General features: G+C 74.3%; 33 protein-coding genes (1 of these 33 only partly in view). 12 read left to right on the top strand and 21 right to left on the bottom strand.

Annotated elements, in window-relative coordinates:
* On the bottom strand, positions 1-250 hold the beginning of the coding sequence (locus ABZX40_RS20390; protein WP_355733797.1) for a bifunctional serine/threonine-protein kinase/ABC transporter substrate-binding protein. Its footprint begins 1,883 nt before the window's first position; 250 of the gene's 2,133 nt are visible here — the first part of the coding sequence; its start codon is at positions 248-250; its stop codon lies beyond the left edge, outside the window.
* Positions 250-1,134: a hypothetical protein gene (locus ABZX40_RS20385; protein ID WP_355733794.1), complete on the bottom strand. Its 885-nt coding sequence runs from the start codon at positions 1,132-1,134 to the stop codon at positions 250-252. The genes ABZX40_RS20390 and ABZX40_RS20385 overlap by 1 nt, the downstream gene beginning before the upstream one ends.
* Before the next feature lie 416 nt (positions 1,135-1,550).
* On the opposite strand from ABZX40_RS20385, the gene ABZX40_RS20380 reads away from it, so the two are divergent.
* Positions 1,551-4,565, top strand: coding sequence for a family 16 glycoside hydrolase (locus ABZX40_RS20380; protein ID WP_355733933.1), 3,015 nt, complete (start codon positions 1,551-1,553; stop codon positions 4,563-4,565).
* A gap of 224 nt (positions 4,566-4,789) precedes the next feature.
* Positions 4,790-5,485: an alpha/beta fold hydrolase gene (locus ABZX40_RS20375; RefSeq protein WP_355733791.1), complete on the top strand. Its 696-nt coding sequence runs from the start codon at positions 4,790-4,792 to the stop codon at positions 5,483-5,485.
* An 11-nt stretch (positions 5,486-5,496) separates the two neighbouring features.
* Here the strand turns inward: ABZX40_RS20375 and ABZX40_RS20370 are convergent, their stop codons facing one another.
* From ABZX40_RS20370 to ABZX40_RS20320, 11 genes are all read right to left on the bottom strand, one after another.
* Positions 5,497-6,087 carry a cupin domain-containing protein gene (locus ABZX40_RS20370; protein WP_355733788.1) on the bottom strand — a complete coding sequence of 197 codons (591 nt, stop codon included), beginning with the start codon at positions 6,085-6,087 and terminating at the stop codon, positions 5,497-5,499.
* Between the two features lie 63 nt (positions 6,088-6,150).
* Entirely contained in the window at positions 6,151-6,435 is a 285-nt protein-coding gene (locus ABZX40_RS20365) for a hypothetical protein (RefSeq protein ID WP_355733785.1), read from the bottom strand.
* A gap of 13 nt (positions 6,436-6,448) precedes the next feature.
* Complete coding sequence (locus ABZX40_RS20360) at positions 6,449-7,057, bottom strand: vitamin K epoxide reductase family protein (RefSeq protein ID WP_355733782.1); 609 nt, start codon at positions 7,055-7,057, stop codon at positions 6,449-6,451.
* A 67-nt stretch (positions 7,058-7,124) separates the two neighbouring features.
* Positions 7,125-8,951 carry an ABC transporter ATP-binding protein gene (locus tag ABZX40_RS20355; protein WP_355733779.1) on the bottom strand — a complete coding sequence of 609 codons (1,827 nt, stop codon included), beginning with the start codon at positions 8,949-8,951 and terminating at the stop codon, positions 7,125-7,127.
* Positions 8,948-10,783 carry an ABC transporter ATP-binding protein gene (locus ABZX40_RS20350; RefSeq protein ID WP_355733777.1) on the bottom strand — a complete coding sequence of 612 codons (1,836 nt, stop codon included), beginning with the start codon at positions 10,781-10,783 and terminating at the stop codon, positions 8,948-8,950. The genes ABZX40_RS20355 and ABZX40_RS20350 overlap by 4 nt, the downstream gene beginning before the upstream one ends.
* Positions 10,784-10,835: 52 nt before the next feature.
* Entirely contained in the window at positions 10,836-11,807 is a 972-nt protein-coding gene (locus tag ABZX40_RS20345; RefSeq protein WP_355733774.1) for a cation diffusion facilitator family transporter, read from the bottom strand.
* A gap of 103 nt (positions 11,808-11,910) precedes the next feature.
* Positions 11,911-12,258 (bottom strand): metalloregulator ArsR/SmtB family transcription factor, encoded by a 348-nt coding sequence (locus ABZX40_RS20340; RefSeq protein WP_355733771.1) that lies wholly within the window; start codon positions 12,256-12,258, stop codon positions 11,911-11,913.
* A 135-nt stretch (positions 12,259-12,393) separates the two neighbouring features.
* Entirely contained in the window at positions 12,394-13,320 is a 927-nt protein-coding gene (locus tag ABZX40_RS20335; RefSeq protein WP_355733770.1) for an alpha/beta hydrolase, read from the bottom strand.
* 140 nt (positions 13,321-13,460) lie between these two features.
* Complete coding sequence (locus tag ABZX40_RS20330) at positions 13,461-13,868, bottom strand: RidA family protein (protein WP_355733768.1); 408 nt, start codon at positions 13,866-13,868, stop codon at positions 13,461-13,463.
* A gap of 137 nt (positions 13,869-14,005) precedes the next feature.
* Positions 14,006-14,815, bottom strand: coding sequence for a class II aldolase/adducin family protein (locus tag ABZX40_RS20325; protein ID WP_355733765.1), 810 nt, complete (start codon positions 14,813-14,815; stop codon positions 14,006-14,008).
* A gap of 284 nt (positions 14,816-15,099) precedes the next feature.
* Complete coding sequence (locus ABZX40_RS20320) at positions 15,100-15,549, bottom strand: Lrp/AsnC family transcriptional regulator (protein WP_355733762.1); 450 nt, start codon at positions 15,547-15,549, stop codon at positions 15,100-15,102.
* Between the two features lie 198 nt (positions 15,550-15,747).
* On the opposite strand from ABZX40_RS20320, the gene ABZX40_RS20315 reads away from it, so the two are divergent.
* From ABZX40_RS20315 to ABZX40_RS20295, 5 genes are all read left to right on the top strand, one after another.
* A complete protein-coding gene (locus tag ABZX40_RS20315; RefSeq protein WP_355733759.1) occupies positions 15,748-16,899 on the top strand; it encodes an acyl-CoA dehydrogenase family protein in 1,152 nt (383 codons plus the stop codon).
* Positions 16,900-17,320: 421 nt separating this feature from the next.
* Positions 17,321-18,487: a thiamine pyrophosphate-dependent enzyme gene (locus ABZX40_RS20310; protein ID WP_355733757.1), complete on the top strand. Its 1,167-nt coding sequence runs from the start codon at positions 17,321-17,323 to the stop codon at positions 18,485-18,487.
* Positions 18,484-19,452, top strand: a complete 969-nt coding sequence (locus ABZX40_RS20305; RefSeq protein WP_355733754.1) for an alpha-ketoacid dehydrogenase subunit beta — start codon at positions 18,484-18,486, stop codon at positions 19,450-19,452. Before ABZX40_RS20310 ends, ABZX40_RS20305 begins: the two co-directional genes overlap by 4 nt.
* Before the next feature lie 16 nt (positions 19,453-19,468).
* On the top strand, positions 19,469-20,788 hold the full coding sequence (locus ABZX40_RS20300; RefSeq protein ID WP_355733751.1) for a dihydrolipoamide acetyltransferase family protein: 1,320 nt from the start codon (positions 19,469-19,471) through the stop codon (positions 20,786-20,788).
* A 146-nt stretch (positions 20,789-20,934) separates the two neighbouring features.
* A complete protein-coding gene (locus ABZX40_RS20295; RefSeq protein WP_355733748.1) occupies positions 20,935-22,182 on the top strand; it encodes a glycoside hydrolase family 88 protein in 1,248 nt (415 codons plus the stop codon).
* A gap of 26 nt (positions 22,183-22,208) precedes the next feature.
* Here ABZX40_RS20295 and ABZX40_RS20290 read toward each other — a convergent pair whose 3' ends face one another.
* The 4 genes from ABZX40_RS20290 to ABZX40_RS20275 form a co-directional block, all read right to left on the bottom strand.
* Complete coding sequence (locus ABZX40_RS20290) at positions 22,209-22,628, bottom strand: AAA family ATPase (RefSeq protein ID WP_355733745.1); 420 nt, start codon at positions 22,626-22,628, stop codon at positions 22,209-22,211.
* 112 nt (positions 22,629-22,740) lie between these two features.
* Positions 22,741-23,565: a methyltransferase domain-containing protein gene (locus ABZX40_RS20285; protein ID WP_355733742.1), complete on the bottom strand. Its 825-nt coding sequence runs from the start codon at positions 23,563-23,565 to the stop codon at positions 22,741-22,743.
* Between the two features lie 81 nt (positions 23,566-23,646).
* Entirely contained in the window at positions 23,647-24,180 is a 534-nt protein-coding gene (locus ABZX40_RS20280; RefSeq protein WP_355733740.1) for a DinB family protein, read from the bottom strand.
* A gap of 154 nt (positions 24,181-24,334) precedes the next feature.
* A complete protein-coding gene (locus tag ABZX40_RS20275; protein WP_355733738.1) occupies positions 24,335-25,534 on the bottom strand; it encodes a transposase in 1,200 nt (399 codons plus the stop codon).
* Between the two features lie 257 nt (positions 25,535-25,791).
* Here ABZX40_RS20275 and ABZX40_RS20270 point away from each other — a divergent pair, with 257 nt between their 5' ends.
* A complete protein-coding gene (locus ABZX40_RS20270; RefSeq protein ID WP_355733735.1) occupies positions 25,792-26,637 on the top strand; it encodes an SDR family oxidoreductase in 846 nt (281 codons plus the stop codon).
* Positions 26,638-26,651: 14 nt separating this feature from the next.
* Here ABZX40_RS20270 and ABZX40_RS20265 read toward each other — a convergent pair whose 3' ends face one another.
* From ABZX40_RS20265 to ccrA, 3 genes are all read right to left on the bottom strand, one after another.
* Entirely contained in the window at positions 26,652-27,644 is a 993-nt protein-coding gene (locus ABZX40_RS20265) for a beta-ketoacyl-ACP synthase III (RefSeq protein ID WP_355733930.1), read from the bottom strand.
* A 38-nt stretch (positions 27,645-27,682) separates the two neighbouring features.
* Entirely contained in the window at positions 27,683-29,545 is a 1,863-nt protein-coding gene (locus tag ABZX40_RS20260; protein ID WP_355733732.1) for a fatty acyl-AMP ligase, read from the bottom strand.
* Between the two features lie 593 nt (positions 29,546-30,138).
* Positions 30,139-31,491 (bottom strand): crotonyl-CoA carboxylase/reductase, encoded by a 1,353-nt coding sequence (ccrA, locus tag ABZX40_RS20255; protein WP_355733730.1) that lies wholly within the window; start codon positions 31,489-31,491, stop codon positions 30,139-30,141.
* A 358-nt stretch (positions 31,492-31,849) separates the two neighbouring features.
* Here ccrA and ABZX40_RS20250 point away from each other — a divergent pair, with 358 nt between their 5' ends.
* From ABZX40_RS20250 to ABZX40_RS20235, 4 genes are all read left to right on the top strand, one after another.
* Positions 31,850-39,691, top strand: a complete 7,842-nt coding sequence (locus ABZX40_RS20250; protein WP_355733727.1) for a type I polyketide synthase — start codon at positions 31,850-31,852, stop codon at positions 39,689-39,691.
* A 189-nt stretch (positions 39,692-39,880) separates the two neighbouring features.
* Positions 39,881-48,745, top strand: coding sequence for a type I polyketide synthase (locus tag ABZX40_RS20245; RefSeq protein WP_355733725.1), 8,865 nt, complete (start codon positions 39,881-39,883; stop codon positions 48,743-48,745).
* A complete protein-coding gene (locus tag ABZX40_RS20240; protein WP_355733723.1) occupies positions 48,735-52,712 on the top strand; it encodes a beta-ketoacyl synthase N-terminal-like domain-containing protein in 3,978 nt (1,325 codons plus the stop codon). The genes ABZX40_RS20245 and ABZX40_RS20240 overlap by 11 nt, the downstream gene beginning before the upstream one ends.
* Before the next feature lie 47 nt (positions 52,713-52,759).
* A complete protein-coding gene (locus tag ABZX40_RS20235) occupies positions 52,760-53,902 on the top strand; it encodes an LLM class flavin-dependent oxidoreductase (protein WP_355733718.1) in 1,143 nt (380 codons plus the stop codon).
* Positions 53,903-54,363: 461 nt separating this feature from the next.
* Here ABZX40_RS20235 and ABZX40_RS20230 read toward each other — a convergent pair whose 3' ends face one another.
* Positions 54,364-57,189 carry an AAA family ATPase gene (locus tag ABZX40_RS20230; RefSeq protein WP_355733715.1) on the bottom strand — a complete coding sequence of 942 codons (2,826 nt, stop codon included), beginning with the start codon at positions 57,187-57,189 and terminating at the stop codon, positions 54,364-54,366.
* Positions 57,190-57,671 lie beyond the last annotated feature (482 nt).

Below are 57,671 nucleotides of genomic sequence, written 5' to 3'. Positions count from 1 at the left end.
CCTCCGGGTCGGCGCCCAGCACCGGCACCACCCAGGGGCTGTGCACCTGGCTCGCGGAGGTGACCTCGCGCCGGAACCGGGCCCGGAACGCGGGCTCCTCGGCGAACTCCGGCTGGATCACCTTCACGGCGGCCAGATCGCCGTTCTCGCCGCGGGCGAGGTACACCACGCCCATGCCGCCCGCGCCGAGCCGGCCGAGCAGCCGATGGGTGCCGAGCCGGGAGGGGTCGGTGGGAAGGAGCCGTTCCATCACTTGTCCCCCTCGGCGCCGGAGTCCGTACCGGAGGCGGCGGGCGACGGTGACGCCGAGCCGCTCTTGCCCTCGACCGGGCGCCCCAGTTCCTCCTGGGCCCGCAGCAGCATCCGCGGCAGCGCCTCCTCCACCAGGGAGGTGAGTTCCCCCTGGTTGTAGCCGCGGCCCCCGCACACCGAGGTCGCCGCGGTCACCGGGCCGAAGGTGGCCTGCGACCACCAGTACTCGTAGGGCCCGCCGTGCTCCTCGCTGATGCACTCGCCGGTCTCGACCAGGGAGTCCTCGCTGAACAGGTTGTTGCCCTCGCCCCAGCGGGAGGCGAGGGAGATCAGCCCGGTGAGGCGCTCACCGCCGGAGAGGACCTGCTCGTTGCAGCCGACGGCCTCCTCCAGCATCCCGGCCTGCTCCCAGGCGGCGGCGTCGATCGTCCGGTGCACGGTCACGGTCGTGGTGATCCGCACCAGGCCCTTGCCGCCGGCCTCCGGCACCTGGAAGTGCCGGGTGAGCGTGGCCAGGACGCTCTCGGGCAGCGGCTCGCGCTGCCAGACGCAGTTCTCGCCGAGCACCGCCCAGCGGCTCGGGTCGCTCTCGTAGGGGTCGGCCTTCCGGACCTCGGCGGCGAACAGATCCGTTCCCGCGCTCAGCTTCGTGACCAGGGCGCGGCCCTCGGCGGCTGTCGTGGGCTGCTTGTCCGGATCCGTCTCCAACTCCTCCGGTTCGGGCGTCTGGTCGGTGTCCGGCGAGGCGGTGGTCACCCCGGTGCCGGACGGATCGCCGCCCTTGGTCTCCGTCCCGTCCCCGCCGCCCCCGGTGCAGCCGGCCAGCAGTACCCCGCACACGGCGAGGACCCCCCATCCCAGCCGGGCTCTTCGATACGTCACGGTCCCCGCCCTTTGCGTCATATGTGGTGCACCCCGTGTGATTCCCCCGTGCGTCCGCACGCCCCCGGCGCCGGTCCGCGCCTGTAGCGATGCTCGCAGGGCGTCGTGCGGTTCCCGGGATCCGGGTGGGAGTGCCCGGCCCGCGACGCCGACCGAATCGTATCCCCGTACGACACAACCCGGCTCGTCAGGGGAGTAGTTGGCGGGGGCCGTCGGGGAGGAACCGGAATCCGCGCTTCTTCTGTCTCCTGTCAAAAAACTTTTGACTCTCTGTGGACGAAGTGTGGACCGGGTGAGGGAAAGTCCCTAGTGTCTCGGCCGAGTCGCCCTCTTTCGCCCCTTCAGCGCCAGGAGGAAATGTGAGACCGGTGAGATCGCTGGCTTACCGCCGCCTCTCCAGACGCACGGCGAGCGTCGTGCTCGCCCTGCTCGTCGCGGGCAGTTTCGCGCCCGCCGTCGCCGACACCCCCGATGCCCCCGCCGCCGCGAACGGCGCCGTCCGGGCCGCCGCCGACATCCCGCCCCAGGAACCCGGCGTCACCCTGCGGGTGTTCGACCTCCAGGCACCCCTGAAGAAGCTCTGTGAGCTGAAGGAGGGCCAGACACCCAACGTCGACAAGCTGATGCCGACCGTCGACTGGTCCTCCGACGCCGACTTCGGTCTGGCCAACAACTTCATGAGCCAGGCCCTCGGGTATCTCGACATCCCCGCCGCCGGCTCCTACGACTTCCGGCTGATCAGCGACGACGGCTCCCGGCTGCTCATCGGCGACCGGCTCGTCATCGACCACGACGGACTGCACGCCGCCGAACCCAAGGACGGCACCGCCCAGCTGACCGCCGGACTGCACCCGCTGCGCGTCGAGCACTTCGAGGCGGGCGGCGGCCAGCAGCTCACCCTCCAGTGGAAGCCGCCCGGCGCGAGCGGCTTCACCCTCGTCCCCACCTCGGCGCTGAGCACCGACGCCGGAGTGGTCCGGGTGACCGCCCCCGGCCGCAAGGAGTGCGTCAGCGGCCAGGACAGCCCCGGCGACGGACTCCCGCTCGCCGGGGTCCACCCCGACTACACCCTCACCGATCTGCGCCCGCCCGGCTTCGAGCCCAAGGTGTCCGCGATGGACTGGCTGCCCGACGGCCGGCTCGCCGTCACCACCTGGGGCGAGAGCCGGCAGAGCGACGGCGAGGTGTACCTCCTCAGCAATGTCACCGGCGCCACCGGCCCCGACAAGGTGAAGGCCAAGAAGGTCGCCTCCGGACTGCGCGAGCCGATGGGCATCAAGTACGTCGACGGCAAGCTGTACGTGTCCGAGAAGCACCGGCTGACCGAGCTGAACGACACCGACCGCGACGAGGTCACCGACACCTACCGCACGGTCGCCTCCTGGCCCTACGGCGGCAACTTCCACGAGTTCGCCTTCGGACTGCTCCACGACAGGGGCAGCTTCTATCTGAACCTCTCCGTCGCCATCAACTACGGCGGCGCCACCACCGATCCGCAGCCCGCCAAGGACCGCGGCACCACCGTCAAGGTCGACCGCAGAACCGGCAAGGTCAGCTATCTCGCCGGTGGTCTGCGCACCCCCAACGGCATCGGCTGGGGCCCGAAGAACGAGATCTTCGTGACCGACAACCAGGGCGGCTGGCTCCCCGCGTCCAAGCTGGTGCAGATCAAGAAGGACCGCTTCTTCAACCATTACACCCGCGCCCAGGACGGCACCGCGGCCGTCCCTGGCCGCTTCGACGCCCAGCCCGTCACCAAGCCGGTGCTGTGGCTGCCGCAGAACGAGATAGCCAACTCGCCCAGCACCCCGCTCACTCTCAAGAAGGGCCCCTTCGCCGGACAGCTCCTGTTCGGTGATGTCACCTACGGCGGGCTCCAGCGCGCCAGCCTGGAGAAGGTCGACGGCGAGTACCAGGGCGCGGTCTTCCGCCACACCCAGGGCCTGGAGGCCGGGGTCAACCGGATCAGCGTCGGCCCCGACGGCGCGATCTACACCGGCGGTCTGGGCGCCGAGGGCAACTGGGGCCAGGAGGGCAAGCTCCGCTTCGGCCTCCAGAAACTCACCCCGAACGGCACCAGCGCCTTCGACATCCACTCCATGCGCGCCACCGACGACGGCTTCGTCCTCAAGTACACCCAGCCCCTCTCCCCGGCCACCGTCGACCGCATCGCCCAGCACCTCGCCCAGAGCTACGAGGTCCGGCAGTGGCGCTACTCGCCGACCCCGCAGTACGGCGGCCCCAAGATCGACGAGGAGCCGCTCACCGTCGCCGGGGCCTCCGTCTCCCGCGACCGCACCCAGGTCCGGCTGGAGATCCCGGGGCTGCGCGCCGACCGGGTGGTCCATGTCCGCTCCCCGCGCCCCTTCACCGCCGCCGGCGGCGAGGCCCTGTGGAGCACCGAGGCCTGGTACACGCTGAACGCCATCCCGGGCGACCGGTCCACCCCGACCGAGTACGAGGCGGAGGAGGCCAAGCTGTCCGGCGGCGCGGGGATCGACACCGAGCACCAGGGCTTCTCCGGCGGCGGCTTCGTGGACAACTACGGCACGGTCGGCGCCACCACCACCTTCCAGGTGGAGACCGCCAAGAAGGGCGCCCACGACATCGGCCTGCGGTACGCCAACGGCCCGAACCCCTTCACCGGCACCAAGAAGATCAGCGTCTACGTCAATGGCGAGAAGGTCCGCCGGACCGCGCTGCCGCCCACCGGCTCCTGGTCCACCTGGGCCACCCACACCGAGCGGCTCACCCTGCGCAAGGGCGCCAACACCATCACCTACCGCCATGACGAGGGCGACGACGGCCATGTCAACCTGGACATGATCCACCTGAACAAGCCCGGCGCCCGGATCGATCTCCTCGACGAGGACGGCACTCTGTCGCAGTGGCAGCACACCGACGGCCGCGCGGTCGCCTGGCCGCGTGCCGCCGAGGGCGCGGTCGAGGTCGGCGGCGGTGACATCCGCACCAAGCAGTCCTTCGGCGACCACAAGCTGCATGTCGAGTTCCGGGTCCCCGAGCTGCCGGACGAGGTGACCGGCCAGGACCGCGGCAACAGCGGGGTCTACCTCCAGGAGCGCTACGAGATCCAGATCCTGGACTCCTTCGGCGTCCCGAGGCTCGCCGCGAACGAGGCCGCCGCGATCTACCAGCAGAAGGCCGCCGACCACAACGCCGCCAAGGCCCCGGAGACCTGGCAGTCCTACGACCTCACCTTCCGCGCCGCCCGCTACGACAGTGACGGCAGGAAGACCGAGGACGCCCGGGTCACCCTGGTCTGGAACGGCGTCAAGGTCCACGACGACGTGGCCGTCACCGGCCCGACCGGCGGGTCCATCCCGGAGGGCGCCTCCACCGGCGCGGTCCGCCTCCAGGACCACGGCAACAAGGTCCGCTACCGGAACATCTGGATCCAGCCCCTGGGCTGAGCGGACGGAGGTGACAAGAGCGAGGGCCCCTGGTGATCGGCGGACGCCAGGGGCCCTCGCCCATGTCGGGCGGCGCGAGGGCGGGAAGGGGCAGTCTCCCGGACACCTGGAGATTGCCTGTTAGGCAAAAGAAATCGCCCTACGGGTTGACCAGGTGGCCCGCTCGCTCAATGCTGTGTTCACTCGGACCGCAGGGGCCCGTGACTCGCAGGAGGAAGAGCAAGATGGCGACGTTCGTGCTGATTCACGGTTCCTGGGGCGGCGGCTGGTGTTGGGACCGGATGCGACCGCTGCTGGAGGACGCCGGTCACCGGGTCCTGACCCCCACGCTCACCGGCTTCGCCGGCAAACTGGGCGACGCCGGCCCCGGCACCGGGGTGAACGCCAACGCCCGGGAGATCGCCGATCTCCTCACCGCCGAGGACATCGACCAGGCGATCCTCATCGGCCACAGCTACGGCGGCATGGTCATCACCGGCGCCGCCGCCCTGGTCCCGGACCGCATCGCGCGGATCGTCTACGTCGATGCCTTCGCGCCCGTCAGCGGTGACTCCGCGTTCAGTCTGCTGCCCTGGCTCCAGGACGCCTTCGTCCCCCCGGAGGGCGGCCCCGACTGGCAGGTGGCCCCGCTGGACCCGCGCGCCCTGGGTGCCGACGAGGACGGCGCGACCTGGATGGAGCGCAACCTGACCCCGATGCCCCGGCTCACCCACTCCGAACCCCTGCTGCCCGGCAGCGAGGAGGTCCTGGAGCGTAAACCGGTGACCTACATCCACTGCGCGGCACAGCAGTTCTTCGACGACACCGCCGCCGACGCGGTCAAGCGGGGCTTCGACCTGGTGACCCTGACCGAGGTCAGCCACGCCGAGGTGCTCATCGAGCCCGGGGTCCTCGCCCGCGAACTGCTCAAGCTGGCCTGAGCGGTCGGCAGCTAGCGCCGGGACTTCGCCGAGGGGACCGGGTGGTGCATCGGGGTGGTCGCCGCCGTCGACGCGACCAGCACCGTGGCGGGGGCGTCGCCCTTGTTGGTGAGCCGGTGCACCTTGGACGAGTCGAAGTGGATGGAGTCCCCGGCGCTCAGCGCGATGTCCTTGCCGGACAGCCGGAAGACCACCTCGCCCGACTGGACGTGCAGCCACTCCTCGCCCCCGTGCCGGGCGTCCTTGATGGACTTGCCGGGCTCCACCTCGACCCGGATCACCGCGATCGTCGACCCCGGCCCGCTCAGCACGGTGTAGTGCCCGTCCTGCCCGGGGTGGGTCTGCGCGTCGGCGGCCCGGACGAGGTGGTAGTCCTCCAGCTCCTGCTCCTGGATCAGCTCGCTCACCGAGAGGCCGTACACCCGGGCGATCTGGAGCAGACTCCCGATCGACGGCTGCCGGTGCCCCTTCTCCAGCCGGGAGAGATGGGTGACGGAGATCCCGGTCTGCTCGGACAGCGTCATCAGGGTGAGCCCCCGCTCGCTGCGCAGATCCCTCAGCCGGTGACCGACCCAGGTGTCTACCTCGTTCTCGTGCGCCATGCCCGTAACATACACGTCTTGTAGGCAAAACATCTTGCCGAACTGGCAAATTCAGCTGGGTTGTCACCGCTTGTCACCGGTGTCGTCCCGCCCCTCAAGAGCCCGCACCGTCGGGCACGGATACGGCTGCGCGACGGGGCGCCCCGCCGCCGGGTCCCCGGCCGGGCACCCACCGCAGCGCGGACCGTCCGCGCCCCCGTCGACCGGGTGGTGCAGCGCGCGCACCCGGTCGACCGCCGCCGACAACTCCTCCCGCGCGTACCTGGCCTCCAGTCCGTCGGCGATCCGGCGGACCTCGGTCGTCAGGACATCCAGCGCCTGGAGCGCCTTGCGCGCCTCCGTGATCATCAGCACCTCCCGCTCAGCCCATCAGGGCACGGACGAGGACGAAGACCAGGCTCAGCCCGACGCACACCAGCGACACGGTGAGCGGACGGCGCCCGACGAACCGGTCGACGGGACGCGGCTTGCGCAGATGGCCGTGCTGTGTGAGATAGGCGCGTGTGTAGACGAACCCGGTCAGCGCGATCAGCCACACCACCACACAGTCGACGCAGATATAGCCCAGCACCCCCAGGCTGTACACCTGGAAGACGATGACCAGCGCGGCCCCGGCGCGCATCCCCAGCCCGAAGCCGTTCCAGACGCGGGACGGCACCCGCGCCCCGCCGAGCACCAGGGCGCCCATCAGGATCTGCACCGCGAACCCGGACATGCCGAGGAAGGAGTTGGGGAAGCCCAGCGGCGCCGACCCCGCCGAGGTCAGGATCTCGCTGCACATCAGGACCCCGCCCCGGTCACAGCTCACCTCCGCCGCCGGGTTCGCCTCCAGCCGGAGCTTGACGACCCCCAGCCCGTAGGAGAGGACCAGGCCGAGCGCGCCGAGCACGACCAGCAGGATGCCGTAGCCACGGTCCGTCAGGGTGGGGGTGGTGACCCGGGGGAGGGCGGTGGTGTCAGGGGTGCTCATGTCTGGGTGTCTCCTGTCTCTGCTGTCTCTGCTGTCTCTGCTGTCGGCGCTGTCTGTGCGTCTCCGTTCATGACTCCGCCGCCGTGCCTTCCTCGGTCATGTCGTCGTCCTTCGCCATGCCTTCCTTCAGCGGGCGGTCCGGCAGGCCGGACGCGGGGATCGGGGCGCGGGTCAGGGACCATGACGTGGCCCGGGTCCGCCGTCGCCAGAAGGCGGCGTACGGGCCGTCGGCCGCGAGGAGTTCCTCATGGGTGCCGGACTCGGCGACATGACCGTCGGCCAGGAACAGGATCCGGTCGGCGGAGCGGATCGTGGACAGCCGGTGGGCCACCACCAGCACGGTCCGGCCCTCGGTGATCCCGGCCAGGCCCTGGAGGAACGCCGCCTCGTTCAGCGGGTCCATCGCGCTGGTCGCCTCGTCCAGCAGGATCACCGGCGCGTTCTTCAGCAGCGCGCGGGCGATCGACACCCGCTGCCGCTCACCCCCGGACAGGCTGTGCCCGCCCTCGCCGACGCGGGTGTGCCAGCCGTCGGGCAGCCGCCCGGCGATCTCCTCGACCCGGGCGATCCGGGCCGCCGCCAGCACCTCCGCGTCGCTCGCGCCCTCCCGGCCCACCCGGATGTTCTCCCAGATGGTGTCGTCGAAGAGATAGACGTCCTGGAGCACCAGCGACACCTGGTCCATCAGCGCCGGCAGCGAGTACTCCCGGACGTCGTTCCCGGCCAGCGTGACGGCGCCGCCGGACACATCGTGGAACCGGGCGGTCAGCTTGATCAGTGTGCTCTTGCCCGCACCCGACGGACCGACGACGGCCGTGGTCGTCCCCGCCGGAACCGTGAACGACACACCGCCCAGCACCTCCGGCCCCGTCTCGTAGCTGAACCGCACATTCTCGAACCGCAGTTCCGCCGGGCCGGACGGCACCGCGGTCACCTCCGGCACCGGCAGCGGACGCGCGGCCAGGACCTCGTTGATCCGGCGCAGCGAAGACCGCGCCAGCCGGATCCCGCCCGCCAGATCCGACAGCGTCCCCACCGACGCGGTGAACTGGGCCGCCACCGCGATCAGCGCCACCGCCGTCCCCGCCGACAGTTCCCCGCCCAGCGCCGGGGGCACGATCGCCACGATCACCAGCAGCAGCACCAACTGGACCGCGACCCGGAAGATCACCGACCCCGGCACGGTCGTCACCAGATGCCGTGCGCTCGCCCGGCGCTGCGCCAGCAACGCCGACCGCAGCGCCCGGTTGGCGTCCCCGACCGCCCCGTTGGCCCGCAGCACCGTCTGGGCCTGCGCGTACTCGATGACCCGGGCGTTGGCCTGTGCCGCCGCCCGGTCGATGCCCCCGTCACCACGCCGGTAGAACAGCTTGCCGAGCCGGTCCGCGCCGTACAGGAACGGGATCGCGGCCAGGAAGGCCACACCGATCCGCCAGTCCACGACCAGCAGTCCCGCGGTCAGCACCGCCGGGGTGATGAAACCGTTGAGGAACGGCAGCATCAGAAAGCCAAGCACCAGCGTGACCTGCTGACTGCTGCTGGTGATCGTCCGGGAGACCTGACCGGCCCGCTCCGGCCCGAACCAGCCCAGCGGCAGCGAGGTGATGTGGTCCCCGATCCGCCGGTACAGCCGCGCGCCGATGGCGAAGGTCAGCTCCACGCCCTGGACGGACGCGCAGTAGTTCAGCACCAGCGCGCCGAGCGCCACCCCGATCAGCGGCAACAGCCAGGCCCACAGGGCCGTGGTGTCACCCTCGAACACCGCGTTCATCGTCGGCAGGATCAGCAGGAACCCCAGCCCCTGGAGCAGACAGAACGCCACGGTCAGGGTCAGGAAACGGCGGAACGCGGGACGCTTGTCGTCGCCGACGATCGCGAGCAACTGGCCGATCATGCCGCCGCCTCCTGACCCAGATGGTCCCGGGAGCGCTCATTGGCCTCCCACATCCGCCGGTACAGCCCGTCCGCCGCGCTCAGTTCGGCATGGGTGCCGGACTGCACCACCCGGCCGTCGTCCACCACGAGGATCCGGTCGACGCCGGTCACCGTGTGCAGCCGGTGCGCGATCATCAGCACCGTACGGCCCTGCGCCAGCACCGACAGGGCCCGCTGGATCGCGGCCTCGGACTCCGGGTCGACCATCGCCGTCGCCTCGTCCAGCACCAGGACCGGCGCGTCCGCGAGCAGCGCCCGCGCGATGGCGACCCGCTGGGCCTCACCGCCGGAGAACCGGGCGTCCTCGCCGACCACCGAGTCATAGCCCCGGGGCAGCGCCAGGATCCGTTGATGGATCGACGCCGCCTCGGCGACCGCCCGCACCTGCGCGTCGGTGGCCTCGGGCCGCCCGAGCCGGATGTTGTCGCCCACGGACGCGTGCAGCAGCCGTACGTCCTGGAAGACGAAGCCGACCGTGCGGTAGAGGTCGGCGGTCGCCAGGTCGGTGACCGGGACTCCGCCGAGGGTGATCTCCCCGCTGCCGGGGTCGTAGAACCGGGGGAGGAGCTTGGCCAGCGTCGACTTGCCCGCGCCCGACGGGCCGACCAGCGCGGTGACCGTGCCGGGGGTCAGCCGGAAACTGACATCGGTGACCGCGTCCCGGCCACTGCCGTAGCCGAAGGAGACCCGGGAGAAGACGACCTCCTGCGGGCCGACCGGGCGAGGACCGGGGCGGGCGGGCTCGGCCACCTCCGGCAACTCCTCGGTCCGCCGCAGCCGCAGCGCCGCGGCGGCGGCCTCCTGGAGCGCGGACGCCCCGTTGCCCAGCCGGACGACCGGGGTGCCCATGGTGAGCGCCAGCAGCAGGAACGGCAGCAGCGTCAGCGGCTCGATCCATCCCGCCGTCAGGAACGCGGCCCCGGTGACCAGCACCACCAGCAGAAACGTGATGGGCTGGAGCAGTACGGTGATCGCCGCCTGCACCCGGGTGAGCGGGCCCATCCACGCCTTGAGCCGGGCCGCGTGGTCGTCCACGGCCTCGGTGTAGCGGCGGTGGGCCGAACCGGCCTTCCCGAACGCGCGGATGACCTGGATCCCGTCGAAGATCTCCACCACCCGCCCGGACAGGACCCCCGCGCTGCGCGCCTGCTCCTCCACCGCCCGTGGATTGCGCGCCATCAGCGCCCCGAACACCGCGAAGTAGGTCAGCGGCAGTGCCAGGGTCACCAGCGCCAGCCGCCAGTCCACCGAGAAGAGATAGCCGAACGCCAGCAGCGGGACGACCAGGCCGGAGACCAGATCGAGGATCGCGTGGGCGACGACGTAGTGGATGGCGTGGGTGTCGTCCTGGAGCATCTTCTTGACCTGGCCGGCGTGATGGGCCGAGAACCAGCCCAGTGGCAGCCGCCCGAGTTTCGCGGCGAGCGCCGTCCGCAGCCGCCACTGGTGCCGGCCGTCGATGAGATGGGTGAGGATCAGCGCCAGCGACGAGCACAGCGCGTGGACGACCAGACAGCCCACGAGGGCGAGAGCCAGCGTCCACACCGTCGACCGGTCGGCGGGCGAGCGCAGCAGCTCCGCCGCCAGATCGACGGTGATCAGCGCGGGCGCGACACTCGCCACGGCGGCGAGGGTCTCCACCGCCGCCGCCCCGGCCAGCGGCCAGGCGACGGGCCGCAACGCCCGCCGCAGGGCGGCGAGTTGGGCGCCCACCTCGGGAGCGGGTGGCTCGGGGGTGTGGGGATCGGGTGAGGGTGAGGGTGAGTCTGCGGGTGAGGGTGTGTCGGGCACGGGAACTCCACCTGAGTGAAGGGGTGGTTGTCGGAGGGAGTAGGGGTCAGGGTCAGGGGTGGGCGAGGTGTTCTCGGGCGCCGAAGCCCGCCGGTTCGAGCTGGAAGGTGACATGCTCCAGCCGGACCGGGAAGTGCTCGGCGACGCACTGGCGCAGCTCCTCCAGCAGGACGACCGCGTGTCCGTCCTGGAAGGAGGACTCCTCGACCTCGACATGCGCGGTCAGCACCGGCAGCCCGGTGCCCACCTCGGAGGCGTGCAGATCGTGGACGGCGACCACCCGCGGGTAGCCCAGCAGATGCGTGCGGACCTCTTCCAGGTCCAGGGACTTGGGGGTCGACTCCATGAGCACCCGCACCGAGCTGCGCAGAATGGTGATCGCGCGCGGCACGATGAGCGCGGCGATCAGCAGACCCACCAGGGTGTCGATGGTCGCCCAGCCGGTCGTGGCGATGACGATGGCGCTGATGATGACGGCGACCGAGCCCAGGGCGTCATTGATGACCTCCAGGAACGCGGCCCGCAGATTGAGGTTGGAGCTGCGGCTGCCGACCAGCACGACGATCGCGACCGCGTTGCCGACCAGGCCGATGATGCCGAAGAACAGCAGGCTGCCGGAGGGCACTTCGGCCGGCTCCCACAGCCGTCCCACGCCCTCCCACAGGGCGTAGGCGCCCATACCGAGCAGCAGCAGTGACTGCCCCAGCGCGGAGAGCACCTCGGCGCGGGCGAAGCCCCAGGTCCGCTTGGTGGTGGGCGGCCGTGCCATCATCCGCGCGGCCAGCAGTGCCATGCCGAGCCCGGCGGCATCGGTGAGCATATGGATCGCGTCCACCAGCAGCGCCAGGCTGCCGGTGATGAGCGCGCCGACGAACTCGGCGATCAGGATCGTGGCGGTGATGCAGAACGCCACGAGAAGGCGCCGGGTGTTGCCGCCTGAGGCGCCGTCAGCGGCGGGCCCGTGACTGTGTCCGTGCCCCTGTCCGTGACTGTGGCCATGGCTGTGCCCGTGTGAGTGTCCCATGGGGAAAGTACCTCGGTCTGTCGGAGGTCGCGAAAGTGCGTGTGCCCCCGAGAGTACTTGGTCACTGACCTAGAAGTCCACTCTTGGTCGAACTTTTATTTGCTTATGCTGATGGCTTGTGATAACCGATTTCATGAGCCGTCGCCTGGCCCCGCGCGCTCTCCGCGAGTCGCTGGAACTGACCGGCCAGCGTGCCGATGGTCTCGGGCCGCAGCCGGTACCGGGTGGACCGTCCCGGCCCCCGCGCCCGCCCCCGCGCTCGCGCCTCGGGCTCGACCAGGCCCGCCTCGCGCAGCAGCTTCAGATGGTTCGACAGATTGGTCGGCGAGGCGCCCGTCTCCGCCATCAGCCGGGCGGCGTCGAGCGGTTCGGCGGCCAGCAGGGTGACGATCCGCAACCGGATCGGATTCGCCACGGCACGGACGAGGCGGGTGTCCACGGACAGGGGCATGGGGCAACGGGTCCCGTCTGGTGATCGGCTCGGCAAACGACGAGGCGGCCGTCGCGGGAAACTCGCGACGGCCGCCTCGTGCCGGGTGGGTCAAGTGTGCGATCGGTGGGTGCGGTCGGTGGGTGCGGTCGGGGCTCACGGTGAGGTGAGGATCAGCGCCCGCCAGCGTTCGGCCAGTGTGTCGACCGCCGCGTCCCCCTCGGGGATCAGATCGCCGAGCACCGGGAAGTCATGGACCTGCCCCTCGAACCGCAGCACGGACGCGTCCACCCCCGCCTCGCGCAGCGCCCGCCCGTACGCCTCCCCGGCGTCCCGGAGCGGGTCGTACTCGGCGGTGACGACCAGCGCCGGGGGGATACCCGCCAGATCGATGGCGGCACCCGGCGACAGCCGCGGATCCGACAGATCCCGGCCCGGCGCGTACAGGCTGATCCAATGCTCGAATTCGCTGATGCTAACGAAATATCCCTTGCTGAAATCCTGGTACGAACCCTCGCGGTGGGTGAGGTTCACCGCGGCGCACAGCAGCAGCTGGGCCCGTACGTCGAAGTCGCCGGTGGTGCGGGACGCCTGGGCGACGACCGCGGCGAGATTGCCGCCCGCACTGTCACCCACGACCAGGATGCCCGCGCCTTCGGGGTTGAGGGCGGGGTCGCCGTCCAGCCAGGTCGCGGCGGCGAGGGCGTCCTCGACGGCGGCGGGAAAGGGGTGCTCGGGTGCGAGCCGATAGTCGACGTTGACCACCACACCGCGGGTGCGGGCGGTGAGCTTACGGCAGAAGGCGTCGCCGGTGCTGAGTCCGCCGACCGACCAGCCGCCGCCGTGGAAGTAGAGCGCGGGTGGCAGTTCCGGGGTCTCCAGGGGGTGGTAGACCCGGGCGCGGACACTGCCCGCCGGTGTCGGGATGTCGACGTCGGCGGTGGAGCCGACCGGATCGCCCGGTCCGAAGGCGGTCGCCATGGCATCGAGTCGGGACCGCGCCTGCTCGATCGGCACCTCCGCGAGCGAGGGACCGTCCGAGGCCATGTCGATGAGGCGTTGCACTCCGGGGAGAAGCGGCATCAAGGACCCCTTTGTCGAGGATGCGGGGAGGGTGGATGGGGGGAGGGAAGAGGGGAGGGGAAGGTGGCTCGGGGTCAGTCCGGGGCCACGAGGAAGGTCCCTCGGGGTCGGTCCGGGACGACGGGGAAGGTCCCTCGGAGTCAGTCCGGGACCACGGCGAAGCCGTCGACCTCGATCAGCCACTCCGGCAGGCCGAGCGTCTCCACGCCCACGAAGGTGCTCGCCGACGCCGGCCAGGCTCCGTCGAAGGCCCGCGCCCCCGCGGCGAAGATGGGGGCGATCAGCTCGGGCTTGTGGCCCACCACATGGATGGTGTTCTTGATCAGATGGTCCGGCGTGGCGCCCGCGGCCTCCAGGGCGGCCCGGAAGTTGCGGAACACCTGCTCGGCCTGGGCCTCGTGGTCACCGGGGCCGACCAGCTTCCCGTCCGCGTCGAGGGCGACCTGCCCGGCGATGGCGACGAAGCGGCCCCGGCCGGTCGCCACATGGCTGTAGAGGCCCTGGATCGGGGGCGCGAGGGAGGCGGGGTTCACACGCTGGATGGACATGGCGGTCTCCGTCTGGGGCGAGGGCGAGGGTGGAGGTGGGGAGCGCGGGGGGTGAGATGGGGCTCCCGGGATGAGGGCGGGTGCGTCACAGCCCGGGAGAGGCGGGGCGGGTGGGTCGGACGGTCAGCGCGGCGGCGTCACTTCAGGACGTCCGGCTCCTCGTCCACCACCAGCTCGGCCAGGAGATTGAAGTTGTGCCGGGCCATGTTGGCGTTGCTGAACTGGCGGTGCGCCAGCCGCACTTCCTCGTCGCTCATGATCCGGGGAGTGCCCGCCGCGTCGGCCAGCAGCTGCATCTGGGCGGCCCGCTCCATGGTGATGAACCACCAGGCGGCCTCCTCCACGGACCGGCCCACGGTCAGCAGCCCGTGGTGGCGCAGGATCGCCGCGCGGGCGTCCCCGAGCCGCTCGGCGATCCGCTCGCCCTCGGCCTTCTCCAGTACCAGACCCTTGTACTCGTCGAAGAGCACATGGTCGCCCGCGAAGGCGCAGGACTCCTGGACGATCGGGTCGAGGAGCTTGTTCAGCGAGGCGAAGGCCCGGCCGTGGATGGTGTGGGCGTGGCAGACGGCGGTCACATCGGGGCGTGCCCGGTGGATCGAGGAGTGGATCCAGAAGGCCGCCTTGTTGGTCCGCTTGCCGCCCTCGATGACCCGCCCCTCCTCGTCGATGAGCAGCAGATCGCTCACCTTGATCCGGGAGAAGTGGACGGCGTACGGGTTGACCCAGAAGCGGTCGGGGAACTCCGGGTCGCGGGCGGTGATGTGGCCCGCGATGCCCTCGTCGAAGCCGTAGCGGGCGAAGATCCGGAAGGCGATGGCGAGCTGCGCCTTGCGGTGCTGCCGTTCGGCCTCCACCGTGTCCTTCACGTCCGCCAGCTGCGGTATGTCCAGCTCGCCGATGTCTTCCAGGTCCTCGGCGTCGGAGCTGTGCGTCGACACGGACATGCGCTCATGCCTCCCTGTCCTTGATGCGGGCTGATGCCCCGGTGGCGCGCGGCTCCCGACACGGGAGCGGCCCTGGGCCCCGGGAGCCCGGCGGCTCGGTGGCTCCACGCGTGCGGAGCTTCCTCAGCGTGCGCCGAGCGGACCGGAGAAGTCAACCCGGGAGGCAATGGAATGTGCCTGATGGGCAAAATCGGGGAGTGGGGGCGGTGTGTGCGGCGGCGTCTTCCGGTGGGCCCTCCCGGATCAGCCGGTGGCCCCTCCGGGATCAGCCGTCCCCTCCCGGATCAGCCGTCCCTGCGCCACGCCCCCAGCACCATCAGTGTCTTCGTGCCGATCACCGGCCCCGAGCGGCGCAGCCGGTCGATGACATCGCGCAGATGCTGCACCCCCGACACCCGCACCCGCACCAGCGCGTCGGGGTCACCCGCCACCGTGAACACCTCCAGCACCTCCGGGACGCTGGTCGCGGCCATGGTGATCAGCTCGACCTTGACATCGCCCGCGAACCTCAGCTCCACGAACGCCTCGAAACCGGACCCCAGCTTGTTGTGGTCGAGGATCACCGTGTACCCGGCGATGACCCCGACCCGCTCCAGCCGGTCGATGCGCCGCTTCACGGCGGACGGCGAGAGGCTGACATGGTCGGCGATCTCCGTGACCGTCCGCCGTCCGTCCTGCACCAGCAGGTCGATGATCATGCTGTCGACGCTGTCGACATGCTCGGTGCTGGGCATGGGGCCACCTCGGGAGAGTCGCGGAACGCGGATTTCTTGCGCACTGCCCGGACTCTACGTCGGAACCTTTGCGTGCGTGTCAATTTCTGTGCAGGTTAATTGCGGCCCTCCGGGGCGGATGCCGACTGTGGTCCTCCACAAGGACACCGGGACGAGTGCGCGGGTGGGACCGGCCGCGCGACAGGAGAGGGCCGCGCCGTGAAAGTAGAACGCGAACTGCCGTCCAGAGAGGCGTACGACCTGCTGGAGCTGGTCGGTGATGTCGCCGAGAAGGAACTCGCCCCGCGCGTCGCGGAGTTCGAGGAGAAGAGCGTCTTCCCGCGCGAGGTGTTCACCCTGCTCGGCGAGGTCGGCCTGCTCACCCTGCCGTTCCCCGAGGAGACCGGCGGCGGGGGCCAGCCGTACACCGTCTACCTCCAGGTGCTGGAAGAGATCGCCGCGCGCTGGGCGGCCGTCGGCGTCGGGATGAGCGTCCACACCCTGTCCTGTCACCCCGTGACCGCCTACGGCACCGACGACCAGCGGGCCGCGCTGCTGCCGCACCTGCTCAGCGGCCGGGCCCTGGGCGCCTACTCCCTCTCCGAGGCCCACGCCGGTTCCGACCCGGGCGCCCTGCGCGCCTCCGCCACCGAGGGACCGGACGGCTGGACCGCCCGCGGCACCAAGGCCTGGGTCACCCATGGCGGCGAGGCCGACTTCTACACCGTCTTCCTGCGCACCTCCCCGGACACCCGCAACGGGATCTCCTGCTTCCATGTGGACGCCGGCACCGCCGGGCTGATCGCCGCGCCCCCGGAGCGCAAGATGGGCCTGCGCAGCTCCACCACCGCCGAACTGCGCCTTGAGGACGCGCTGATCCCCGCCGACCGGCTGGTGGGCGAGCCCGGCCAGGGGCTGGCCATCGCCCTGTCCGCGCTCGACGCGGGGCGGCTCGGTATCGCCGCGGTCGCCGTCGGCATCGCCCAGGCCGCGCTGAGTTACGCCGTCGAGTACGCCCGGGAGCGGCAGACCTTCGGGCGGGCCATCATCCACCACCAGGGCATCGGCTTCCTCCTCGCCGACATGGCCGCCCGCGTCGAGGCCGCGCGCGCCACCTATCTGGTCGCCGCCCGCCGCAAGGACGCGGGCCTGCCGTTCACCCGGCAGGCCAGCATCGCCAAGCTGACCGCCACGGACACGGCGATGGCCGTCACCACCGACGCGGTCCAGGTGCTCGGCGGCGCGGGTTATGTGCTGGACCACCCGGTCGAACGGCTGATGCGGGAAGCGAAGATCACCCAGATCTTCGAGGGCACGAATCAGATCCAGCGGCTGGTGATCAGCAGGGAGCTGGCCGCGTCCGCGGGGTGAGCCGCCCGGGGGCGCCCTGGTGTGACCTTGGGGGGCGGGCGCGGTGGCCCCACTAGTCCCGGTGCCGGTGCCGGTGCCGGTGCCAGCACCTGTGTCGGTGTAGATGTCGGTGCCTGTGCCACGGGCGTTCGTGCCGACGCCGCCGTCATCGCCCCGCACGGCAGGTCAGCGCCAGGCCGCCGGAACAGCGCGCCCCCCAACCCCCTTGACCCGGCGCCGGTCGATCACCCCGGCCCTGTCCTGCCGGTGCCCGGTCGACCGGCGCCGACCGAGCGTCGATGAGTGCCGGCAGGTGCTGACAGGTGCCGTTGCCCCACGCCCACGCCCCCGCAGCGGCCTCCCGGCAACCGGCACAACGCCCACGCCGATTTACCCCCCCACCACCCCCCGCCCCGACCCCGTATCCGAAACGAGAGCCGCGATGCCACGAAAGACAGCCAAGTCCGCCGCAGCCGTACGTCCGGCGGACGGACCGATTCAGTTTCTGTCGCCCGAGGGGGTGCTGGAGCCCGACGACCGGCTCGCCGTGCCCGCCGGGGCCGATCTCCTCGCCCTCTACCGGGACATGGCACTGGCCCGTCGGCTGGACGCCGAGGCCATCGCGCTCCAGCGCCAGGGGGAGCTGGCCATGTGGCCGTCGCTGCGCGGTCAGGAGGCGGCCCAGGTCGGGGCCGCGCACGCCTTCCGGGACCAGGACATGATCTTCCCGACCTACCGGGAGCACGGGGTGGCCCGCTGCCGGGGGCTGGACCCCGTCGCCCTGCTCGGGCTCTTCCGGGGCTCGACACTCGGCGGCTGGAACCCCTTCGAACGCCGCTTCCACCTCTACACCCTGGTCATCGGCGCCCAGACCCTGCACGCCGTCGGCTATGCCATGGGCCTGGTGCGGGACGGGGCCGTCGGCACCGGCGACGACAGCCGGGACAGTGCCGTGCTGGTCTTCCTCGGGGACGGGGCGCTCAGCGAGGGCGAGACCAACGAGGCGTTCCTGTGGGCCGCCGCGCAGAACCTGCCGGTGGTGTTCTTCTGCCAGAACAACCAGTGGGCCATCTCCGCCCCCTTCCGTGTGCAGAGCCGGGTCCCGGTCGCCCAGCGCGCCTCCGGCTTCGGCTTCCCCGGCGTCACGGTGGACGGCAATGACGTCCTGGCCACCCTCGCCGCGACCACCGAGGCCCTCGACCGCGCCCGGTCCGGCGGCGGACCCACCCTCATCGAGGCGGTCACCTACCGGGTCAACGCCCACACCACCGCCGACGACGCCACCCGCTACCGGCCGTCCACCGAGGACGAGGAGTGGGCCGCCAAGGACCCGCTGGACCGGCTGCGCCGGCATCTGACCGCGGAGGGCCTGGCCGACGACGCGTTCTTCGCCGACATCGAGCACCAGGAGCAGGCGATGGCCGAGCACATGCGCGCCGGCTGCCGTGAGCTGCCCGCCCCCGAGCAGTCCTCGCCCTTCGCCCACACCCACACCACCATGACCGACGAACTCGGCCGCCAGCTCGCCGAGCACCTCGACTTCGTCGCGGCGGGCCAGGAGAACACCGGCCAGGAGAGCACCGGCCGGGAGAACGGAGCCACCCGATGAAGATCTCCATGGTCAAGGCCCTCAACAACGGGCTGCGCGGCGCGCTGGAGAGCGACCCCAAGGTCCTGCTGATCGGCGAGGACATCGGCCGCCTCGGCGGGGTGTTCCGGGTGACCGACGGGCTCCAGAAGGAGTTCGGCGAGGACCGGGTCGTGGACTCCCCGCTCGGTGAGGCGGGCATCGTCGGCACCGCGATCGGGCTGGCGATGCGCGGCTACCGCCCGGTGTGCGAGATCCAGTTCGACGGGTTCGTCTATCCGGCCGTCAACCAGATCATCAGCCAGCTCGCCAAGCTCCGGCACCGCTCCGGCGGACTGATCACCCTGCCGGTCACCATCCGCATCCCCTACGGCGGCGGCATCGGCTCCATCGAGCACCACTCCGAGTCCCCCGAGACCTACTTCGCCCACACCGCGGGCCTGAAGGTCGTCACCTGTTCCACCCCGCAGAACGCCTACGACCTGCTCCGCCAGTCCATCGCCGATGACGACCCGGTCGTCTTCCTCGAACCCAAACGCCACTACTGGCACAAGGGCGAGGTCACCGACGAGGCCCCGCCGCCCTTCGAGCGCGCGCAGATCGTGCGCCCCGGCACCGACGCCACCCTGATCGCCTACGGCCCGACGGTCGCGACGGCCCTCGAAGCCGCCGACGCCGCCGCCGAGGAGGGCCGCAGCCTGGAGGTGGTCGATCTGCGCAGTCTGTCGCCGCTGGACATGGCGACCGTACGGGAGTCGGTGCACCGCACCGGGCGGGCGCTGGTCACCCATGAGGCGTCCCTGTCGCACGGGTTCGGCGCCGAACTGGCCGCCCGGATCCAGCAGGAGGAGTTCCACTACCTGGAGGCACCGGTCCTGCGGATCACCGGCTACGACACCCCGTACCCGCCCAGTCGGCTGGAGTCCGACTGGCTGCCGGGGGTCGACCGGATCCTCGACGCCCTTGACCACAGCCTGAGTTACTAGAGAGGAGACGGTCACCGTGTCCGAACAAGTCTTCCTGCTTCCCGATGTCGGCGAGGGACTCACCGAGGCCGACATCCTCCAGTGGTCCGTGAAGGTGGGTGACACCGTCGAGGTCAATCAGACCCTCGTCGAGGTCGAGACCGCCAAGGCGGCCGTGGAACTGCCCTCCCCCTACGCGGGGGTGGTCGCCACCCTGCACGCCGCCGAGGGCGAGACCCTCCCGGTCGGCCGGCCGCTGATCACCATCGCCACCGAGGCCCCCGCCGCCCCACCGTCCAGCGGCGGTGGCGGCGCGGACAGCGACGGCGAGCCCATGCTGGTCGGCTACGGTCCGCAGGAGGGGGGTGGCCGACGGCGCCGCCGACGCGGTACGACGACGACGCCCCCGGCCCCCGTCCCGGCCGCGGCGCCCGCCGCTCCCGCGCCCGTCGCGCCCGCCGTACCCACCGAGCGCACCGCCGCCAAACCCCCGGTCCGCAAGCTCGCCAAGGACCTGGGCGTGGACATCACCACGATCACCCCGACCGGGCCCGGTGGCACCGTCACCCGCGACGACGTCCGCCGCGCGGCGGACGCGGGGTCCCCGGCGGTGCCCGCGCCGCCCCGGCCCGTGACCGCCGTCCCCGGCACCGAGACGCGTATCCCCATCCGGGGGGTGCGCAAGCACACCGCGGCGGCGATGGTCGCCTCGGCGTTCACCGCGCCGCATGTCACCGAGTTCATGACCGTGGACATGACGGCGACCATGGAGTTGCGGGATACGGTCGCCGCCCGGCGTGAGTTCCGTGAGCTGAGAGTCACCCCGCTGCTGTTCGTGGCACGGGCCCTGGTGCTGGCGCTGCGCACCACGCCGGACGCCAACGCCAGCTGGGACGAGGCGGCGCAGGAGATCGTCCTCAAGCACTATGTGAACCTGGGGATCGCGGCGGCGACGGACCGGGGGCTGATCGTCCCCAACATCAAGCGGGCCGACCAGCTGTCCCTGCGCGGACTGGCCGAGGGGCTGGCCGAGTTGACGGCCATGGCCCGGTCGGGCAAGGCCACACCTCAGTCGATGACGGACGGGACGATCACCATCACCAATGTGGGGGTGTTCGGGGTCGACACCGGGACCCCGATCATCAACCCGGGGGAGGCGGCGATCCTCGCCATGGGCGCCATCCGCCGGACCCCGTGGGTGGTGACCGACGCGTCCGGCGCGGAGCGGATCGAGCCGCGCTGGGTGACCCAGCTGGCGCTGTCCTTCGACCACCGGCTGATCGACGGACAGCAGGGCTCCCAACTGCTCGCCGACATCGGCGCGGTGCTCCACAACCCGGGACTGGCGTTGCTCTGAGCCTCGTCCGGGACGCCTCATGACGCTCCTCGTGATGTTCACGATGTTCATGTCCTTGAACATCACGCACATGGGTGTACGGCACGGTGATGGGCATGCCAAAATCGCCCGACGTCTCCGTGGTACCGCCCTGTGGGAGGACACCCATGAGCATCCCCCGACGCACGGTTCTCTCGGTCACGGCCGCCGCCACCGCGGCCACCGCCCTTCCGGCCCCCGCCGTCGCCGCGGGGGCCGGTGATCAGGTCCCGGCCCCGCAGCGGGCCGGGACCGCCCAACTCGCGGTCCTGCGCTCCGCCGCCGACTACGCGGTGGAGAAGCTGCGGGCCGTCGCACCGGGAGTGAGCGGCTTCCCGGTCGGGACCAGATTCGAGAAGTGGACGTACTCCCAGAACGGCGACTGGGTGGGCGGCTTCTGGCCCGGCACCCTCTGGATGGCACACCTCCACAGCGGCGACGACACCTTCCGGACCCTCGCCCTCGACTCGGCGCGCGGGCTCGCCCCGCGCCAGAGCGACACCACCACCCATGACCTGGGCTTCCTCTTCTACCCCTCCTGGGTCACCGCCTGGCGGCTGACCGGCGACGACACCTGGCGCACCGGCGCCCTGCGCGCCGCCGACACCCTCATCCGCCGCTACAACCCGCGCGGCAGGTTCCTGCGCGCCTGGGGCGGCCTCGACGACCCCAACAACGCGGGCCGGGTCATCGTCGACACCATGATGAACCTTGACCTGCTCGCCTTCGCCACCGAACAGAGCGGCGACCGGAAGTACCTCGACATCGCCGTCGAACACGCGCGGACGACCCAGCGGTACTTCCTGCGCGCCGACGGCTCCACCCCGCACGTCCACGACTTCGACCCGGCCACCGGCACCCCCATCGGCCCCGACACCGTCCAGGGCTACAGCCCCACCTCCTGCTGGTCACGCGGCCAGGCATGGGGCCTGTACGGGTTCACCACCACCTACCGCCGCACCGGCGACCCGCAGTTCCTCACCACCGCCCGCCGCCTCGCCGACTACGCGATCGGCGCGCTGACCGACGACCACGTCCCGGTGTGGGACTACCGCTCGCCCCAGCAGCCCCACGACATCAAGGACGCCTCCGCCGGGGCCGTCATGGCGTGCGGGCTGCTCGACCTGGCCGCCGCGACCGGCCGGGACTCCTACCGGCAGACCGCGATCCGGATCCTCACCGCGCTCTCCCGGACCTGTCTGACGCGCGCGTCGGCCCGCGCGGACGCGGTGGTCGCCCGCTGCACCCGCAACCGCCGCGCCGAGGACGGCATCGAGATCTCCCTGCCCTACGCCGACTACTACCTGCTGGAGGGCATCCTCCGGGTGCTGAACCCGGCCGCGATCGACCGGGCGATCGATCTGTCCCTGCCGTAGCCCGCGCGTGAACGCCGCTCGGCTTCTCACCGGCGCACACCGTCGTCGAGTTGGAGACACCAGGCGGCGTCCAGCAGGGCCCGCACCTCCCGCCAGGGGTGAGTGTCCAGGAGGAGGTAGTTGCCCCCGGTGATCACGAGGGGGATGGACGGCGGTACGGCGACGGCGGCGCCGATCGGCTCCTCCCGATCCCGGCGGAAGACGGGCGCGTACACCGCATCGGGTCCGCCCGCGCGCAGCCGCCGCGACAGCGCCACAGACCCGGCGGCGTCGAAGGTGTCCGGGGCGCCCTTGCGGTCCCGGCGGCCGAGCGACTCCAGGACGGCGTCGCTCAGCTGGAAGCCGTCCATCGGGACGAGGGCGGCGGTGGCGGGGCCGAGTGCGGTCACCAGCGCCTCGGCCAGGGTGCTCTTCCCGGCGCCCGGCGGGCCCACCAGCCCGATCACGGTTCGGGGCGAACCGGCCGCCAGGGCACGGGCGGTGAGCGCGGGTGGCGTCCACCAGAGGTGGGTGCCGGGTCGTCACCGCCCGGTGCGGGTCCCGCTCCATGTGAGTGCCTCATCGCACACACACCACCGCCACCAGCGTGAACGACGCGAAGAACGGCCCTTCCGACAGCCCGGCGAACCAGCGGCGCCCCCGCTCCTGCGTCACCCGGCCCTCCGCGATGGCCCGTTCCATGTTCCGGCCGAGGCCCAGCGCGTAGTCGGCCTCCTCGGCATCCTCGAAGTGCGGGGTCTCGGTGAACACGGTCTCCACCCGGAACCCCGCCCGCGCGGCCAGCCGGGGCAGCGACCGCCCGACGGTCGCGTTCCGGACCGCCACCGCGGTGGTGTAACCGGTGAACGCGCGGCTCGTCTCCAGGTCGTCGGAGTCCACGATCAGCGTGTCCCAGTCGGGTTCGGCCAGCCCGATCCGCGCGCCCGGCCGGGCCACCCGATGCAGTTCGGCGAGGACCTGGGCGGGGTCGGCGACATGCATCAGCATCCGGTCGGTCCTGGCCCGGTCCACCGAACCGGCCCCGACCGGCAGATCATGCGCGTCGCCCGCCCGCAGCTCCACCCCCGCCAGGCCCGCCGTCCGTTCCCGCGCCCGAGCCAGCATGTCCGGATCCCGGTCGACGGCGATGACCGTGCCCTCGGCGCCGGCCCGCTCGGCCAGCGCCGGGAGATCGGTCCCGGGACCGCACCCGAGGTCGAGCACGGTGTGACCGGCACGGACGTCCAGCAGATCGAGCAACCGCGCCTTGTAGGCCCGCCCGGCGTCACGCTCCGCGGCGCGCAGCATGTAGGCGGCCTGGTCGGGGCGGGCGACACCGAGGGAGGGGGAGGGAGGCACGGACGGCGTGGACGGCGTGGACGGCAGGGGGGTCATGGGGGGCATGGGGGTCAGCCAAGCATTCGCGGGTGGTCGTGAGCAGTGCTCGGCCGGTACCGCCGTGTACCGCCGTTCCTCACGCCCCCGTCATGCCCCCGTGACGCCGTCGATCTGTTCGCGGAGGAGGTCCGCGTGGCCGTTGTGGCGGGCGTACTCCTCGATGAGGTGGATCAGGATCCAGCGCAGGGAGACGCCCCGGTCACCGCCGAGATGCCGGGCCTCCTCCGGGGAGAGGTGCCCGGAGTCGTCCAGCGAGGCGTCGGCGGTCAGTTCGCGGCCACGGGCGATCTCCGCCCGCCAGGCGTGGGTGGCGGCGTCCAGTCCGCGGCCGGGGTCGAGGGCGTAGCCGTCGGTGTTGTCCGGCCCGAACACCGGGGGCAGGCGCTCGCCGCCGAAGATGCGGCGCAGCCAGTTCCGTTCGACCTCGGCCATGTGCTGGACCAGGCCCAGCAGGGTCAGGGGTGAGGGGGCGGCCGGGGCGAGGCGGAGCTGGTCGTCCGTCAGTCCGGCGCACTTGAGGGCCAGGGTCGCTCGATGGAAGTCGAGCCATGCGTCCAGCATGGTGTGCTCGTCGGCGTGCGGGGGAGGGACGGGGCGGCCGTCGGGTGTGGTGCTGGTCATGTGGACACCCTTTCAGACCGGGTGGGCAGGGGGTGGGTCGGGGGATTGTGGGCGTGTGCGGCCGGTCGCGCAGGTGGTCCTCGCCGGAGGGGTACGGGTACCCCCGGCGCCCCCAGAAGCCTTGTCCTCAGGCCCGTTGAAGCAGTGCCCGGCGTCACTCCGGCCCGGTGTGCAGCACCCGCTCCTCCTCCACCGCCTTGCGCAGGGCCGCTGTCCAGCCGGGGTGTGCGGACGGTTCGCCCGGGGGCGGGGCCGCCAGGAGGCGGGTGAAGGTGCCCGTTCCCGCCCACTGGCGGAAGCGGTGGTGGACGGTCTGCCAGGCGCCGTAGCGGACCGGCATGGTGCGCCAGGGGCTGTCGGTGCGGAACCGCCACAGCACCCCGTTGAACTGGGCCCGCAGGCCCTCGGGGTAGGGGCCGCGTTCGCCGACCGGGAGCAGGGGCTCGACCGCCTCCCACTGGGCGTCCGTGAGATCGTCCGCCGTCAGCAGGGGCAGCGGGGTGTCCAGGCCGCTCAGCAGCGCGCGGACGGTCTCCACCACATGGCTGACCATCGCAGGGGCCGCGCCCGGCCGGGCGTGCGCGCTCATCCGGATCGCGGGGGAGCGGGGCAGGCCCGCGTACTCCACCAGGCCGTCGTAGCCCCGGGCGGTGGCCGCCAGCAGGGCCACCCCGAGTCCGGCGCGGGTGGCCTCCAGGACGCCGGTCAGATAGCCCGCCTCGCAGATCACCGAGGCCGGGATGGCGTGCGCCGACAGCACCTCCAGGGCCTGGCGGCGGACCGCGCAGGGCTCCTCGATCGCGGCCAGCGGCACCGGCGCCGGTGCGGGCGGCGGGTTCCAGCCGGGCGCCGCGTACCACTTCAGGGGCAGCCCGCCGACCGGCGTACCGCCCACCGCGACCGCCTCCGTGACATACACCGCCACATCCACCGACCGGCGGTCCACGGCCTCCACCAGCCGGGCCGAGCGGTCGATGCGGAAGCGGACCTGGCAGCGGGGCAGGGTGCGCTGGACGGCCTCGGTGACGCTGGGCAGGATCTGGTCGGCGGCGTGCTCCGCGGAGCCGATGACGACGGTGGTGGGCTCGGCGCCGAGCAGCCGCCGGGCGGCCTCGTCATGCACCCCGAGTATCCAGCGGGCCTCGTCGAGCAGCAGTCTGCCCGCCGGGGTGAACCGGGTGGTGCGTCCGCTGCGTTCCACCACCGGGCGGCCCAGGGTCTTCTCCAGCCGCCGCACATGCTGGCTCACCGCCGACTGGCTCAGCGTCAGGGACTCGGCCGCCCGGCGGAACCCGCCCTCGTCCGCCACCGCCACGAGACTGCGCAGCGCGATGATGTCAAAGACGGGTCTCATGGCCGCAAAGTAGCACCAACTGATAAGTAATCACGATCACTTGACACTCTCTGTTCCGTATTGGGCGGTGCTGCGGGACCGTCCGGCGCCCGCCGCCCCGGTCGGCTTCACCGGGTGCCGCGCCGCCCTGTCAAGCGGGGGGCGCGAACCGGTCGAAAGCAGGGGAAGGGGCCCGGAATCTAGGGGTTGGCCCGGCCCCGCCGCGATGACAGCGTGCCGTCTACGCGCCCCCGCCCACCGCACCAGGAGAGACACCCATGACCGACCCCCGTACCGTCCTCGTCACCGGCAGCTCCTCCGGGATCGGCCTCGCCACCGCCGTGCGGGCCGCCGTCGCCGGGCACCAGGTCGTCGCCACCCTCCGCGACCCGGCCCGGGGTGACGCGCTGCGCGCCGCCGCCGACGCCGCCGGGGTGGGCGGACGGCTGCGGATCGCCCGGCTGGACGTGACCGAGCCGGAGTCCGTCGCCGCCGCGATCCGCGAGACCGTCGACACCCACGGGCGGCTCGACGCCGTCGTCAGCAACGCCGGGGTCGGCCGCCTCGGCACCGTCGAGCAGATCGGCGTCGACGCCTTCCGTGCCGTACTGGAGACGAACTTCCTCGGCGCGGTGGAGCTGACCCGGGCGGCGCTGCCGCAGCTGCGGGCGAGCGGGGGGCGGCTGATCGCGGTGTCGAGCCTGGGCGGACTGATCGGACAGCCCTTCAACGAGGCGTACTGCGCAGCCAAGTTCGCCCTCGAAGGGTTCCTGGAGTCGCTGGCCCCGGTCGCCGCCCGCACCGGCGTGACCGTCACCGTCGTGGAACCCGGCCCCGTGGCCAGCGAGTTCGTCACCCGGCTCGCCCCGTCCGTCCCCGGGCTCGTCGAGTCGGCCGGACCCTACGAAGCGGCGTTCAAGTCCTATCTGGAGGCCACCGCCGGACTCTTCGAGCAGGCGCAGAGCGCGGACGAGGCGGCGGCCGTCGTGGTGGACGTGCTGGACGCCGACCGGCCGCCGTTCCGGGTGCAGACCTCCGACGCGGCCCGCGCCCTCGCCGCCGTCAAGCTGGCCGACCTCGACGGCGCCGCCGTCCAGGCGTTCACCGCGCCCTGGCTGGACTGACCCGGCGCGGCCGGTCACGGCAGCCGCACCACCTGCGCCGCGTGCGACAGACCCGCGCCGAAACCGACCAGCAGCGCCAGACCCCGGCGGGGCACCGCGCCCCGGGCGATCAGCGCCTCCAGCGCCAGCGGTATGGACGCCGCCGAGGTGTTCGCCGTATCGACCACGTCCCGGGCCACGGCGACACGGTCCGGCAGGGCCAGCTGGGTCACCGCCGCGTCGATGATCCGCAGATTGGCCTGGTGCGGGACGAACGCCGCCAGGTCGTCCGCCGTGACCCCGGCCGCCGCGAGCGCGGCCCGCGCCGCCCTCGGCACGGTCGCCACCGCCCACCGGAACACCGCCGGACCGTCCATCCGCATGGTCGGTACGGTCCCGGCGGCGGCCGTGCCCTGCACCGGCCAGGGGTCCGAGTGGGCGATGGCCGAGTGCCGGTCGCCCTGCGAGCCCCACACCACCGGCCCGATGCCGGGTTCGCCGGACGGGCCCACCACCACCGCGCCGGCCCCGTCCCCGAACAGGAACGCCGTCCCCCGGTCCCCCGGGTCCACGATGTCCGACATCCGCTCCGCACCGGCCACCACCACATACCGGGCGTTGCCGGACCGGATCAGCGAATCGGCCGTCGCCAGCGCGTGGACGAAGCCCGCGCAGGCCGCGCCGACATCGACGGCACCCGCCCCGGCCGCGCCGATCCGGTGCGCGAGCCGGGGCGCCGCCGGGGGCGACTGCTCCAGCACCGACATCGACGCCAGCAGCACCGCGTCCACCGACTCCGGCGCCACCCCCGCCTGCGCCAGCGCCTTCAGCGACGCCGTCGCCGCCATCTCCACCACCGTCTCGTCCGGCGCGGCGAACCGCCGGGTGACGATCCCCGACCGGCGCCGGATCCAGTCGTCGCTGGAGTCGATCGCCCCGGCGACCTCGGCGTTGGACACCACCCGCGAAGGCCGGTAGGCGCCCACGCCCAGAACGCGCGCGCCGGGGCCGGACGGGGCGGCGCGCAGCGTCCGGCGCGACCCGTCCGCCCCGCCCCCGGCGCCGGTCACCGGGCCACCTCGATCCCGGCCGACGCCACCGCCCCCAACTCGCCCGCCAGATAACGCCGCCGGGTCTCCCGGCGCTGCACCTTCCCGCTCGATGTCTTCGGCAGCGCGCCCCGCCGGACCAGGACGACCGCGTCCGGCACCAGCCGCTGGCCCTCCCGCACCGCCTCCCGCACCCGCTCCCGCAGCCCGTCCGGGCCCCCGTCGCGCAGCGCGCGGCCGTCGGCCTCCACCACCAGGACCAGCAGTTCGGCGGTGCCGTCGTCCACCGAGAACGCCGCCGCGCAGTTGGGCCGCAGCGCCGGATCGGCCCGCTCCGCCGACGCCTCGATGTCCTGGGGGTAGAAGTTGCGCCCCTTGCGGATGATGACGTCCTTCAGCCGGCCGGTCACGAACAGCTCCCCGGCGTGCAGGAACCCCAGATCCCCGGTGCGCAGCCAGGCGCCCCGGTGCTCCTCGCCGCTCAGCCGGGCCCGGAAGGTCCGCACGCTCTCCTCCCCCCGCCCGTGGTAGCCGTCCGCGACACAGGGACCGGACACCCAGATCTCGCCCACCGCGTCCTCGGCCAGCCCGGCGCCGGTGTCGGGGTCGGCGATCCGGACCTCGGACGCGCCCACCGTCGTACCGCAGCCGACCGCGTGCACCACCTCCGGGCCGGGACCGTCCTGCACCGGGCGGGGCCGGGCGTGGCCCGCGCGCAGGGCCTCGGCGTCCAGCGGCAGCAGGGTGGGCTCGCGGTCCTCCGGGCTGCCGGTGACCTTGAGGGTGTTCTCCGCCAGGCCGTAGCCGGGGCACATCGCCCGGGGGCGGAAACCGGCCGGCGCGAACGCCTGGGTGAAGGCGCGGACCGTGCTCCAGCGCACCGGCTCCGCCCCGTTCGCGGCCACCCGCAGCGACGACAGATCCAGCCCGTCCGCCACCCCACCGGCCGCGTCCCGCACACACAGCTCGTACGCGAAACTCGGCGCCGCCGTGTGGCTGCCCCGGAACCGGGAGATCGCCTCCAGCCAGCGCCCCGGCCGCCGGATGAACGCCTCCGGGCTCATCAGATACGCCGGGATCCCCGCCCACAGCGGCAGCACGACCCCGAACAGCATGCCCATGTCGTGGAAGAGCGGCAGCCAGTTGACGACCGCGCTGTCCGCCCGGCACGGCCACAGCAGATCCGTCTCCGCCACATTGGCCCGGAAGTTGGCGTGGGTGACCCGCACGCCCTTCGGGTCACCGGTGGAGCCGGAGGTGTACTGGAGCAGGGCGATCCCGTCCTCCGCCACCGGGGGAGGGGTCCAGTCCTCGGGTGGCGGGGCGGCCGGGACATCGGTCGGGACGAGGGTCAGCCCGGCGAGCTGCGGGGTGTCGCCGAATCGTTCCTCCAGGTCGCGCTTCACGGCGGACGTGGTCAGCACGGTGGCCGTCCCGGCGTCGTCGGCGATCCGGCGCAGCCGGGTCACCCCCCGCAGCCGGGAGGGCACCTGCACGGGGGCGCCCGCCACGCCCGCGTACATGCAGGCGAGCAGCGCGGCGACGAAGTCCAGGCCGGAGGGGTAGAGAAGGACGGCGGAGGGCTCCGCACCGGGCCGGGTGTTGGTGAGTTCGGTGAGGCCGGTGAGTTTGGTGAGGTCGGTGAGCCCCGAGAGACCGGCGAGGTGCGGCCCTGCGGCCAGCGCCCGCGCGCTCTCGTCGAGTTGCCGGTAGGTCAGCGACCGCTCGGGGGTCTCCCCGTTGCGCAGAAAGACATAGGCGGTGCCGTCGGGACGGGTGAGGGCGCGCTGCCGCAGCACCTCGGGGAGCGTGGGCAGCGCGGTGGTGGTCTGGGGGGAGGCGGGGGCGATGGGGGTGGAGGGGGAGGTGGGGGCGGTCATGGGTGGTGGATCCTCTTCTCGCTGTCCAGAACCTGGGGAGTGGGGGTGGTGGGTGTCCGCCCGGACGAGGGGGAGTGGTGGGGGCGGGTGCCGGATGCTGGGGGGCTGGGAGGGGTGCCGGTGGGGTGTTGGCGGCCGGGTGCCGGAGGGTTGGGGTGGGGATCCGGTTGGCTGGCGGTGGTTGGCCGCCGGGGGGCTGAGGCGCGGGGGTTGGCGGTGGTGGTCGGCTGTCGTGGGGAGGTGGTGGGGTCCGTTCGCTGGGGCGGCGGGTGGCGGGTGGCGGGTGATGGGGGGCCGGGTGTCGAGGGCGGAGGCGGGGCCCGCATATGGCGGTGGGCGACCGTCGTGGGGTCGTTGGGGGCCCGCATCCAGTGGTGGCCGATCGCCGTAGGGCCGCTGCGGAGCTCTCATCCGGTGGTGGCCGATCGTCGTAGCGCCGCTGCGAGGCCCTCATCCGGCGATGGCCGGTCACCGGGAGACGTGGGCCCGCTCAGCCCGCCGCCGTCGGCTGCCGGGCGCCAACGCCCCACCGGCACCGGTTGCCGGATGGCGGGCGCTCGGCCCACCGCCGTCGGCTGCCGGAGCGCGGGCGCTCAGCCCACCCCCGCCGGCTGCCGGACGGCAGACCGCAGGGGACCGAGCCGTTCCTCGCCCAGCGCGGCGCGCGTGGCCGGGTCGGTGACGCCGAGGCCGGGGGAGGGGGCCAGGGCGAGGACGCCGACCTTGCCGGTGTGCCGGTTCGTCTGGACCAGCCGGGCCGCCTCGCCCACCTCCGCCAGCGGATACACCTCCGACAGCACCGGCGCGACCGCGCCCAGCCCGACCAGGCGCATCATCTCCGCGGCCTCGTTGAGATTCATGCCGTGACTGCCCACGATCCGCTTGAGGTTCATCCAGAAGTAGCGGTTGTCGAAGGAGTGCTCGTAGCCCGTGCTCGACCCGCAGGTGACGACCGTGCCGCCGCGTCGGGCCACGATCACCGAGATGCCGAAGGTCGCCCGGCCCACATGGTCGAAGACCACATGCGGGTCCTCGCCCAGCTCCGCCCGGATCGCCCGGCCCAGCCGCTTGGCCCGGTCCACCGTGTCCGCACCGGCCGCGACCTCGCCGCCGATCCCGATCTCCGTACGGTTGATCACCACATCGCAGCCCAGCCGCCTCAGCAGCTTCGCCTTCTCCTCGGAGTTGACCACCCCGACCGGAATGCCCCCGCCGTTCTTCACCAACTGCACGGCGAACGCCCCGAGCCCGCCCGTCGCGCCCCAGATCAGCACGATGTCACCCTGCTTGATCCGGGCCCCCCGGTCGCTGACCAGCATCCGGTACGCGGTCCCCCCGCACAGCGGGACGCACGCCGTCTCCTCCCAGGTCAGATGGCCCGGCTTGGCCAGCAGCTGACTGGCCCGGACGACGGTGTAGTGCGCCAGGCCACCGAAGTTGGTCTCATAGCCCCACGCCTTCTGGTCGGCGCCCAGCATTCCGTCGTGGTGGGTCACCGGGTCCTGGTCGTCCACCACGGCCGCGTTGACCGCCACATGGTCACCGACCTTCCAGCGCCGCACCCCCGCCCCGATCCGCACGATCACCCCGGCCGCGTCCGAGCCCACGACCTGGTACGGCTGGTCGTGCCGGGCCGGATACCCCCCGCCGCGCGCGAACCGCTTGAGCGCGCCGAACGTCGACACCGGCTTGAACGTCGCCGACCAGACGGTGTTGTAGTTGATGGAGCTGGCCATCACCGCCACCAGCACCTCGTCCGGCGCGAGCGCCGGCATCGGCACCCGGCCCACCCGCAGCGACCGCCGTACGTCCGGGTCCGCCACGCCGTCGAAGATCCCGGTGTCCTCCTGCCGGATGTGTGCGGCGGTGAAATCCGCCGGGACCGGCGCCCGTTCGAGTTCCTCGGCGGAGGCACCCCGCACAACCGCTTCCGTCAATGCGTCCATGGGTGGCTTCTCTCTCTGCGTCCGGTCCTTGTTTGTCACCGACGGTAAGGTGGGTCATTTCCTCACCGGAACCCCTAAGTGCCGGGGGTAGGGGTAGGGGCGGGGAAATGGTCTTCCAGGGGTGGGGCTGTTCCGGGTCGGGCGGTGAAGTGGCAGGCCGGGGCGGTGGATCGGGGTTCTAGGGGGAGGCTAGGGGTGGGCCCGATGAATTCCGTGCGGCGAGAATGGGGACGCGGATCCGGTGAAGTGCCGGGCGAATTCCGGTGCCCGGTGAATCATCGGCGGCAACGGGATGGATGCAGCGGGAAATTGTCCCGGCCGGAATGTCGAGCAAGTTGGAAAGGGGTCGGTGAGAAGGATGACCACCACTCCCGTCGCCGTGATCGGAATGGCCTGCCGGCTGCCGGGCGCACCCGACCCGGACGCCTTCTGGGACCTGCTGAGCGGCGGGGGGAGCGCGATCGGCCCGGCGCCGGCGGACCGCGACCCCGGCAACGGCCTGCCCGGCGGCTTCCTGCCCGACGTCGACCGCTTCGACGCCGGTTTCTTCGGGATCGCCCCGCGCGAGGCCGCCGAGATGGACCCGCAGCAGCGGCTCGTCCTCGAACTCGCCTGGGAGACCCTCGAAGAGGCCGGGATCGTGCCCGCCACCCTCGCGGGCACCCCCGTCGGCGTCTACCTCGGCGCCATGGCGTCCGACTACGCCACCCTGCGCCACCGGCCCGGCGCCGCCCCCCTCACCCGCCACACCCTCACCGGACTCAACCGGGGCCTGCTCGCCAACCGGATCTCCTACACCCTCGGCCTGCGCGGCCCCAGCCTCACCGTCGATTCCGCCCAGTCCTCCGCCCTGGTCTCCCTCCATCTGGCCCACCGCGCCGTCCGCGCCGGCGACTGCGCGCTCGCCCTGGCCGGCGGGGTCAATCTCAATCTCGCCCCGGACAGCACCACGGCCGCCGCCCGCTTCGGCGGACTCTCCCCCGAGGGCCGCTCCCACCCCTTCGACGCCCGCGCCGACGGCTATGTACGCGGCGAGGGCGGCGGCCTCGTCCTCCTCAAACCCCTGGCCGCCGCGCTCGCCGACGGCGACCGGGTGCACGCCGTGATCCTCGGCAGCGCCGTCAACAACGACGGCGCCACCGACGGCCTGACCGTGCCCAGCACCGAGGCCCAGCAGGACGTGGTACGCGCCGCCCTCCAGGACGCCGGGATCGGCCCGGACGCCGTGCAGTACGTCGAACTGCACGGCACCGGCACCCCCGTCGGCGATCCGGTGGAGGCGGCGGCGCTCGGCGCGGTGTACGGCACCGGCAGGCCCGCCGGTCAGCCGCTGCCGGTCGGGTCGGTGAAGGCCACCATCGGGCATCTGGAGGGCGCCGCCGGGATCGCCGGACTGCTCAGGACGCTCCTGGGCCTCCGCCACCGCGAACTGCCCCCGACCCTCGGCCACGAGACTCCCCACCCCCGGATCCCGCTCGCCGAACTGGGCCTGCGGATACCGGTCGCCCGGGAGCCCTGGCCGCACCCGGAGCGGCAACTGATTGCGGGAGTCAGCTCGTTCGGGATGGGCGGCACCAACTGCCATGTCCTGCTGGCGGAACCACCGCCCCCGCACACGGCGGTGAGTACCGGCCTCAGCGAAGCCGCGCCGATTGACGCCGGGCTGATTGAAGCTGGGCCGACTGAAGCCGGGCCGATCGAAGCCGGTACGACTGAAGCCGCGCCGATCGAAGCCGCAGCGACTGAAGCCGCGTTCACCGAAGCCGCCCCCGTCGAAGCCACCCCCCTCACCCCCTGGCCCCTCTCCGCCGCCACCCCCGCCGCGCTGCGGGCCCAGGCCGGGCGGCTCGCCGCCCATGTCCGGGCCCGGCCCGCACTGGCCACCGACGCCGTCGGCCACGCCCTCGCCACCACCCGCACCCACTTCCCGTACCGCGCGGTCGCCCTCGGCACCGGCCGCGAGGACCTGCTGCACACCCTGGACGCCCTCGCCACCGGCGGACCCGCCCCGTCCGCAGTCCAGGGCCGCGCCCCCGCCGCCCCCACCCCGCCCTCCGCCCTCGCCTTCCTCTTCCCCGGGCAGGGCAGCCAGCGGCCCGGAGCGGGACAGGGGCTCTACGCGACGACCCCCGCCTTCGCCGAGGCGCTCGACGAGGTGTGCGACCTGTTCGCGCCCCATCTCGACCGGCCGCTCCGGGACGTCCTGTTCGCCGCCCCCGGCACCCCGGACGCCGCCCTCCTGGACCGCACCCGCTACACCCAGGCGGGCCTGTTCGCGCTGGGCACCGCCCTGTTCCGGCTGCTCGCCCGGCACCTGCCCGCCCCCGACGCCGTCCTAGGCCACTCCATCGGCGGACTCACCGCCGCCCATGCCGCCGGGGTCCTCGCCCTCCCCGACGCGGTCACCCTCGTCGCCGCCAGGGGCCGGCTGATGGAGGAGGCCCGCGCGGACGGCGCGATGATCGCCGTCGAGGCCACCGCCGACGAGGCCGCACCCCTGCTCGCCGACCACCCCGGCAGGCTCGCCCTCGCCGCCGTCAACGGACCGCGCGCGATCGTGATCTCCGGGGACAGGGACGCGGCCGGACAGGTCGCCGCGCACTTCGCCCAACTCGGCCGCAGGACACGGCGGCTGACGGTCAGCCACGCCTTCCACTCCCCGCACATGGACAGCGCGGTCGACGCGTTCCGCCGGACCGCCACCGCACTCACCTTCCGCCCGCCCGCCCTCGCCGTCCTCTCCGATCTGACCGGCCTCCCGGCCACCCCCGCCGAACTCACCTCGCCCGACTACTGGGCCGAGCACCTCCGCCGCCCCGTCCGCTTCCACGACGCCGTACGCCACTCGGCCGCGCACGGCATCACCCACTACGCGGAACTGGGCCCCGGCAACGTCCTCACCACCCTCACCCGCACCTCCACCGCCGGGAACACCACCACCGCCGTCCCCCTGCTCCGCCCCGCCCAGGACGAACGGCTCTCCCTCCTCACCGGCCTCGCCGAACTCCACGTCACGGGCACGGCGACCGACTGGACGGGGGACGGCGACAGCGGCGGGGCCGCCGCCCGGGTACCGCTGCCGACGTACGCCTTCCAGCGGCAGCCGTACCACTTCGCGGCGGGCACGCCCACGGCCCCCGCAGAGACACCGACCCTGCCGCAGCCCACCGTCACCCCGGCCCCGGCCCACCTCGCCGACCCGCTCGCCCTCGTCCGGGTCGCCGCCGCCGAGGTGCTCGGGCTCGCGTCCGCCCACGATGTCGACCCGGCCCGCACCTTCAAGGCGCTGGGGCTGGACTCCCTGGGCGCGGTGGAGTTCGCGGACCGGCTCGCGCGCGCCACCGGCACGGAACCGCTGCCGACCCTCGTCTACGACCACCCCACCCCCCTCGCCCTCGCCGCCCACCTCGGCGCCCGCCCCGACACCGCGCAGGCCGCCCCGCTGTCCGCCGCCACCGACGACGACCCCATCGCCGTCGTCGCCACCGCCGGACGCTGGCCCGGCGGAGCCGACACCCCCGAGCACCTGTGGCGGCTCCTGCTCGACGGCACGGACGCCACCAGCGGCTTCCCCGTCAACCGGGGCTGGGACGAGGACCTCTACGACCCCGACCCGGACCGGCCGGGGCGTTCCACCGTCCGGCGCGGCGGCTTCCTCCACGACGCCGACCGGTTCGACGCCGACTTCTTCGGGCTCACCCCGCGCGAGGCCGAGGCCATGGACCCGCAGCAGCGGCTGCTGCTGGAGACCTCCTGGGAACTGCTGGAGCGGGCCGGGATCGACCCCGCCGCACTGCGCGCCACCGCCACCGGGGTCTTCGTCGGCGCCTCCCAGCAGGAGTACGGCCCCCGGCTGCACGAGGCCACCGGGACCGGCGCCGGATACCGGCTCACCGGCTCCGGCGTCAGCGTCGCCTCGGGCCGGATCGCCTACACCTACGGCTTCGAGGGGCCCGCGCTGACCGTCGACACCGCCTGCTCCTCCTCGCTGGTGGCGCTGCATCTCGCGGTGCGGGCGCTGCGCTCCGGCGAGTGCGGGCTCGCCGTCGCGGGCGGGGCGGCGGTGATGGCGACGCCGGGGATGTTCACCGAGTTCAGCCGGCAGCGCGGGCTGGCCCCGGACGGCCGGTGCAAGCCGTTCGCCGCCGCAGCCGACGGCACCGCCTGGTCCGAGGGCGTCGGCCTGGTCCTGCTGGAGCGGCTCTCCGACGCCCGCCGCGCCGGACGCCGGGTGCTCGCCCTGATCCGGGGCAGCGCCGTCAACTCCGACGGCGCCAGCAACGGCCTCACCGCCCCCAACGGGCCCGCCCAGGAACGGGTGATCCGGCAGGCGCTCGCCGACGCCCGCCTCACCCCGCACGACATCGACGCCGTCGAGGCCCATGGCACCGGCACCACCCTCGGCGACCCCATCGAGGCACGCGCCCTGCTGCGGACCTACGGCCACGACCGCTCCCCGGACCGGCCGCTGCGCCTCGGCTCCCTCAAGTCCGCCATCGGCCACACCCAGGCCGCCGCCGGGATCACCTCGGTCATCAAGATGACGGAGGCCCTGCGCCACGGGACGCTCCCCGCGACCCTGCACATCGACCGGCCCACCCCGCATGTCGACTGGAGCGCCGGAACGGTCGAACTGCTCACCCGGAACACCCCCTGGGCGGCCCCGGACGGCCGACCGCGCCGCGCCGCCGTCTCCGCCTTCGGCATCAGCGGCACCAACGCCCATCTGATCCTGGAAGAGGCGCCCTTGGCGGACGCCCCCACCTCTCCGGACACGCCCCCCGTCCCCCTCCCCTGGGTCCTCTCCGCCCGCACCCCCGAGGCACTCAAGGACCAGGCCGCCCGCCTGGCCGCCGACCTCGCCGAACCCCCCGGTCCCGCCCCCGCCCCCGCCCCCGCCGACGTGGCCCACGCCCTCGCCCGCAGGCCCCGTTTCGAGCACCGGGCCGTCGTCGTCGCCCGGGACCCCTCCGCCCTGCGCGCGGCCGTGAGCGCACTGCCCGACGGCGGCGCTGCCCTCCCGGCGGGCCGGGACGGCGAGGAGACGGCACTGCTCGTGCGGGGCCGCTCCACCGCCCCCGGCAAACTCGCCTTCCTCTTCACCGGCCAGGGCAGCCAACGCCCTGGCACCGGCCGGGAGCTGTACGCAGCCCACCCCCTCTTCGCCGCCGCGCTCGACGAGATCTGCGCCGCGCTCGACGCCCACCGCCCCGCCTCCGCCGCCCCCCTCCGGGAGACCCTCCTCGCGTCCACCCCCGCCGCCGCCCGGGAACTCGACCGCACCCGCACCACCCAGCCCGCCCTGTTCGCGCTGGAGGTGGCCCTGTTCCGGCTGCTGGAGTCGTGGGGGGTGCGGCCCGATGTGGTGGCCGGGCACTCGATCGGCGAACTCGCCGCCGCGCACTGCGCGGGCGCCCTCGATCTCGCCGACGCGGCGGCACTGGTCACCGCCCGGGGCCGGCTGATGCAGGCCCTGCCGGAGGGCGGCGCGATGGTCGCCCTGGAGGCCGACGAGGACGAGGTGCGGAAGGCGCTCGACGGGCTGGCGGAGAGCGTCGGGATCGCCGCCGTCAACGGGCCCTCGGCGACGGTGATCTCGGGGACCGAGCCCGAGGTGCTCGCCGTCGCCGAAGGGTTCCGCGCGCGGGGCCGCCGTATCCGCAGGCTCCGTACCAGTCACGCCTTCCACTCGCCGCTGATGGACCCGGTGACGGAGGAGTTCGGCCGGCTCGCCGACGGGCTCGCCGCCCGGCCCCCGCACACCCCGCTGCTCAGCGCCCTCGACGGCACCCTCCACACCGGGGACCGGCCCGTCCCGCCCGGCCACTGGGCCGCCCATCTGCGGGGCACCGTCCGCTTCCTGGACGCCGTACGGGGGCTCGCGGCGGACGGGGTGACCGCCTATCTGGAGCTGGGCCCGGACGCCGTCCTCACCGCGCTGGCGCAGGAGGCCCTGCCCGCCGCCCCGGACGGCGACGGCACACCCCCGCCCGCCCTCGCCGCCGTACTGCGCCGGGACCGACCGGAGCCGGAGACCCTGCTCGGCGCGCTCGGCACGGTCCACGCCCGGGGCGCCGAGGTCGACTGGAGCGCGGTCCTGGGCCACCCCGGGCCGAGCCGGATCACCCTGCCGACGTACGCCTTCCAGCGGCGCCGCCACTGGATCGAGGCGCCCGCGCCCCGGCCCGCCCCCGGCGACGACGGCTTCTGGGACCTCGTCCGGCGCGGCGACACCACCGACCTCGCCGGGGCGCTCGGACTCACCGGGACCGGACAGCGCGCGGCCCTGGACGCCGTCCTGCCCGCGCTGGCCGCCTGGCGGGCCGAGCGGGACGACGAGAGCCACGGCTGGCGGCACCGGGTGCGCTGGCAGCCGGTCGCCGTACCGGCCGGGGAACTGCGGGGCCGCTGGCTGCTGTTCGGGACCGGGCGGGCGGAGGACGGCTGGGGGGCGCTGCTGGAGCGGGCGCTGAGCGAGGCCGGGGCGCTGGTGGAGCGGGTCGCGGTGCCGGTGGACGGTGCCGACCGGGCCACGCTGACCCGGCTGCTCGGCGAGGCCGTCGACCGGCTCCCGGACCGCCCGGTGTCCGGGGCGCTCTCCCTGCTCGCCCTGGACACCGGGGCGGACCCGGCGCTGCCCGCCCTGCCGCGCGGCCTCGCCGCCACCACGGCCCTCGCCCAGGCATGGGACACGGGCGGCGGGGGCGGACCGCTCTGGACACTCACCCGGGGAGCCGTCACCACCGGCCCCGACGACGAGGCAGTACCCGACCCGGGCGGTGCGGCCGTCTGGGGGCTCGCCGTGGTCGCCGCCACCGAGACCCCGGGCTGGGGCGGGATCGTGGACCTGCCCGCACGGCCCGACGCCCACGCCGCCGCCCAGGTGGTGACCGCCGTGACCGGCCGTCACCGGGAGGCCGAACTCGCCGTCCGGCCCCAGGGGCTGCTCGCCCGCAGACTCGTCCCCGCCCCCGACGACGGCCGCCCCGGGCGGCGGTGGCAGCCGACCGGCACCATCCTGATCACCGGCGGCACCGGGGCCCTCGCCCGCCACACCGCCCTCCGACTGGCCCGCCAGGGCGCCGACCACCTCCTGCTGCTCAGCAGACGCGGCCCCGACGCGCCCGGCGCCACCGCGCTGCGCGACGAACTCACCGCCCTCGGCGCCCGGGTCACCCTCGCCGCCTGCGATGTCGCCGACCGCGCGGCACTCGCCCGGGTCATCGCCGCCGTACCGCCCGAGCACCCCCTCACCGCCGTCCTCCACACCGCCGCCGTCCTGGACGACGCCCCGCTCGACGCGCTCACCCCGGCCCGCCTCGACCGGGTGCTGCGGGTGAAGGCCGTGGGCGCCCGGCACCTGGACGACCTCACCAGGGACCTCGATCTGAGCGCGTTCGTGCTGTTCTCCTCGGCGACCGGCGTCCTCGGCACCCCGGGACAGGCCAACTACGCGCCGGGCAACGCCTACCTCGATGCCCTCGCCCAGCGGCGGCGGGCCGCCGGGCTCCCGGCCACCTCGATCTCCTGGGGCCTGTGGGCGGGCGACGGGATCGCCGGGCAGGACAGCGGGCGGGTCGCCCGGCGCGGGCTGCTGCCCATGGCCCCCGAGGGCGCCCTGCGCGCCCTGCGACGGGCCCTCGACCGGGACGAGACCCATCTCGTCGTCTGCCGCGCCGACTGGCCGGCCCTCGCCGCGCTCCGCGCCCACCCCCTGCTCGAAGAACTGACCGCCCAGGGCCCGGACGCCGAGCCGGGCACCGGGGAGCCGGAACCGCGCGCCGGGCTCGCCACCGAACTGGCGGCGGCCCGCGACGAGCACGAGCGGCGGCGTCTGCTGCTGCGGTTCGTCCGCACCCAGGTCGCCGAGGTGCAGGGCGGCCGGTCGGCCGACTCGGTCGACATCCACCGGGGTTTCAAGGCCCAGGGCTTCGACTCCCTCACCACCGTCGAACTCCGCAACCGCCTCAACCGGCACACCGGCCTCAACCTGCCCACCACCGTCGTCTTCGACCACCCCACCCCGCGCGCCCTGGCGGACCTGCTGTACGAGCGGCTGGCCCCGGAGCCGAAGCCGGAGCCGGAGGCAGCGGTGGAGGCGGAATCGGCGGTGGACCCGGGGGACGTCTCCGACGCGCTCTCCGCCGCCACGGACGACGAACTCATGGACTTCATCGGCAAGGAACTCGGCATCGCCTGACGCCGGACCGGACCCGGCACACCTCCCGACCCCGGACCCGGCACACCTCTTGAAGCCGGACCCGGCACCTCCCGACCACGGACCGGCATCTCCCGAAGCCGGACCCGGCACACCTCCCGACCCCGACCCGGCACCTCCTGACGCCGGCTCGGCACTTTCTGAGCGGCACCGCGCACGAAGGGTGGATTCATGAACGACAGCCGCATGCGGCACCTCCTGGAACGGGTCACCGCCGAGCTGCACTCGACCCGGGGCAAGCTCCGCGAGGCCGAGCGGAGCGACCGGGAACCCATCGCGGTCGTCGGCATGGGCTGTCACTTCCCGGGCGGCGTCGACTCGCCGGAGGACCTGTGGCGGCTGGTCGCCGAGGGCGGTGAGGTGGTCGGCGACTTCCCAAAGGACCGGGGCTGGGACCTCGGCGCGCTGTTCGCGCCCGGCACCGGGGAGGGGTCCGGCCCGCCCGGCACCTCCAGCACCCGCCGAGGCGCCTTCCTCGCCGCGCCCGGCGCGTTCGACGCCGACTTCTTCGGGATCTCGCCGCGCGAGGCGCTGGCCGTCGACCCCCAGCAGCGGCTGCTGCTGGAGACGGCCTGGGAGACCTTCGAACGCGCCGGGATCCGGCCCGACACCCTGCGCGGCAGCGGCACCGGGGTCTTCATCGGCACCAACGGCAACGACTACGCCCCGCCGCCCGGACAGGTCCCCGAGGATCTGGAGGGCTACATCCTCCCCGGCAACGCGGCGAGCGTCGCCTCCGGCCGGATCTCCTACACCTTCGGCTTCGAGGGCCCCGCCCTCACCGTCGACACCGCCTGCTCGGCCTCGTCCGTGGCGATCCATCTGGCCGTGCGCTCGCTGCGCGCCGGTGAGTGCGATCTCGCCCTCGCGGGCGGGGTGACGGTGATGACGACACCGTCGACCTTCGTGGAGTTCTCCCGCCAGCGGGGGCTGTCCCCCGACGGGCGGTGCAAGGCGTTCGCCGGGGCGGCCGACGGCACCGGCTGGTCCGAGGGCGTCGGCCTGCTCCTCGTCGAACGGCTCTCGGACGCCCGCCGCCACGGCCACCGGGTGCTGGCCGTGATCCGGGGCACCGCCGCCAACCAGGACGGCGCCTCGCACGGTCTGACCGCCCCCAACGGCAGCGCCCAGCAGCGCGTCATCCGCCAGGCCCTGGCCGACGCGCACCTCACCCCCGCCGAGATCGACGCCGTCGAGGCGCACGGCACCGGCACCCGGCTCGGCGACCCCATCGAGGCACAGGCGCTGCTCGCCACCTACGGCCAGGAGCGCACGGACGGACAGCCACTGTGGCTGGGCTCGGTGAAGTCCAACCTCGCCCATACCCAGGCCGCCGCCGGGGTCGCCGGGGTCATCAAGATGGTGCAGGCCCTCCGGCACGCTGAACTGCCCAGGACCCTGCACGTGGACGAGCCGTCACCGCATGTCGACTGGGCGTCCGGCGCGGTCTCCCTGCTGACCGGGCACCGGCCCTGGCCGGAGACCGGACGGCCCCGCCGGGCCGGGGTGTCCGCGTTCGGCATGAGCGGCACCAACACCCACATCCTGCTGGAACAGGCCCCCGAGGACGCCCCGGTCCCGGTGGAGCCGCCCGAGGACCCGACCGCCGACCAGGAGACCGCCCCTCTCCCCGCGCTCCCCCTGATCCTCTCCGCACGCACCCCCGCCGCCCTCACCGCCCAGGCCGCCGCCCTCGCCGCCCGGCTGCGCGCCGGGCCGCCCGCGCCGCTCCCGGCCGTCGCCCGGGAACTCGCCTGGGGGCGGGCCGCGCTGGAGGAGCGGGCGGTGGTCGTCGGCGCCGACCGGGAGACCCTCCTCACCGGCCTCGACGCCCTCGCCGACGGCCTGCCCGCGCCCGGCGTCGTCCGCGCGAGCGCCGGCCCCGACCCCCGGACCGTGTTCGTCTTCCCCGGGCAGGGCTCGCAGTGGCCCGGCATGGCCCGCGAACTGCTCGACACCTCCGAGGTGTTCGCCGCCTCCGTCGCCGACTGCGCCCGCGCCCTGGAACCCTTCACCGACTGGTCGCTGACCGATGTCCTGCGCGGCACCGAGGGCGCCCCCGGCCATGACCGGGTGGATGTCGTCCAGCCCGCGCTGTGGGCGGTGATGGTGTCCCTGGCCCGGCTCTGGGAGTCGTACGGGGTACGGCCGGACGCCGTGGTCGGGCACAGCCAGGGCGAGATCGCCGCCGCGCAGATCGCCGGGGCCCTGTCGCTTCAGGACGCGGCCCGGGTGGTGGCGCTGCGCAGCCGGGCCATCCTCGAACTCTCCGGCGGCGGTGGGATGGTGTCGCTGGCGGTGCCCCTGGAGCGGGCCACGGAGCTGATCGCGCCCTGGGCCGACCGGATCGGCGTGGCCACGGTCAACGGCCCGTCCGCCGTGGTCGTCGCGGGCGAGCCCGCCGCCCTGGACGCCCTGGTCTCCGGCTGCGAACGGGACGGGGTCCGCGCCCGCCGGATCGCCGTCGACTACGCCTCCCACGGCCCCCAGGTCGAACGCATCCGTGACCGGTTGCTCGACGCCCTCGCCCCGGTCGCCCCGCGCCCCGCCCGTGTCCCCCTGCTCTCCACCGTCACCGGCGACTGGCTCGACACCGCCACCATGGACGCCGGGTACTGGTACACCAACCTCCGCCGGACCGTGCTGTTCGAACCGGCGGTCCGGCGGCTCCTCGCCGACGGCCACGATCTGTTCGTGGAGACCAGCCCGCACCCCGTGCTGACCACCGCCGTCCAGGACACCGCCGAGGCGGCGGGCGCGACGTCCGTCACCGTCACCGGGTCGCTGCGCCGCGACGACGGCGGCCCCGCCCGCTTCCTCGCCTCCCTGGGACACGCCCAGGTCCACGGGGCGGCCGTCGACTGGACGCCGGTCCTGCCGCCCCACGGCCCCCGCGTCGCCGATCTGCCCACCTACCCCTTCCAGCGGCACCCCTACTGGCTGGCCCCGGCCACCGCCCCCGCCGACGCCACCGGCCTCGGACTGCGCCCCGGCGGCCACCCCCTGCTCGGCGCGGCCCTGCGCCCCGCGACCGGCGACACCCTCCTGCTCACCGGCCGCCTCTCCACCCGCACCCACCCCTGGCTCACCGACCACACCGTCCTCGACCGGACCGTCGTCCCCGGCACCGCCCTGCTCGAACTGGCGCTGCGCGCCGCCGACGAGACCGGCGCGGACACCGTGGACGAACTCGTCATCGAGACCCCCCTCGTCCTGCCCGCCACCGACGCCGTCCACCTCCAGGTCGCCGTCACCGCCCCCGGCGACGACGGCCACCGCGCCTTCACCGTCCACTCCCGCCCCCAGGACGCCGACGACGGCACCGACTGGACCCGCCACGCCACCGGCCGTCTCACCCGCGCCACCACCACCCCGGCCGCACCCCCGCCCGGCACCTGGCCCCCGCCCGGCGCGACCCCCCTCCCGCTCGACGGCCTCTACGACCGGCTCGCCGACTCCGGCGTGCTCTACGGCCCCCGCTTCCAGGGCGTCCGCGCCGCCTGGCAGCGCGGCACCGAGGTCTTCGCCGAGATCACCCTCACCGAGGAGGAGGGCACGGCGGCGGGCCGGTACGGACTCCACCCGGCCCTGCTCGACGCCGGGTTCCACGCCTGTGCGCTCACCTCCGGCGCGTCCGCCGGGCCCGGCAGCGCCCTGCTGCCCTTCGCCTGGACCGGCATCCGGCTGCACGCCTCGGGGGCGAGCGCCCTGCGCGTCCGGCTCGCGCCCACCGCCGACGGCGGACTCGCCCTCGACGCCCACGACCCGTCCGGCGCGCCCGTGATCTCCGTGGCCTCCCTGTCGTACCGGCCCGTCGCGGCCGACCGGCTCGCCGCCGGGACCGGACTCCCGCCGCTGGCGCTCATCTGGCGGCCCGTCCCGCTGCCCGACCGGACCGAGCCGCCCTCCTTCCTCGGCCCGGACGGACCCGCCGGGATCGAGGAGGCCCTCGCCGCGGGCCGCCCGGTCCCGGGGACGGTCTGGTACGAGGTGCCGCCCACGGCCCCGGCCGACACGGACACCGCCACCGACGGAGACACCGCTGACGGTGACGACCCACCGGCCGCCGCGCGGGACGTGCTCGGCCGGGTCCTCGCCGTCGTCCAGGACTGGCTGGCCCGCCCCGGCCTCGACGGCGTACGGCTGGCCGTGCTCACCCGGCGGGCCGTGTCCGTCGACGGGGAGGCGCCCGATCCGGCGACCGCCGCCGTCTGGGGGCTGTTGCGCGCGGCCCAGTCCGAACACCCCGGGCGGCTGCTGCTGGTCGACGGGGACGGCTCCGAGGAGACCCGCGCGCTGCTCGCCCCGGCCGCGGCGGCGGGCGAGGACCAACTCGCCCTGCGCGCCCCCCGAACGGGCTCCGGACCGGCGCACGCGTACGTCCCCCGCCTCACCCGGGCCACCCCCGCACCCGCCCGGCCGTTCGCCGCACCCGGCGGAACCGTTCTCATCACCGGCGGCCTTGGGCTGCTGGGCGGGCTGATCGCCCGTCACCTCGTCACCGAGCACGGCGTCCGGCACCTCGTGCTGACCGGTCGGCGGGGCGCGGGGACACCGGGCGCGCGGGAGACGGTCGCCGCCCTGACCGGCCTCGGGGCCGCCGTCACGGTCGCCGCCGCCGACGCCGCCGACCGGGACGCCCTCGCGGCCGTGCTGGCCGCGATCCCGGCCGACCACCCGCTGACCGCCGTCGTCCACGCCGCCGGCACCCTCGACGACGGGACCTTCGCCGCCCAGACCCCCGCACGCCTGGACACCGTCCTGCGCCCCAAGGCCGACGCCGCCTGGCACCTCCACGACCTCACCCGGGGCCACGACCTCACCGCGTTCGTGCTGTTCTCCTCGGCGGCCGGGATCCTCGGCGTCCCCGGCCAGGCCAACTACGCCGCCGCCAACACCTTCCTGGACGCCCTGGCCGCCCACCGCCGCGCCCAGGGCCTGCCCGCCACCGCCCTCGCCTGGGGACTGTGGGAGCAGAGCGGCGAACTCACCGCGCACCTGGGCCAGGCGGACCATCTGCGCAACGCCCGCCACGGCACCCGCCCGCTCACCACCCCCGAGGGCCTCGCCCTCTTCGACGCGGCCACCACCACCGCCGACCCCGTCCTCGTCCCGCTCGCCCCCCTGCACGGCGCCGACCCCGCCCAGCTCCCGGCGGTCCTGCGGGACGTCGTACGGACCCGGCGCCCCGCCGTCCGCGCCACGACCGCGCCCGACATCTCCGCCACCCCCTACGCCGACCGCCTCCGCGCCCTCGAACCGGCCGCCCGCGAGGAGACCGTGACCGCGCTGGTACGGGCCGAGGCGTCGACCGTCCTCGGCCGGGGCGACCGTACGGCCGTCGCCGCCGACCGGGCCTTCAAGGACCTCGGCTTCGACTCGCTGACCTCCGTCGAACTCCGCAACCGGCTCGCCACCGCCACCGGACTGCGGCTCCCGCCCACCCTGGTCTTCGACCACCCCACCCCGAACGCACTCGCCCGCCACCTCCTGGACGAGATCCTCGGCACCGGCGACGAGGCCCCCGCCCCGGCCCCGGTGAGCACGGCCCCCGCCGCCGCCGACGATCCCGTGGTCATCGTCGGCATGGGCTGCCGGCTGCCCGGCGGGGTCGCCTCGCCCGACGACCTGTGGGACCTGGTGGCCCAGGGCGGCGACGCCATCACCGCCTGGCCCACCGACCGGGGCTGGGACCACGAGGCCCTCTACGACGCCGACCCGGACCGCCCGGGCCGCACCTACACCCAGCACGGCGGATTCCTGCACGACGCCGCCGACTTCGACGCCGACTTCTTCGGGATCTCCCCGCGCGAGGCCCTCGCCATGGACCCCCAGCAGCGGCTGCTCCTGGAGACCTCCTGGGAGACGTTCGAACGGGCCGGGATCGACCCCGCCGCCCTGCGCGGCAGCGCCACCGGGGTCTTCGTAGGCGTCATGTACAACGACTACGCCTCCCGGCTGCACACCCTGCCGCCCGAGCTGGAGGGCTACCTCCACAACGGCAGCGCCGCGAGCGTCGCCTCCGGCCGCGTCTCCTACACCTACGGCTTCGAGGGCCCCGCGGTGACCGTGGACACCGCCTGCTCGTCGTCGCTGGTGGCACTGCATCTGGCGGTACGGGCGCTGCACGCCGGGGAGTGCGATCTCGCGCTCGCGGGCGGGGTCGCGGTGATGGCCTCGCCGTCCGGGATGGTCGCCACCTCCCGGCACCGCGCCTTCGCCCCCGACGGCCGGGTCAAGGCGTACGCGGCCGGGGCCGACGGCACCAGCTGGGCCGAGGGCGTGGGCCTGCTCCTGGTCGAGCGGCTCTCCGACGCCCGCCACCACGGGCACCCCGTGCTGGCCGTGGTGCGCGGTACGGCGGTCAACCAGGACGGCGCCTCCAACGGCCTGACCGCGCCCAGCGCGAGCGCCCAGCGGCGGGTCGTGGGACAGGCCCTCGCGGACGCCGGGCTCTCCCCGCACGAGGTGGACGCGGTGGAGGGGCACGGCACCGGCACCACCCTCGGCGACCCCATCGAGGCACGGGCCCTGGTCGCCGCGTACGGCCGCGACCGGCCCGCCGACCGGCCGCTGTGGCTGGGGTCCCTCAAGTCCAACATCGGGCACACCCAGGCCGCCGCCGGGGTCGCCGGGATCATCAAGACCGTGCAGGCCATGCGGCACGGCGTACTGCCCCGCACCCTGCACGTCGACCGGCCGTCCCCGGACGTCGACTGGGACACCGGCGGCGTACGGCTCCTGACGGAGCGGCGGCCCTGGCAGCCGGCGGCGGACGGTGTGCCCCGGCGCGCGGGAGTCTCGTCCTTCGGCGTGAGCGGCACCAACGCGCATGTCGTCCTCGAAGGGGTCACGGCGGAGGGAGCCGAGCGGACGGAAGAGGGCGCCGCCGCCGCGCCGCTGCCCTGGATCCTCTCCGCCCGCACCCCCGCCGCCCTCACCGCCCAGGCCGAACGGCTCCTCACGGCGCTCAGCGGTGGTCCGGGCGGTGATTCCGCCCCGCTGGCCGGTGGTCCGGACAGCGTCCCCGCCCCGCTGACCGGTGGCCTGGACGGTGATTCCGCCCCGCTCAGCGGCGGCCCGGACAGCGTCCCCGCCCCGCTGACCGGTGGCCCCGACGGCGATCCCGCCCCGCTGACCGGTGGCCTGGACGGCGATTCCGCCCCGCTCACCGGCGGCCCCGACGGCGTCCCCGCCCCGGACATCGCTCACACCCTCCTCGCCCACCGCCCCCGCTTCGACCACCGCGCGGTCGTCGTCGCCGCCGACCGCGCGAGCGCGGCCGAGGGGTTCGCCGCCCTGGTGCGCGGCGAACCCGCCGGGAATCTGATCCGGGGCACCGCCGCCGAAGGCATCCGGACGGTGTTCGTCTTCCCCGGGCACGGCTCCCAGTGGCCCGGCATGGCCCGGGGGCTGCTGGACACCTCCCCGGTCTTCGCGGCCCGCGTCGAGGAGTGCGCCGCCGCCCTCGCGCCCCACCTCGACTGGTCGCTGACCGACGTCCTGCGCGAGCGGCCGGGGGCGCCCACCCTGGACCGGGTCGAGGTCGCCCAGCCCGCCCTGTGGGCCGTCCTGGTGGCGCTGGCCGCCCAGTGGGAGGCGTACGGGGTGCGCCCGGACGCGGTCGTCGGGCACAGCCAGGGCGAGGTGGCGGCGGCCTGCGTGGCAGGGATCCTCACCCTCCAGGACGCGGCCCGGATCGTCGTCGAACGCAGCCGGATCCTCGCCTCGCTGGTCGGCAAGGGCGGAATGGCCTCCCTGGCGCTGCCGCTGGACGACGTGGAGGAGCGCATCGCGGCCTGGCCGGGGCGGCTGTCCGTGGCGACGGTCAACGGGCCGTCCGCCGTGGTCGTCGCGGGCGAGGACACCGCACTGGACGAACTCCTCGCCCAGTGCGCCGCACGCGGTGAACGCGCCAAGCGGATCCGGGCCGCCACCGTCGCCGGGCACTCCCCGGTGATCGACGAGGCCAAGGAGGAACTCCTCGCCCGGCTCGCCTTCGTCACCCCGCGCGAGGGCCGGATCCCGCTGCACTCCACGGTCACCGGCGCGGTCGCCGAGCCCGGTGAGCTGGACGGCACCTACTGGTACCGCAACATCCGGCAGACCGTGCGGTTCGCGCCGGTCGTCCAGGACCTGGTGGCCAAGGGCCGCACCTTGTTCGTGGAGGTCAGCCCGCACCCGGTGCTGACCGGCGGCATCCAGGACACCGTGGACGCGGCGGACGTCCCGGAGGTCGCCGTCACCGAGACCCTGCGGCGCGACCACGGCGGACCGGACCGCTTCCTCGCCTCCGTCGCCGTCGCCCACACCCATGGCGTACCGGTCGACTGGACCCCGGCGTTCGCCGGACGGCACCCGCGCCGGGTGGAACTGCCCACCTACGCCTTCCGCCGCCGCCGCTACTGGCTCGACGCCCAGCCCGCCCCCGCGACGACCGCTCCGGCGTCGCCGGAGGCCGCCGCCCCTGACGACGGACCGGCGGCCGAGACCCTGACGGACCGCCTCGCCGCCCTCCCGCCCGCCGAACGCGCCGCGACCCTCACCGAGCTGGTGCGCCGCCAGACCGCCGAGGTCCTCGGCCATGACGACCCGGTGGAGGTCGCCGCCGACCGGCAGTTCAAGGATCTCGGCCTGGAGTCCCTCACCGCCGTCGATCTGCGCAACCGGCTGGCCGCCGCCCTCGACCGCCGGCTCCCGGCGACCCTGGTCTTCGACCACCCCACCCCGGCCGCCGTCGCCGCCCACCTCGCGACCCTCCTCCCCACGCCCGCCCCCGACACCCCCCGCCCGGCCCGGGACGTCCTCGCCCTGCTGGAGGGCGCCGCGCCCGACGACCCCGACCTGCCCGAACTGGCCGCCCGGCTGCGGGCCCTGGCCGCCCGCTGGAGCGGCGAACCCGACCTGGAGTCGGCGACCGACGACGAACTCTTCGCGCTGATGGACGCCGAGGGACCACAGGACCCGAGCCCGTCGCACGAAACGAAAGGCACCGAGGAGAGCGTGGAGACCGAGGAGACCGACCGTGGCCGATGAGGAGAAGCTGCGCAGCTATCTGCGCCGCGCGCTCGACGAGAGCCGCGAGGCCCGCCGCCGACTGGACCGGTTGGAGTCGGCGCTGCGCGAGCCGATCGCCGTCGTCGGGATGGGCTGCCGTCTGCCCGGCGGGGTCGACTCGCCCGAGACCCTGTGGGACCTGGTGGCCGAGGGCGGCGACGCCATCGGCCCCTGGCCCGACGACCGGGGCTGGGACCTCGACGCCCTCTACGACCCCGACCCCGACCGCCCCGGCACCAGCTACGCCCGGCACGGCGGATTCCTCTACGACGCCGCCGACTTCGACGCCGAGTTCTTCGGGATCTCCCCGCGCGAGGCGCTCGCCATGGACCCCCAGCAGCGGCTGCTCCTCGAAACGTCCTGGGAGGTGTTCGAACGGGCCGGGATCGACCCCGCCGCCCTGCGCGGCAGCAGCACCGGGGTCTTCGTCGGCCTGGCCGGGCAGGACTACCACACCCGCCTCGACCGGATCCCCGCCGAACTGGAGGGCCACCTCGGCATCGGCAACCTCGCCAGCGTCGCCTCGGGCCGCCTCTCGTACACCTACGGCTTCGAGGGCCCCGCGGTGACCGTGGACACCGCCTGCTCCTCGTCGCTGGTGGCACTGCATCTGGCGGTCCGGGCGCTGCGCGGCGGCGAGTGCGCGCTCGCGCTCGCGGGCGGGGCGACGGTGATGTCGACACCGGCCGGGTTCGTGGCCTTCTCCCGCCAGCGCGGGCTGTCCCCGGACGGCCGCTGCCGCGCCTTCTCCGCCGCCGCCGACGGCACCGGCTGGGCGGAGGGCGCCGGACTGCTGCTCCTGGAGCGCCTCTCGGACGCCCGCCGCCTCGGCCACCCCGTCCTGGCCGTGGTGCGCGGCACGGCCGTCAACCAGGACGGCGCCTCCAACGGCCTCACCGCCCCCAACGGCCCCGCCCAACAGCGGGTCGTCCGCCGCGCCCTCGCCGATGCCGGACTCACCGCGCGCGAGGTGGACGCCGTCGAGGGCCACGGCACCGGCACCACCCTCGGCGACCCCATCGAGATCCAGGCCCTCCAGGAGGTCTACGGCCGCGACCGCCCCGCCGACGAACCCCTGTGGCTGGGCTCCCTCAAGTCCAACATCGGGCACACCGCGGCGGCGGCCGGGGTGGCGGGCGTGATCAAGACCGTCCAGGCCCTGCGCCACGCCACCCTCCCCAAGTCCCTGCACGCGGAGGCCCCGACACCCCATGTCGACTGGGCGGACGGCGGCGTACGCCTGCTCGGCGAGGCCCGCCCCTGGCCGTCCGGCGACCACCTGCGCCGGGCCGGGGTCTCCGCTTTCGGCGTCAGCGGCACCAACGCGCACATCATCCTGGAGCAGGCACCCGACGACGAGACGCCCGACGCGGCGGACCCGGCTCCTGACGACGTCGTCCTGCCCTGGCCGCTCTCCGCCCGCTCCCCGCGGGCCCTGCGCGACCAGGCGGCCCGGCTCACCCGGCACCTGGAGGACCGCCCGGAGGCCCGGCCCGCCGATGTGGCCTGGTCCCTCGCCACCCGGCGCACCACCCACCGCCACCGCGCCCTGGTCGTCTCCGCCGACCGCGCCGAGGCCCTCGCCGCCCTGCGCGACCTCACCACCGAGACCGGCGCGACCGCCACCGAACCCGGCCGCACCGCCTTCCTGTTCACCGGCCAGGGCAGCCAGCGGGCCGGCATGGGCCGGGAGCTGTACGCCCGCTTCCCCGCCTACGCCCGTGCCTTCGACGAGGTGACCGCCGCCCTCGACGAGCACCGGGCGGCCCGGCCCTCCGTACGGGAGGCGGTGCTCTCCCCGGAGCACGGCGCTCTCCTCGACCGCACGGAGTACGCCCAGCCCGCCCTCTTCGCCGTCGAGATCGCCCTGCTGCGGCTGCTGGAGTCCTGGGGTGTACGGCCCGATGTGGTCGCCGGGCACTCGGTCGGCGCGCTGGCCGCCGCCCACGCCGCCGGGGTGCTCGATCTGCCCGACGCGGCCCGGCTGGTGACCGAGCGGGGGCGGCTGATGCAGGCCCTGCCGGAGGGCGGGGCGATGGTGGCGGTGGAGGCGAGCGAGGAGGAGGTGACGGAAGCGATCGGGGAGGGGGGCGCGGCCGGGGAAGGGGTCGCGGCCGGGGAGGGGGTCGCGGTCGCCGCGGTCAACGGGCCCCGCTCGGTAGTGCTCTCCGGGGACGAGGACGCCGTTCTCGCCGTCGCCGCCGGGTTCCGCGCCCGGGGCCGCAGGACCGCCCGGCTGCGGGTGAGCCACGCCTTCCACTCCCCGCACATGGACGGCATGCTGGACGACTTCCGCCGGGCCGCCAAGGCCGCCGACTTCCGGCCCGCCGCCCTCCCCGTGATCTCCGATCTGACCGGCGCCCCCGCCGACGACGACGAACTGGGCTCCGCCGACCACTGGGCCCGCCACGCCCGCGAACCCGTCCGGTTCCTGGACGTCCTGCGCACGGCACACGCGCTGGGCGTCACCCGGTTCGTGGAGATCGGGCCGGACGCGGTGCTCACCGCGCTGGCCGGTGACGCCCTGGACGACGGTCCGGTGCTCGCGCCCCTGCTGCGCGCGGGCCGTTCCGAGGTGCGGACGCTGCTGTCGGCGGTGGGGCGGCTGCACACGGACGGGGTGGCCGTGGACTGGCCCGCCGCCTTCGAGGGGCTCGCCCCGCGCCCGGTCGAGCTGCCGACCTACCCCTTCCAACGGCGGCGGCACTGGCTGGACGCCACGCTGACACGCGCCACCACCGAGGCACCGGCCCTGCCCGACCCGGTGGCGGCCGACGCCGGGCCGGACTGGGCCGCCGGGCTCACCGGAGCGGCTCTCGACGCCGCCCTGCTGGACCTCGTACGGGCACGGGCGGCCGGGGTGCTCGGGTACGCGACGGCGGAGGAGGTGGAGGAGGGGCGGCCGTTCGTGGAGGCCGGGCTCGACTCGCTGTCGGCCGTCGAACTGCGGGCCCGCCTCGCCGCCACCACCGGGCTGCCGCTGGGCGGAGCGCTCACCATCCGGTTCCCGACGCCCCGCGCCCTCGCCGCCCACCTCGGTGAACTGCTGCGCGAGCGGCCGGGGTCCGGTGCCGGGGAGCGGCAGGGGCCGCTGACGGAGCTGTATCTGCGGCTGTGCGGGGCCGGGGAGATCGGCGCCGCGACCGAGGTGATCGTCGCCGCCGCCCGGCTGCGGGAGACCTTCGCCGCGGCCGACACCGCCCGGCACAGCGCCCCACCGGTCGTCCTGGCCAAGGGCACCGCGCCCACCGCACTGGTCTGCTTCCCCGCCCTCACCGCGCTCTCCGGCCCGCACGAGTACGCCCGCTTCGGCCAGGCCCTCGACGGGCGCCGGGACGTCCTCGCCGTACCGGCGCCCGGGTACACGCCGGGCAGCGGGCTGCCGGACTCGGCGGACACCTTCGTCGCGATGCAGGCGGACGCGGTCGAACGACTCGTCGGGGACCGGCCGTTCGCCCTGCTCGGGCGCTCCCTGGGCGGCTGTGTCGCGCACGCCGTGACCGAGGAGCTGGAACGCCGGGGGAGCACCGTGCCGTCGGGCCTGGCGATGGTCGACACCTACCCCATGGACACCGCGGCCCTGCCCGGTATGGAGTGGTGGATGCCCGCCATGATCAACGGCATGGTCGACCGCTTCGACGCGTTCGAACTGGGCCTGAGCGACGACGGGCTGACCACGATGGGCGGCTATCTGCGCACCTTCGGCCCCTGGCAGCCCCGGCCGGTCACCACCCCGACACTGCTGCTGCGCGCCACCCGGGCACTGCCCGGGACGCCGGAGAGCACGGACACCGGTCCCGGCCACCCCGTCCCGGACACCCGCGCCTTCTGGCGGCTCCCGCACACCACCGCCGACATCCCCGGCGACCACTTCTCCGTCCTGGAGGAGCACTCACCCACCACGGCGTCGGCCGTGGAGGAGTGGCTCGCCGCTCTCGACCGGTGAGAAGCACCGACCCACCCGCCCCACCGAACCGAGGAGCACACCTCACCATGAGCACCCCGCCCCGCCCCCTCCACCTCGCCGTCGCGCTCGACGGAGCCGGCTGGCACCCCGGGGCCGCCGCCCCGGACGGCAACCCCTACGGGCCGGAGCACTGGACCGCGCTCGTGCAGGAGGCCGAGCGCGGACTGCTGGACTTCGTCACCCTGGAGGACCCGCCCCGGCGCCCCGCGGCCGGGCCGCTCACCCACCGCGTGGACGCCCTGCTGGTCGCCGCCGCCCTCGCCGGGCGCACCGAGCACATCGGCATCGTGCCGACCGCCGTCCTCGACCGCGCCCAGCCCCTGCACATCGCGCGGGCCGTGGCCACCCTGGACCAGCTCACCGGCGGCCGGGCCGGATGGCGCACCCAGGTCACCCCGGCCCGGCCGATCGTGCTGGACGAACTGTTCACCCCCGAGGTGCAGCGGCCGATGGCCGAACTCTTCGAACGGGCCGCCGATCTGGTCCGGGTGGTGCGCGCGCTGTGGGACGGGGTGTCCGACGAGAAGGAGCTGCGCGACCTCGCCCCCGGCCGCTTCGCCCCCGCCGACCCCGACCCGCAGGGCAGCTTCACCGCGATCGAACCGCTCGGCGGCAGCGCCGGGGACTGGCTCACCCTGGACGGTCCCGCGCTGGCCCCGCCCGCCCCGCAGGGCCACCCGCTGATCTTCACCCTCGCCCACATCAGCCTGCCCTTCCGCTACGGGGCCCGCTCCGCCGACGTGGTGTCCGTGACCCCGCACAGCGCCGACGAGGCCGCGGCCACCGTCGCGGAGATCCGGGCCGCGCAGAGCGCCGCCGGGCGCGACGGCGAGACCGTGCATGTCTTCGCCGACCTCGTGGTCCTCCTGGACACCGAGCCCGGCCGGGCCGCCGAGCGCCGGGCCCGACTGGACGAGGCCCACGGCAGCCCGTTCACCTCCGACGCCCATATCGCCGTCGGCACCCCCGGTGAGGTCGCCGATCTGCTGCTGGAGTGGCAGCGCGCCGGGATCTCCGGCTACCGGCTGCGGCCCGCCGCGCTGCCCGACGACCTCACCGCCGTCACCCGCGCGCTGGTGCCCGAACTCCAGGCGCGCGGCGCGTTCCGCACCGCCTACGAGGCCAGCACCCTGCGCGGACTGCTCGGGCTGCCGCCGCGGACCGTGTGACGGACTCTCTCCGGGGCGCGGCAGCGCGCTGCCACGCCCCGGAGAGAGGGCGGCCGGGCTCCAGGGGCGTCCCCCGACATGGCACACGGGAGGCGATGATCGCCGCGTCCAGCGAGGGGCGGCCGGGTGTCGAGGGCGCCCCTCGATGAGGGCGTGGTCACGATCCTGCTGGCCGTCGCTTACGGCGGCGGCTGGGTTCTAGGGGCGCCCCCGGATGAGGGCCTGGTCACGATCCAACCGGCCATCTCTGACGGCGGCTGGGTGCCGAGGGTGCCCCTCGACGAAGGCGTGGTCACGACCCTGCCGGCCATCGCTGACGGCGGCCGGGTTCTAAGGGCGCCCCTCGATGAGGGCCTGGTCACAACCCCACCGGCCATCGCTGACGGCACCGGGTTCCAAGGGCGCCCCCGGACGAGGGCCTGGTCACAACCCCACCGGCCATCGCTGACGGCAGCCGGAGGCTAAGGGCGCCCCCCGACCCGCGCCGACGCCCGCTCCTGGGGCCCGCGTTCCACCGCCCCCAGCAGTGACAGCGGCAGATCCGCCCGGCCCTTCACCCGCAGCTTGCGATAGGTGTGTGTCAGATGCTGCTCCACCGTGCTGACCGTGATGAAGAGCTTCTCGGCGATCTCCCGGTTGGACAGCCCGGCCACCGCCAGCGCCGCTACCTGGGCCTCGGAGCCGCTCAGCACCCCGGCCCGTTCCGGGCCACCGCGCTCCGGCCGGACCGGCGGCGCCTCACCCGCCGCGAGCCGCCGCGCCAGCGGGACGAGGCCCTGCTCCTCGGCGATGTCCAGCGCCTGCCGGGCCACCATCCGGGCCCGCCCGCGCTGGCCCGCCCGGGTGTGGACCTCGCTCAGATCCACCAGCACCCGGGCCAGTTCCAGCCGGTCACCGGCGCCCTCCAGCAGATCGGCGGACTCCCGCAGCAGCGCCGCCCGACGCCGGGAGTCCGCCACCGAGGCCGCCGAGTGCAGGGCGATCCCGCGCGCCCTCGGCTGGCTCACCGGCACCATCGCCAACTGCTCGACGGCCAGCCGCCGGGCCTCCTCCGTCCGGCCCAGCCGCAGCAGCGCGGTCACCGCGTCACCGCGCCACGGCACGAACGCCGGGAGGTCGATGTCCCACTCCCGCATCAGGCGTCCGCAGCGCGTCAGATCGTCCAGCGCCCCGTGCAGCAGATTCACCGAGAGCCGCCAGCGGCCCCGCGCGTGCAGATACTGCACCCCGAACCGGGTCTCGTACAACTGCTCGGGCAGGGTCGCGACCGGTGGCCCGCCCGCCTCCGCCCGCCCGGTCGCCGCCGCCACCAGCTCCAGGGTCGCCAGCGGTGAGCCGATCAACGCGCCCCAGCCGCGCACCGACACCAGCCCCAGGGCCTGCCGCGCGGACCGCTCCGCGAGCCGTACCTCGCCCTGCCGCAGCGCCGCCTCGGCCCGCAGCGCCGCGAACAGCGCCTGCCAGGTCGGCACATCACGCCGCGCGGCCTCCCGTACCAGCCGGTCCGCCCAGGGCGCCGCGAGATCCGGCCGGTCGGCGTAGACCAGCACCGACAGCGCCTGGTGCACGGTGTCGAAGCTGGTGTCGTCCAGCAGCGTGGTCTGGAGCACCAGTTCGGCGCTGCGGACCGCGTCCGGGCCGGGGCCCGAGCGCAGCAGCCGGTTCAGCACCCCCGACATCCGCGGCGCCGACCCGTCCGCCGCCCGCAGCAGCGCCCGGTGCGACGTCCGGGCCCTGGCCACCGGCCGGGGCAGCAGCGCCGGATGCGAGGCCGACAGACCGTGCCGCACGGCCTGGTACTCGGCGCTCTGCCGGGCGTCCAGCAGATCCGCGGACCGCTCCAGCCTGCGCAGCGCGAGCAGGATCTCATCGCTGCCGCCGGTCCACAGCAGCCGCCCCAGCAGCGGCACGATCTGGCAGCCCGACAGCCGCCCCTCGCGCAGCGCGGCGGTCAGCGGACGCAGCCGCCGGCAGGCGGTGTCCGGGTCGGTACGGAAATCGACCAGGCTGCGCAGCACGGTCACCGTCACCCGCCGGTCCTCGTCCGTCGCCGCCGCCTCCGCCACATCGAGGCACGCCTCGGCGAACGCCGTGTCGTCCCGGTGCAGCGCCTCCCGCGCCGCTTCCAGCGCCACCGCGTACGCCCAGGGCTCGGCGCTGTGCCGGGCCGCCGCCAGCTGCACGGCCACCACCGGCGCCGGTTCCCCGGCGGCGTGCAGCAGCCGGGCGGCGGCCCGGTGCAGCAGCGCCCGTTCGGCGGCCGGCATCCCGGCGAGGACGGCGGTCCGGGCGGCGGGATGACGGAACCGGCCCGCGTCCAGGAAGCCCAGGCCGTCCATCGCCGCCAGCGTCGCGGCGAGCGCGGACGCGGGACGGCCCGTCAGCCCCGCCAGATACGCCGGTGAACCCGAGGCGTCCAGCACCGCCAGCGCGCGGGCCGTGTCCCGGTACTCCTCGCCGACCCGCCGGACACAGGCGTCCACCGCCCGCCCGTACTCCTCGCCCGGGAACGGCTCCACCGCGCCGGGCGGTACGGCTCCCGGCGCCCCGGCCGCCGTCCGGTCGTGGTGGTCCTCGGCGAGGGCCCGCAGCAGCAGCGGGTTGCCGCCGCTGAGCCGGTGCCAGGGGCGGGCGTCGAGCCCCGGCCCGACCAGCTCACCGACCAGTTCGCCGGTGCCCGCCGGGGACAGGGGCCGCACCCGCAGCCGGGTGACATGCCGCTGCCGCACCAGCGAGGTGCGCCAGGACAGCTCCGTGGTGCTCGCCCCCGACGCCGCGTCCCGCTCGGCCACCACCAGCAGCACCCGGGTGCTGCGCAGCAGCCGCCCCACATAGATGAGGGTGTCCAGCGACGCCGGGTCCGCGAAGTGCACATCGTCGACGATCACCACCACCGGGGCCCGCTCCGACAGGGCCCGCAGCAACTGCCAGTGCACCTGGCTGACCTGCGCGGGGGTGGGCCGGTGGGTCAGCAGATCCGCGTCGCACGCGGCCAGCGCCCCGCCGGGCTCGTACGGGCGCAGCGCCCGCTCCCGCTCGGCGGCGGAGAACTGCTGGTGACGGAAGATCTGGCCCATCACCCCCAGCTCGACGTCCCGTTCCGAACAGCGGGCCGTGGCGTGCAGGACGACGGCCCCGGCCGCCGCCGCCAGCTCGCCCAGGACATGGAGGAGTTCCGTCTTGCCGCTGGCGACCGGACCGCTGAGCGCGGCCACCCCGCCGGTGCCCGAGCAACAGCCCGCCAGCAGCTCTCGCAGTCGCGTCACCTGACCCTCGCGTTCCACCATGACCACAGCTGCTCCCCATCCGACATCGCTCGGTGGCGTCGTACATGACGCGAAGGGCTGCGCTGACCTCCGCGCCGGGCTCGGCAAAAGTCAAGAGCGGCACCGGGGGCGGCCCCGGCCGGCCGGTGGGCCGGTCCGGGCCCCACCCTCAGGCCGGGCGTGCCCCCGTCCCGTCGGCGGGCTGTACGGGGGCTGCCGGATCGCCGTCCGGCGGCCGTACGGGGGTGACCGGGTCCCCGCCCGCCGGGCGGGGGGACCCGCCGGGGGCGGGGTCCGGCGGGTGCACGGAAGCGGCGGAAGCGCCGGGGTCGCGGTCCTGCGGTTGCGTGGAGGCGGCGGAAGCGGCGGGGTCGCGGTCCTGCGGTCGCACGGAAGCGCCGGGGTTGCGGTCCTGCGGTTGCGTGGAGGCGGCGGAAGCGGCGGGGCCGCGGTCCTGCGGTCGCACGGAAGCGGCGGGATCGCGGTCCTGCGGTTGCGTGGAG

Origin of the sequence: Streptomyces sp. NPDC004610 (genome assembly GCF_040609715.1) — a bacterium.
GTDB lineage: Bacteria > Actinomycetota > Actinomycetes > Streptomycetales > Streptomycetaceae > Streptomyces.
Note: the sequence above shows the minus strand (reverse complement) of the source record. Positions and strands in the feature narration are given on the sequence as shown.

Excerpts from the sequence above, each read along its gene's own strand:
- ABZX40_RS20305 (WP_355733754.1), top strand. The coding sequence starts at position 18,484 with ATGAAGATCTCCATGGTCAAGGCCCTCAACAACGGGCTGCGCGGCGCG.
- ABZX40_RS20235 (WP_355733718.1), top strand. The coding sequence starts at position 52,760 with ATGAGCACCCCGCCCCGCCCCCTCCACCTCGCCGTCGCGCTCGACGGA.
- ABZX40_RS20260 (WP_355733732.1), bottom strand. The coding sequence starts at position 29,545 with ATGACCGCCCCCACCTCCCCCTCCACCCCCATCGCCCCCGCCTCCCCC.
- ABZX40_RS20330 (WP_355733768.1), bottom strand. The coding sequence starts at position 13,868 with ATGTCCATCCAGCGTGTGAACCCCGCCTCCCTCGCGCCCCCGATCCAG.
- ABZX40_RS20310 (WP_355733757.1), top strand. The coding sequence starts at position 17,321 with ATGCCACGAAAGACAGCCAAGTCCGCCGCAGCCGTACGTCCGGCGGAC.
- ABZX40_RS20285 (WP_355733742.1), bottom strand. The coding sequence starts at position 23,565 with ATGCCCCCCATGACCCCCCTGCCGTCCACGCCGTCCACGCCGTCCGTG.
- ABZX40_RS20340 (WP_355733771.1), bottom strand. The coding sequence starts at position 12,258 with ATGCCCCTGTCCGTGGACACCCGCCTCGTCCGTGCCGTGGCGAATCCG.
- ABZX40_RS20250 (WP_355733727.1), top strand. The coding sequence starts at position 31,850 with ATGACCACCACTCCCGTCGCCGTGATCGGAATGGCCTGCCGGCTGCCG.
- ABZX40_RS20245 (WP_355733725.1), top strand. The coding sequence starts at position 39,881 with ATGAACGACAGCCGCATGCGGCACCTCCTGGAACGGGTCACCGCCGAG.
- ABZX40_RS20230 (WP_355733715.1), bottom strand. The coding sequence starts at position 57,189 with ATGGTGGAACGCGAGGGTCAGGTGACGCGACTGCGAGAGCTGCTGGCG.
- ABZX40_RS20325 (WP_355733765.1), bottom strand. The coding sequence starts at position 14,815 with ATGTCCGTGTCGACGCACAGCTCCGACGCCGAGGACCTGGAAGACATC.
- ABZX40_RS20270 (WP_355733735.1), top strand. The coding sequence starts at position 25,792 with ATGACCGACCCCCGTACCGTCCTCGTCACCGGCAGCTCCTCCGGGATC.
- ABZX40_RS20365 (WP_355733785.1), bottom strand. The coding sequence starts at position 6,435 with ATGATCACGGAGGCGCGCAAGGCGCTCCAGGCGCTGGATGTCCTGACG.
- ABZX40_RS20360 (WP_355733782.1), bottom strand. The coding sequence starts at position 7,057 with ATGAGCACCCCTGACACCACCGCCCTCCCCCGGGTCACCACCCCCACC.
- ABZX40_RS20295 (WP_355733748.1), top strand. The coding sequence starts at position 20,935 with ATGAGCATCCCCCGACGCACGGTTCTCTCGGTCACGGCCGCCGCCACC.
- ABZX40_RS20345 (WP_355733774.1), bottom strand. The coding sequence starts at position 11,807 with ATGGGACACTCACACGGGCACAGCCATGGCCACAGTCACGGACAGGGG.
- ABZX40_RS20355 (WP_355733779.1), bottom strand. The coding sequence starts at position 8,951 with ATGATCGGCCAGTTGCTCGCGATCGTCGGCGACGACAAGCGTCCCGCG.
- ABZX40_RS20375 (WP_355733791.1), top strand. The coding sequence starts at position 4,790 with ATGGCGACGTTCGTGCTGATTCACGGTTCCTGGGGCGGCGGCTGGTGT.
- ABZX40_RS20320 (WP_355733762.1), bottom strand. The coding sequence starts at position 15,549 with ATGCCCAGCACCGAGCATGTCGACAGCGTCGACAGCATGATCATCGAC.
- ABZX40_RS20370 (WP_355733788.1), bottom strand. The coding sequence starts at position 6,087 with ATGGCGCACGAGAACGAGGTAGACACCTGGGTCGGTCACCGGCTGAGG.
- ABZX40_RS20280 (WP_355733740.1), bottom strand. The coding sequence starts at position 24,180 with ATGACCAGCACCACACCCGACGGCCGCCCCGTCCCTCCCCCGCACGCC.
- ABZX40_RS20335 (WP_355733770.1), bottom strand. The coding sequence starts at position 13,320 with ATGCCGCTTCTCCCCGGAGTGCAACGCCTCATCGACATGGCCTCGGAC.
- ABZX40_RS20275 (WP_355733738.1), bottom strand. The coding sequence starts at position 25,534 with ATGAGACCCGTCTTTGACATCATCGCGCTGCGCAGTCTCGTGGCGGTG.
- ccrA (WP_355733730.1), bottom strand. The coding sequence starts at position 31,491 with ATGGACGCATTGACGGAAGCGGTTGTGCGGGGTGCCTCCGCCGAGGAA.